Source organism: Winogradskyella sp. MIT101101 (genome assembly GCF_047126865.1).
GTDB classification, from domain to species: Bacteria; Bacteroidota; Bacteroidia; order Flavobacteriales; family Flavobacteriaceae; genus Winogradskyella; species Winogradskyella ouciana.
Genome location: NZ_CP138982.1, coordinates 57,672 through 115,342, shown reverse-complemented (window position 1 = coordinate 115,342; position 57,671 = coordinate 57,672). Strand labels below are relative to the sequence as shown.

The window sequence follows — 57,671 nt, the reverse complement described above, 5'->3', positions numbered from 1 at the left end:
TGTTTAATCCTTGAAAACTTAATTTTATTGCGACGCAATTCTACCTGAGTGCCTTCACCACAATCAATAAGAAACATGTGGTTCTTTATTTCCAATACTTGAGATGTAGGATTGGTATTGGTGCGTGGTGTAGCGCTGTGGCAGCCGAGAATGGTTAATTTCATAGTTTGTCGTTTAGTTGTTTAGTCATTTAGTTGTCTTTAATAATTCTACTTTACAACTTAACGACCAACAGCTTAACATTTTCAAAATCCTAAATCGCGTTCAATATCTTCCATTTCAATGATGTCGTAGGCTTCTTGCAAAGTAGGTACGACAACTAACTCATCTGGCATTTGGTCTAAATCCGCTTGACTAGTTACAATAACGAAGGATTTTTTTTCAGCGCGGTGGTTATTACTTAATCTTAAAAACTCTATAATATCTTTGAGCAAAATCTTTTCAAGACTAGATAATCTTACAATGAGGTGATAATCTTTATACTTATGATAACCAACCTCTATATTATTTACCAGTGTTTTTACTGAGGCTTTCTCTTGGGCGATTATGGTAATATTCCCATCTCTATCTACAATCATAACTTACTGTTTTATTTTGGCAGCGAGTAAGTAAATAACGGCCATTCTTATCGCTACACCGTTTTCCACTTGATCTAAAATAATGGCTTGCTTAGAATCCGCCACATCACTGGTAATTTCAACTCCACGATTTATTGGTCCTGGATGCATTATTACAATATCCTTTTTTAAACTATCCAGCAATTCTTTATTTACACCAAATTGTTGCGTGTATTCTCTAGTGGTTGGAAAATAACTTATTTCCATGCGTTCATTCTGTACGCGCAGCATATTGGCGACATCGCACCACTCTAGTGCTTTTCTAAGATTGGTTTCAACTTTTACTCCAAGCTCTTTAATATATTTAGGCAAAAGTGTTTTTGGTCCGCAAACCATAACATTAGCACCTTGCAACTGTAAAGCATAAATGTTTGAAAGTGCTACTCTGCTATGTAGAATATCTCCAACAATAACTACATTTTTTCCTTTTACACTGCCTAATTTTTCTCTAATGGAATACGAATCCAACAACGCTTGGGTAGGATGCTCATGCGCTCCATCACCAGCGTTTATAATACTTGCATTGACGTGTTTTGATAAAAACACACCAGCACCAGGATTTGGATGACGCATTACTACCATATCCACTTTCATGGACAAGATGTTATTCACGGTATCTATAAGTGTCTCGCCCTTTTTCACTGACGATTGTGATGCTGAAAAATTGATAACATCTGCAGATAGACGTTTTTCTGCAAGTTCAAATGATAATTTTGTACGTGTGGAATTTTCAAAAAATAAGTTGGCAATAGTAATATCTCTAAGTGACGGAACTTTTTTAATAGGCCTATTAATGACCTCCTTGAACTGATCTGCCGTTTCAAAAATCAGTTCTATATCTTGTTCGGTAAGATATTTTATTCCCAGTAAGTGATTTACACTTAGTTCACTCATTTGTTTTAGTATTCAGTTGGTAGTATTCAGTCTTTTTTATCTGTTTATTCACTAATTCCAACTGTGTTTATATTTTTCATTTATCAATTAAATACACAGAGTCTTCACCTTCATTTTCAGCCCAATTTACTTTTACTTTTTGATTATCTATGGCATCAACCTGTCTTCCTTTATAATTTGGCTGTATTGGCAAATGACGACTAAAGCGTCTGTCTATTAAAGTCAACAATTCTATATTATTAGGTCTTCCAAACGATTGAATAGCTGTAAGTGCTGACCTTATGCTTCGCCCTGTATATAAGACATCATCAATAAAAACAACATTCTTATCCTCAACAATAAAATCTATTTCGGTAGTGTTAGCTTCAAGTGGTTTTTCTCCTCTTCTAAAATCGTCTCTAAAAAAAGTTATGTCTAGATGCCCTAACAGAATATTCTTGATGTTGTAATCCTTTGTGAGCATTTGTGCCAAACGATTGGCCAAAAACTTACCTCTTGGTTGTATACCAATTAAAGCTGTTTCAGAAAAATCATCGTGGTTTTCAATAAGTTGGCAAGCCAATCTATGTAGTGTGATATCGACTTCCCTAGAGTTAAGTAATACTTTTTGACTCATGCAGTATCCAAACGTTATTGGTTTGCAAAGTTAGGGAATTTGATGTAATTTTTAGATTTTAATTTAACAAAGGTTTATTGTGATCCCTAAAAATTAAAATGCTTATTAATGTCCCTACAATGAATCCCATAAATAAATAGATTTCAAATTTTAGATTGACAATATCAAATTCTGGAATTAAACCATCAGGTAAATCGTATAGGGCCAATTCTTCAAACTGAACGTTAAGACCATAAATTCTCAGTCTCCAAAAGACTATTCCTGTTATTAGAATAATTGCGGCTGCTATTAACCCTTTGTAAATGAATTTGATGTTTGTAATTTTTTCAATAACTAAATAGAACAAAGGAATTAAACCTATACTAGTGGCAAATATTAAATCAGAATTAAACTGACCTGCCGTAGTTCTATTAATTAATGTGACATTCTCATTCTTTAGCAAAGAAAAAGAAAGCTCATAAAAACCTTTATGAAACCAAAAGCCCATAACAGCAAATAGAATTACTAAAATGATATAAACAATAACCTTCATAAGAGACAAATGTAAAATAAAAAAACCTCCCGAAAATCGAGAGGCTCTTATATTAAAAATATAAAGAAAAATTATTTCTTTTTCCCGTCCATTTTATCTTTGAGTGCTTGTAAAGCATCGTTTGCATCACCTAAAGTCGGTTTAGCTTCTGCCGCTTGTGCTTCTGCTTTCTTAACAGCTTGCTTAACGATCTTAGCTTCTTCTTCTCTAAATACTGCAGTATGAGATGCTACAACACGCTTGAATTCCTTATTGAACTCAATGATCTTAAATTCTGCTTCTTCACCTTTACCAAGTTTAGAACCATCTTCTTTTTCTAGATGACGTTGCGGAACAAATGCCGTAATGTCTTCATTGAAATCAATAGTTGCTCCTTTATCTACCATTTCAGTAATGGCAGCCTTGTGAGTTGTACCTAAAGCGAATTCAGTTTCATATTTGTCCCAAGGGTTTTCTGTAGTTTGCTTATGACCTAAAGATAATTTACGTCCTTCTACATCTAACTCTAAAACAACAACTTCTAACTCATCACCTACATTACAGAATTCCGATGGGTGCTTAATTTTCTTAGTCCAAGATAAATCTGAGATATAAATTAATCCGTCGATACCTTCTTCTAATTCAACAAATACACCAAAGTTTGTAAAGTTACGTACAATACCTGTGTGCTTAGAACCTACAGGATATTTCTTAGTTATATCTGTCCATGGGTCTGGTGTTAATTGCTTAATACCAAGAGACATTTTACGATCTTCTCTATCTAAAGTTAAGATTTGAGCTTCGATCTCATCACCAACCGATACGAAATCTTGAGCAGAACGTAAATGCGTTGACCAAGACATTTCACTTACGTGAACTAATCCTTCAACACCTTCTTCTACTTCAACAAATGCACCGTAATCAGCGATTACAACAACCTTACCTTTAACTTTATCTCCAACTTTTACATCTTCGCCTAAAGCTTCCCAAGGATGCTTAGATAATTGCTTAAGACCTAATTGGATTCTAGATTTATTCTCATCAAAATCAAGGATTACAACATTTAATTTCTGATCTAACTCAACAATCTCATTTGGATGATTGATACGAGACCAAGATAAATCTGTAATATGAACTAAACCATCTACTCCACCTAAATCGATAAACACACCATAAGAAGTAATGTTTTTCACAATACCTTCTAAGACCTGTCCTTTTTCTAACTGACCAATGATTTCTTTCTTTTGCTCTTCAATATCTGCTTCGATAAGTGCTTTGTGAGAAACAACTATGTTTTTGAATTCGTGATTGATTTTAACAACCTTAAATTCCATAGTTTTATTTACGTACTGATCGTAATCTCTAATAGGCTTAACATCGATTTGAGAACCTGGTAAGAATGCTTCTATACCAAATACGTCAACGATCATACCACCTTTAGTTCTGCATTTTACAAAACCATTTACGATTTCACCTGTATCATGTGCGTTGTTTACTCTGTCCCATGCTTTGATTACACGAGCTTTTCTGTGAGATAATACTAACTGACCTGTAGCGTCTTCACGTACATCAATTAATACCTCAACTTTGTCACCAACTTTTAAATCTGGGTTGTAACGGAACTCATTAAGAGAGATTACACCTTCAGACTTTGCGTTAATGTCAATAATAGCATCTCTATCTGTAATGTGAATTACTTCACCTTCTACAACTTCGTCATCTAAAGTGTCAACGAAATTTTCAGATACTAATTTTTCAAATTCTTCTAACTTCTTGTCCGCTACTTGCTCAATTCCTTCTTCGTAATTGTGCCAATCGAACTCCTTTAAGAATTTTTCCGGATTTTTTTGCGCTTCACTTACGTGAGGTGCAACAGCCGTAGCTGTTTCTTTAGCTTCTGCCGCAACTTCGGCTTCCGCTTGTTTTGTTTCTTTTTCAGACATGTGCTGAATAAAATTTGTATTCTGTAGCATTAGAAAGACTAGCGAATGACTAACAGAAGTTTATTAATTTAAATTTGTTTTATTTCCTTTTCTACTTTCAATACTTCGCTAAAAAGGAGCGCAAAATTAATCATTTTCAATCAATTAACAAATTACTGAGCCATTATTTAAACTACTTTACATTAAAATGATGCAATCATAACATTTCCCATTGTAGTGCAAATGATACAATTTTTAATTTTGAGAAAAACATATCACATGAAAAAAATTAGTTTATACCTGTTAATATTAGTACCTATATTAACTAATTGTAGTGATGATGACGCACCGATTAATCCTCTTATCAATTCAGGATTACTTGGCGAATGGGAAATAAGCGCACGTGGTATTAACATTGTTTCATCTACAGAAGCCTTATGTTGTGAAACAATAAAATTTATGGAGGATTCAAATGAGCGTGATTCAATTGGTAAATATACTTTTAATGATACTAGTGGTATTATTACAGATGGTGTTTTTACTTTAGATATTGAAAATAACAGATTACTATATACAACCGTAAATAATAATTCTTATACACAAGAGTATTCTTTAAATACAGATGTACTTGAAGTATGGTATTTTGAAAATGGCAATCGTATCTGGACACAATACGATAGATTATAAAAAGATTTCCTAATAGTGACTTTCCTCAAAAACCAGTGTCCTATAAATAGGATATACCATATGATGCTAAAAATTGGTATATTTACAAGAAGTATTAACACTAAATTAAAACAATAAATTATGGTTAGAGAAAAATACCAAGGCGTATTAGACTTAGGTGAAACACTAGGAATTCAAGATGGTGATGTAAAAGTGGAAGATGGTAAATTAAAAATATGGGGAACTGCAAAGACACAATATGAAAAGAACTTATTATGGGACGCTATAAAAGCTGCTGGTGGAGATAGTCCTTCTGATATAATGGCTGATATTAAAGTTGCTGACGAGTCTGTATATGCAAGACATACGGTTTCTTCTGGAGAAACTTTAGGTAAAATTGCTAAGCACTACTACGGTGATCCATCAAAGTACCAAAAGATTTATCAGGCCAATACTGATATTCTTAAGAATCCAGATTTAATTTATCCTGATCAGGAATTGATTATTCCTAATCTTTAATAGAAAGATTTACAACTTAAAAAGGCGACTGATCACTGAGGTTCTCGAAGTGCAGTCGCTTTTTTTATGCTATAGCTTTTGCTAGTTTTATCAAACTATCGAGTTGAGCTTCGATTGTTAAGTCTGAATTATCAATTTCAATAGCATCTTCAGCTTTCATCAATGGTGAATCTTCTCTTGTAGAATCTATATAATCTCTTGTCGTTACATTCTCTAGAACTTCATCATAGCTCAAATTATGTCCTCGTTCCAATAACTCCTTGTATCGTCGTTTAGCCCTTGTTTCAGCTGATGCGGTCATAAAGATTTTGAGTTCTGCATCAGGAAATACAACTGTACCAATATCGCGACCATCCATAACAATTCCTTTACCCTTTCCCATTAATTGCTGTTGTTCTACCAATTTTTGACGTACTTCTGAAATTGTGGAAACTGGACTAACATATTGAGAGACCTCAAGAGTTCGGATGTCCTTCTCAATGTTCTCTCCATTTAGATACACCTCCGCAAAACCAAGGTCTTCATTGAACTTAAACGTAATATTAATGTCATCAAGCCTTTCTATTAGTTTTTCAGAATGAAAGAAACCCTCACCAATTAAGTCATTTTTCAAGGCAAAGTAAGTCACTGCTCTATACATAGCACCAGTATCAACATATATGTAATTTAACTCTTTGGCTAACTGCCTGGCAACAGTACTTTTTCCTGTTGATGAAAATCCATCTATGGCTATAACAATCTTATTCATGTGTTTTTATTATGAAAATAATTTTGTTGTCTGGTTGAGCGCAGTCAAAACCTCTTAAAAGTAAAAAGCCTTTCGACTGCGCTCAAGGTGACAATTGAGAATATAAAAACTTTAATGATACTATCAACGTCTCCTTCCATCCAAATCTATTTGAAGTCCAAAGAAACTCGTATTAGAAGCACTGGTATATCTGGCGTGTGTATAACTAAATCGCATTTTATTCAACCTAATACCAACACCAACTGAAAGCCCTGAGAAATTTCTTTGGTCTACAATTCTTAATTCTTCTGCTCGTCTAAAGTTATAACCTAATCTTAAGTTAAAGCCACGTTCTGGCCATAATTCTGCTCCTAAAATTAAATGACGCAATGCGTTATTGAAAAAACCAACCTTTTCTTGCGTTTGATTGCCGTCTAAATCCGTGGTTGCTCTAGCTGGATTAGATACGCCTATAGGCCATTTTTGTAAATTTTCCAGAGTAAGATGCCAACGTATTGGAACGTTTTCTAAGGTCTGGGACATTCCGAAATTAACTTCAAATGGCAAAGGTTCATTTTGACCTGCATAAGTCGTGAACTGAGTGCCAATATTTCTTACAGTTAAAGCGGCATGAAAGTCTAAATCTTCATTAATATACATGGCTCCTAAATCCACTGCTCCACCTATGGAATTATATTGTTCTAATAAGGATGTAATGATTTTTACATTGGCGCCAACATAGAAATCCGTAAATGGAATATTGTAATTATAACCTGCAGAAATAGCCGCTTCGTTACCACTAAAGCTTCCTGTAGAAACTCCATTAACATCATAACCATCAAAAGTACCGTAATTGATATAGGTAACACCAAAATGAAAAGTTTGTACATGTCTATCCCAAGTATAGGCGTAAGCTGCGGTTCCGTAAGTTATGCCTCCTAAAAAACTAGACACGTTCACCGCCATTTGATTATGCATTTGCCAATTTAACGAAGCTGGATTGTAGAGCGCCTCCGTAACGTCGTGATCGAAATTAGTTATGATTTTACCTCCTAAGGCTGCTTGTCTTGGTGAGGATACTAAATTAAGAAATTGATAAGTAGATTCGCCACCCAATTGCGCAAACACTGGTAATGCCAATAGCATAATAGATAATTGGGTAAGCCTCTTAATCATAAACGATGCAAAATAACTAAATCTATCTTAAAACGATGATATGATTTTTTTATTTTTTGAGTGAGGTCCTTTTCTATTGTAATCGCAATACCTGACCAACTTTTATAAGATTACTGGTTAAGCCATTCAAGCTTTTAAGTTGCTCAACGGAAAGTCCATTTTTCTTGGCAATGCTGTAAAGCGTATCACCTTTAGAAACAGTCCATACAGATAAATCACTTTTACCAATATTAGAGTTAAAATTAGCAACTCTTAGCTCTTGACCAACCTTAATCAAATTTGACGTTAAATCGTTTTGCTGTTTAAGTTCACTTACTGTTAATCCATAACGATTGGCCAGACTATATAAGGTTTGTCCTTTTTCTACGATATGAAAATCGGAAGAACTTTTAGTTTTTGCTTTAGATTTTGAAGGTTGCGTTAAGACTTCAGGTTTGGCTTCTTCAATTTCAACTACATCAAAGTTTCTAACCTGAAGCTTTTGACCCTTTTCAACTAAGGTCGATTCTAAATTATTAACTCTTTTTAATTCCGTTAAAGTTGTATTGTATCGGTTGGCAATATCGAGTAAAGTTTCATTCTCTTCAACGATATGAAAATTGGAATTAATTTCCTCTTTCTCAAAATCATCAGCTGTCGAAACTTCAGGCTTTTTGTCTGGCTTAGGATCTACCAAAGTAATTTCACCAGTGACCACATTAAGCTTTGCAGGTTTACCGTCTAGAACCACATCTTTATATTCAACCTTTTCTTCTTGTCCGAAAGCAAGTGCACCTGCCAACAGAACAACAACTATGGAAAGAATTAATTTAAAGTTTCTTTGCATTTTTAACTTTCTGGTTAGTTATCGCGATATCTAAAACATCGCTCATATCCTTCACATAATGAAAAGTCAGCCCTTTTAAGTATTCGGGTTTAATTTCATCTATATCACGTTTGTTGTCTTCACAAAGTAGAATTTCTTTAATACGAGCACGTTTGGCCGCTAGGATTTTTTCCTTAATACCACCAACTGGTAACACTTTTCCTCTCAACGTAATCTCGCCAGTCATAGCAATGCTCTTTTTCACTTTACGTTGCGTAAATAAAGATACTAAAGAGGTTAACATTGTAACACCTGCGCTTGGCCCATCTTTTGGAGTGGCTCCTTCTGGTACGTGAATGTGAACATTATACTTTTCGAATACTTCAGGGTTGATTTCAAATTTATCTGCATTGGATTTAATATACTCCATGGCAATAGTGGCAGATTCCTTCATAACCTTTCCTAGGTTACCTGTGATGGAGAGATTGCCTTTTCCTTTAGATAAAATTGATTCTATAAATAAAATATCACCACCTACTCTAGTCCAAGCTAAGCCTGTGACAACACCTGCTACATTATTGTTTTCGTATTTATCGCGTTCTAACTTCGGACTACCAAGAATCTCAACTACATCTTCATTAGACACTTTTACGTTGTAATCCTCATCCATCGCAATGTTTTTGGCCGCATAACGTACCATTTTCGCAATTTGCTTCTCTAAACCTCTAACACCAGACTCACGCGTGTAACCTTCAACGATTTTTTCTAATTGAGGTTTTCCGATTTTAAGGTTAGAACTATCTAAACCGTGCTCTTTCAACTGCTTTGGCAATAGGTGACGTTTGGCAATTTCAACCTTTTCTTCAATGGTATAGCCCGTAACATTAATGATTTCCATACGATCTCTTAATGCTGGTTGAATGGTATTTAAACTATTGGCTGTAGCCACAAACATTACCTTAGACAAGTCATAACCCATCTCCAAGAAGTTGTCGTAGAATTCGTTGTTTTGCTCAGGGTCTAACACTTCTAACATCGCAGACGACGGATCACCTTGATTCCCTGTTGATAATTTATCTATCTCATCCAAAACAAAAACCGGATTGGAGGTTTGTGCCTTCTTTAAACTCTGTATGATTCGTCCTGGCATAGCACCAATATAAGTCTTTCTATGCCCTCTAATTTCAGATTCGTCACGCAAACCGCCTAAAGATATTCTCACATATTCTCTACCTAAGGCTTCAGCTATAGATTTACCTAAAGATGTTTTACCAACACCTGGAGGACCATATAAACAAAGAATCGGAGACTTCATATCATTACGCAGCTTTAACACCGCTAAATACTCAATGATACGTTTCTTTACATCATCTAATCCAAAATGGTCGCGGTCCAAGATTTTCATTGCACGCTTTAAATCGAATTTATCTTGAGTGAATTCATTCCAAGGTAAATCCAAAAATAAATCTAGATAATTACGTTGAATAGAATACTCAGCAACCTGAGGATTCATGCGTTGCATCTTAGATAACTCTTTATCGAAATGCGTTTTTACCTTTTTATCCCATTTCTTTTTCTTGGCGCGCGCTTTCATTTCTTCGATTTCTTCACCAGAAGAGACTCCTCCACCCAATTCTTCTTGGATGGTTTTCATCTGTTGATGCAAGAAATATTCACGCTGTTGTTGGTTCATATCGCTCTGCACCTTGCTCTGAATATCGTTCTTAAGCTCTAGCTTTTGATATTCGAGATTCATAAATTTTAAGGTTTCAAGCGCACGTTCCTTTAGATCATTTATTACCAGTAGCTTTTGTTTTTCATCAACCTTTAAGTTCATATTTGATGATACAAAGTTGACCAAGAACGAATTGCTCTCAATATTCTTTATGGCAAAACTTGCCTCAGAAGGGATGTTTGGGCTTTCCTTTATAATGTCTAATGACAAGTCCTTAATAGAATCTATTATAGCAGAAAACTCCTCATTTTGGGTTTCTGGCTTAACTTCTGGCAAATCTGAAATTGTAGCCGTCAAATAAGGCTTCTCTTGTATAACCTTATTTATCTCAAATCGTTTTTTACCTTGTATGATAACGGTTGTGTTACCATCTGGCATTTTCAACACCTTTAAGATTCTAGCTACGGTTCCTGCTTTATATATATCATTTGCTGAAGGATTCTCAACCGATTCATCTTTTTGAGCAACGACACCAACTACTTTTCCACCTTTATTGGCATCATTAATCAATTTGATGGATGTATCTCTACCAGCCGTAATCGGAATAACGACTCCTGGAAACAAAACCGTATTCCTAAGTGGTAAAATCGGCAAGGATTCTGGTAAAGTTTCATTATTTATTAACTCTTCATCTTCTGGTGTCATCAAAGGAATCAACTCTGAATTTTCGTCAAAATCCTGAAATGACAAACTGTCAAGTCCTAAAAATTTTTGTTTTCCCATAGTATATTTAAGCCATTCTGTCATTAAAATTTACAGACTAGCGTTTGTTTAAATGTATTAATAATTAACTTTATACTGAATATCAACAGATTAGAAGATATTCAAAGTTATTCACACTAGTATAATTTCAATTGTTATGCCATTACCTTTAAAGAAATTAAAAGTTTTTTATGCAAACTGTAACAATCTAAGTTCAACCTCATCTTTAGAATAAAGCAATTGTTTTTTTGACATCAACCAATCAAGATATCGAACAGTTATTATTGCTTTGTAAATCTAGTAACCAACGTGCACAGTTGGAAATTTACAATAGATACAACAAAGCTATGTATAATACAGCCTTAAGGATTGTAAAGGATTCTTACAGGGCTGAGGACATAATGCAAGAGTCTTTTTTAACGGCATTTACAAAGTTAAATACTCTAGAGGACACCAATTTATTTGGTGCTTGGTTAAAACGTATAGTAGTGAACAATAGTATTGCACATTACAACAAGACTGCCAAGCAAAATGAAGTGCCTTTAGAAACCGTAATATACAAAGTTGAGGATGACAACGGCATTGAAGAATGTAGCCAAAATTCGGATAAAGTAAAGCTCATATTAAAGGTGATGAAAACCTTGAGACCTAACTATAGTTTAGGATTGTCTTTACACCTTATTGAAGGTTACGATTATGACGAAATCTGTGACATAATGGATATTTCTTATGCCAATTGTAGGACAATGATTTCTAGAGCAAAAGAAAGTTTACGTAAAAAACTAATGCAAACAGCCTAAATTTTAAAGCGATGCAAAAAGATACTTTAAACGATTTATTTGATAACCTTAAAGGAGAGTTTGATATAAACGAACCTAACAAAGGACATGAAAACCGGTTTTTAGATAAATTAAAAGCCAGTGATTCAGCTTCTGTTGATTCTGAAATGACATCTCGCTTTAACTGGAAACCGTTTTTAGCCATTGCAGCTTCTTTGGTCATTTGCTTCAGTGTGTTTGCAACATTACAAAGCGAACCCGAAGCTATGGATTTGGCAAGCGTGTCACCAGAAATGTCTGAAGCCCAAGATTTCTTCACGGCTACAATTCAAACTGAATTAAAAAAGCTGAACAACGAACGCTCACCTTTAACCGAACAAGTGATCACAGATGCTCTAAACAGAATTGAACTTTTAGAAAAAGAGTATCAGAATTTAAAAACAGATTTAAATGAAAGTAATAATGACCAGCGTGTTATCTACGCTATGATTAGCAACTTTCAGAATAGGATTGATATTTTAAATACAGTCTTAGAACAAATTGAAACTATTAAAGAATTAAAAACCAACAACGATGAACCAAAAAATACAATTTAGATTAGCATTATTATTCTTGTTAATGCCTTTTATAGCATTGGCAAACACAGGAAAAGATGCTACGAAGACAGATAAAGAACGTAACATTAAAAAATCATTTAATGTGTCCCCTAACGCTACACTCAAAGTGAAAAACAGCTATGGCAACTTGGATATTGTAACATGGAATGAAAATAGAATTGATTTTGATATTACCATTAAGGTATCTGGTAATGATGCTGAAAAAGTACAAGAACGTTTAGATGGTATAGACGTAGAATTTTCTGCAAGTAACGATTTGGTTTCTGCCATGACCAATATTGAAAAGAAGGAAAAAAGCTGGTGGAACTGGGGCAAAAAGATGAACCTTAAGTTAGAAATCAACTACGTTATTAAAATGCCAATATCTGGCAACGTGGATTTAAACAATGACTATGGAGCCATTAACCTAGATAAGCTAGAAGGAAGAGCAAAAATCAATTGTGATTATGGTAAAATAACTACCAAAGAACTCATGGCAGACAATAATGAACTTAGGTTTGATTATACCAACAACTGTTATTTTGAGTATATCAAAAGTGCTAAAATTAATGCAGACTATAGTGGTTATACCATTGCAAAAGCAGAAAATTTAGAGATATATGCCGATTATTCAAAGTCGATAGTAGAAGTTGTGGAAAATGTAAAATACAACTGCGACTATGGTGCTTTAAAGATTGAAAATGTCAACAATGTTGAAGGAAATGGTGATTATTTAGGCTTGCGTTTAGGAAATGTTTTTAAGAATGTAGATGTAAAATCTAACTATGGATCCTTAAAAATTGACCGTATGGCTTCAAAAGCAAAAAACATAAATATTGATTCTGAATTTACAGGTATTACCATTGGGTATGACGCTGGCTACAATTTCAATTTTGATATAGATTTAGATTATTGCTCACTAAGAGATTCTGATGGTTTTAATTTCACACTAAAGGAAGCTAATCATTCTGAAAAGAAATATAAGGGCTATTACGGTTCTAAAAACTCTGGCAATATGGTAAATATTAAATCAGAATACGGAAGCGTTAGTTTTACGAAAAACTAAATCACAGCATCGAAATAAAAAACCAACATAAAAAAACGAACAAATGAAAGCATTACAATCAATCACAGTATTAGTATTCTTACTATGTGTATCAACATCTTGTGCACAGTGGGATAAATGGGAAAAAGTTAAAGGTGATGGCAACATCACTACAATAACAAGAACTACAGGATCTTACGATGGCTTAAAAGCTGCAGGGCCAATGGATTTTAAATTAGTTGAAGGTAAAGAAGGTACTATTACCATTAAGGGAGATGCCAACCTTATGGATTACATCGTAACCGAAGTTAAAGACGGGAATCTTGTGGTTAAAGTAAAAAAAGGCACTAATATAAAACCAACAGAAACTATTGTAGTCACCGTACCTTACGAATCAATAAATTCTGTTTCGCTTGCCGGATCTGGTGATATAGAAAACTCAGGAACAATTAATGCAGATGAGTTTGAAGTGTCATTGGCAGGTTCGGGTAATATTAACTTAAACATCAGTTCTAACACTGTAGAAAGCAGTATTGCTGGCTCTGGTGATATTAAATTGAGCGGCTCAACAAAGGATTTAAGTACTAAAATTGCCGGTTCTGGTGATTTTAATGGTAAAAACTTAAAAAGCATGAACGTTACAGCCAAAATCGCTGGCTCAGGAAACGTCAATGTGGTTTGTAATGGCAAACTAAAAGCCAGAGTTTCTGGATCTGGAAATGTAAACTATTCTGGCACACCAACAAGCAAGGATACTAAGGTTACTGGCTCAGGCAAAGTGAGAAATTAATAGCAAATCAATCAACCAAAAAATGAATGAGGACTGGCTTTGCTGGTCCTTTTTTTATTAAGCCTAAACTAATTTTAAAGAAATACTATCAGAAGCTGATTTCCTAATTAGACCTTAACCATTAACCTACAATTTATTAGTATTTTTCATAGACATAAGTCACAGGCTCTACAATGGTTGATGTACCATCTACTGTACTAGTGGCTGTAAACCCACCGTTTACTACAACGAATAAACTATCAGCATTTCTAAAATGGTTTATTGTAGTACCATCTGTGAAAGTAATAGCTACGGTATTACCGTTTTGTGTCCAGGTAAAAGCTATTGTTTCACTAATGTTAGTACAGTCTACAAAGAAGTCTTCACCTTCGGGACCTGTAGGTGTATAGGTTATTTCAGCTATAGATCTATAGAAAAACAAACCTGTTCCATCACCATTAAAAGTAATGGTTTCGTTATCATAACAGTCAATTTCCTCTAAATAGTCAAAGGTGACTTCTCCATCGTTATCAATATCAATACCTTGGTCATTTAGCCATGAAATCAGTCTCCAATTACCAACAAGATCTAGAAAAACAGGTGCGCAATCACCAATATCATCAATAATAGCTTGTAAAGTACCATCATCTCCACAGACTTCAATTTGATACTCCAATGCATCCACGTAGGCATTACAAAAATCTTCAAGGGTATCATCAGTGGCATTTTCATAGTCTTCTTGAGCTATTTCAGTTGCAGTTATAGCTTCTTCACATAGATCTTCATCCAATACGCAGGTTCCTAACACGTCAACTAGCGTTTGTAAACTACCATCTTCATCACCACAAATTTCTATTTGATCTTCTAAAGCACCTCTATAAACTTGGCATAAAACGCTGTAATTATTTTCAGTAGCGGAAGAAAAATTTACGGCAGCATCTGCAGTAGCCTGCATGGCCAAAAGGCAAGAATTGTCTTCTATAATAATCTCTCCCTCGTAAGGTTCGTTATGACAACCCACAAAGAACAGGATTACAATACATAGATATTGTAAACTTATTTTCTTTAACATAGCATCTAAAGTTAAGCATTAATTTTGAATCTCCGCTTTAGGCACTCTAAAGAGCATGATAATTCCCAATAAAAAGAACACAAATAAAAACAGAATAGAATTACGCATGCTTCCGGTTATCTGGTCAATAAAGCCATAGATTAGCATCCCTATAACTATGCCTATTTTTTCGGCTACATCAAAAAAAACTAAAGTAAGATGTGGTGTCTTCAGTTTCAGGTAAAAACTTAGAATATGTTGACCTTGCCAATGATTGAATTCCGCCCATTACTAATCCAACCAATGAAGCAGCTATGTAAAACTCAAGTTGAGTTTCCATAAAGTAGGCATAAAAGCAAAGTGACATCCAAATAAAGTTAACTGCAATTAGAGTTTGTATGTTTCCAAATTTTGCCGACGCTCTTGATGTTAGTATGGCTCCTAATATCGCAACGAGCTGTATTACCAAAATACTGACTATTAAACCTGTTGTTTTTGCCTCGTCACTTCCCCAAGCAATCTCTTCTTCTCCAAAATACACAGCTACTAACATTATAGTTTGTACTGCCATACTGAATACAAAAAAAGCATATAAGTAACGTTTTAATCTTAAGTTCTGTTTCAGTTGATTCCAAACTCCCTTTAATTCTTTAAAACCATTGAAAATAACTGATTTGGTAACTTTATGGCCAGAAGAGGTTCCTTTTGGAAGAATGTAAAATGTGTATTGACTAAATAAAGCCCACCATACACCGACTGTTATAAAGGAATAACGCATCATCTGCATTTTATCTTCGCCAGTGTCTTGAGTCATAACCATAGCCAAATTAACAACTAACAATAAAACACTCCCTATGTATCCCATACTAAAGCCCTTAGCACTAATACTGTCCTGTTGTTCTTCGTAGGCTATATCTGGTAAATAAGAGTTGTAATACACTAAACTTCCCCAATAACCTATAAGTCCCATGAAGTAAAACAATAAGCTCAAATGAATTCTATCTGGCTCTATGCTAAACCAATATAAACCGATACACCCAGCCGAACCTACATAACAGAAAAATTTCATAAAATTCTTCTTGTTACCAACATAATCTGCAATACCGGATAATATTGGAGATATAATCGCTACAACTAAGAAGGTGAAGGCCGTAACAAAAGTAATAAGGGCAGTACTCTTAAATTCGTATCCAAAAGCAGTAACTTTTTTTACTTCAGAAATAAATAACGCTGAATAAAAAATCGGAAATATAGATGACGCTATTGTTAGTGTATAGACAGAATTTGCCCAATCGTAAAATGCCCATGCATTTAGAAGTTTTTTACTTCCTTTTTTAAGTTCTCCCATAGATAGTTTAATAAAAAAAGCCGCTCTTATTGAGCAGCTTCTAAAGTAGTTAAATTATATTAACTTAATATTAATTTATAGGTCTAAAACTTGTGACACCATATTTTTTTGCCTCAGCTTTTGCATTAGGAACTAATTCATTTAGTGTATTAATACGGGTGTCTGGATGTGGATGTGTACTTAAGAATTCTGGTGGAGACTGACCTCCACTATTTGCTTTCATTCGTTTCCATAACTCTGGCGCTTCTTCAGGATTATAACCTGCAATTGCCATAAGAATTAGGCCAATTTTGTCTGCTTCTGTTTCGTGACTTCTACTAAAGGGCAATGCAAACCCAACTGTTGTTCCTATTCCATATGCTTGCATCCACATTTGTTGTTTTTCTGGGCTTTCGTTACCTGCTGCGACAGCTACAGCAATTCCTCCAGCTTGTTGCAGTATACCTGTACTCATTCGCTGTTGACCATGATTAGCTAGAGCATGAGCAACCTCGTGACCCATAATGGCTGCAACTCCAGTTTCATTTTGAGCTATAGGTAATATTCCTGTATAAAATGCAATCTTTCCACCTGGCATACACCAAGCATTTACCTGCTCAGAATCAATAAGCTTATATTCCCATTTGTAATCATCTAAATAGCCTTGATATCCATTTGCATTCAACCATCGTTCTGATGCTACAGCAATACGCTGACCTACTCTATTTATCATTTCTGCGTCCTTGGTGCCAGTTACCACTTTACTTTCACTAAGAACCTGGTTATATTGTGAAAAAGAAGAAGGGAACAATTGCTCATTGGAGACCAGTGCTATAGTTTTTTTACCAGTAAAGGGATTCGTTTTACAAGCGACAACTACTAATGTAATTACTAAAGTTAATATGGCTTTTTTCAAATTCATAGCTAATGGTTTTAAATAGAGTTACTAAAATACAAAAAACAGTTCGTTTATATTTTGACACTAAAATAAACTATAGGTCACTAAGATTTTGACTGATTTCCTTTTATATGTAACTCAGAAAAATTCTTATCCACCACAAAGGAACTCGTCCCATTGGACTTCAAATGGTTAAGGGAAATAGTTTCATTATCCAACTGAATTTCAGAAATATCAAAAGGCAAACCATGAATTTGTATTTTGAATGTTTCGTAAGGCGTAATGAACTTTCCTTCTTTATATTGATTGATAATTAATTCATTTTTACGACCAGTAAGTGTGAAATTCCTTAAGCTATAACGTCCTTTTGTGTAATCATAGCCATCATTGGCATCACTAAACAATTCACTTTCCTCTTTACCTTTTTTGTAATAGACATCTAAAGTAACCTCTTTAATTTCCTTTTCACCAACATATTGCTGTATGGGAAATTTTGGAATTATGGCACCTTCTTTTATAAAGATTGGCATGCTGTCTATATCAGCATCGATCCACATTTCTTTTCCACCTTTTACGACTTCATCATCCCAGAAATTGTACCACCTCCCTTTTGGAATATACATTCTTCTCCCTTTAGCATTGGGCTCTAAAACAGGGCACGCCAAAATTTGTTCACCAAAAACAAACTCATCCGTTCTATAGTGGGTATTAACATCATCTTGATCATAAAGCACCAGAGATTTAAGTAATGGTGTACCATGATCTACGTAGTTCCAGAATGCAGTATATAAATATGGTAAAAGCTGATATCTGATTTCAATAAATTTTCTAACAATGTCCGTTACATCTTCATCGAACGCCCAAGGTTCTTGGTCACCATGATCTCCTGATGAATGAACTCTAAAAAACGGATGGAAAATCCCAAGTTGAATCCAGCGTGTAAACAACTCTCCCTGAGGTTGTTCTGCAAATCCTCCAATATCACTACCAGCAAAACCGAAACCAGACATAGACATTCGCTGCGCTTGGATATTAGCTATCCATAAATGTTCCCAATTTGCAATATTATCACCTGTCCATGTAGACGTGTAACGTTGTGTGCCTGAATATGCCGCTCTGGTGATAACAAATGGTCGTTTTGGGTAAGAGTATTTTTTTAAGCCTTGGTATGTTGCCCTAGCCATTTGCATTCCATAGATGTTATGTGCTTTTCTGTGACTACATGGATTTCCATCATAATCGTGACGTACATCATCTGGAAATGTTTTGTTTGGCACTTCCATAACAGCAGGCTCGTTCATATCATTCCAAACCCCTTTAATCCCAATTTCTTCTATTAATTCCTTAAATAAACCAGACCACCATTCTCTTACTTCAGCATTGGTAAAATCAGGAAAATGACATTCGCCAGGCCATACTTTACCTTTCATATACGCACCATCTGCACGCTTACAGAAATAATCTTTCTCTAACCCTTCCTTGAAAACGGAATAGTCTTTATCAATTTTTATTCCTGGATCTATTATAGCGACAGTCTTAAAGCCTTGCTCTTTAAGTTCTGACACCATTCTTTTAGGATCTGGAAAATAATCTTTGTTCCAAGTGAAACAACGGAAGCCTTCCATGTAGTCAATATCCAAGTAAATAGCATCACATGGTATTTTTAGTTTTCTAAATGTAGAAGTTATTTCTTTAACCTTACTTTCAGGATAATAGCTCCATTTACACTGATGAAAACCTAATGCCCACATAGGTGGTAAATGGTGAGGTTTTCCTGTTAAATCGGTATAACTTTCTACAACATCCGTCATTTTAGGGCCATAAAAGAAATAATAATTCATCTCACCTCCTTGAGCCCAAAAACTTGTTACATTTCTACGCTCTTGCGCAAAATCAAATGAAGACCTAAACGAATTATCAAAGAATATTCCGTAAGCCTTGCCATGGTGTAAACCAGTGTAAAACGGAATGGCTTTGTATATAGGATCGGTATCTTTTCCGTAAGCGTATGAGTCCGTCACCCAATTGGTGTAGCGCTTTCCTTTAAGATTTAAGTGATTTGGTTTATCACCCAATCCGTAGTAGCTTTCACCATCATTGGATACTTTACTCATTTTTACAATGTTTCCGCCGAACTCATAACTTTCTTCCCAATGAAATCCAATCTCATCTTGATTAATAAGCACATTGTCCTTAACATCATAAATAGATACTCTTAGACTTTCCTTAGAAATATCGCAACGCAACTTAGACGTTGTAACAACAAAGTAATCTTCGTTTTCGTCTATTTTTAATCGGTTATACCCAATACTAGCGTACTTGGTTATGGCATAGGAAAAATCGTTATCAAAGTTGCCAACGGTAGTATATCTAAACCTAAGAAGGCTATCTCGTAAAACTGTTAATTGAAGAATAACATCATTATCTGTTGTAAAATATAATTTATCAACGTCCTTTTCAAAGCCTATTATTTTAGATGGAAATAAATTTCCTTTTTGTTCTAATTCTGTATTTACAATCATTGTACGAATTTGAGGATTTGTGCATGTAAAAAAAAGGAAAAATCAGAACATGAGAAAGCGTAAATACTAGTATTTATAATGAATTGTTAACTATATCGATTTCGATGACTAATTTTATGAAAATGATAATTTTTAAAACCCAATAAAACGAATCATACAGTTTTTTTATTTTGAATATTTTAATACAACTGCACCTAAAGGAGGTATATCAATTTCAACAGAATTGTCTCTAAATTGCCATGGATTGGCTTTAGTGGATTGTATTTTGTTTTTATACTCACCCGAACCGAAATATTTCTTAAGATCACTATTAAAAATTTCTTTTAATTTTCCTTTTCTCGGAACACCCATTTTGTAATTTTCCCTAGGTACAGGTGTCATATTACAAGCTATGACCAAATCATTGGTTTCGTCATTTCCTTTTCTAATGTAAACTAATACTGAATTTTCTGAATCGTTATAATCGATCCATTCAAAGCCGTCACCAGAAAATTGCTTTTCGTAAAGTGCTGGTTCGTTTTTGTAAAGTGTGTTTAAATCCTTTATTAATGCTTGCACCCCTTTATGAGGTTCATATTGCAATAAATGCCAATCTAAACTTTGCTGAAAATTCCATTCTTCACTTTGACCAAATTCTGAACCTTGAAACAAGAGATTTGTACCAGGATGCGTAAACATGTAGGAATATAACAACCTTAAATTGGCAAAGCGCTGCCATTCGTCACCAGGCATTCTTCCTAAAATAGAATGTTTCCCATAAACCACCTCATCATGACTCAGAGGCAACATAAAATTTTCCGTAAAAGCATAGGTCATACTAAATGTTAAGTCGTTCTGATGATGCTTTCTGTAAATGGGTTCTTTTGCAAAATACTGCAAGGTATCGTGCATCCATCCCATCATCCATTTCATTCCAAATCCCAGTCCACCTAAAGATGTTGGCTTAGACACCATAGGAAATGACGTCGATTCTTCTGCAATGGTCTGCACATCTGGAAAAGCACCATATACAGCCTCGTTCATTTCTCGCATAAATGAAATGGCTTCAAGATTTTCTCTACCACCAAAGATATTTGGCTCCCACTCACCTTCTTCCCTACTGTAATCTAAAAACAGCATAGAAGCTACAGCATCTACTCGCAACCCATCTGCATGATATTGATCTAACCAAAATATGGCATTACTTATAAGAAAAGACTTTACTTCATTACGTCCGTAATTAAAAATTAAACTCTTCCAATCTGGGTGATATCCTTTACGTTTATCAGGATGCTCATATAGGGCCGAACCATCAAAGAAACCTAGACCATGTGCATCTTCAGGAAAATGTGATGGTACCCAATCTAAAATAATTCCGATATCGTTTTGATGTAGTTTATCCACCAATAACTTGAATTCCTCTGGATAGCCAAAACGTGATGTTGGCGCAAAATAACCTGTGAGTTGATAGCCCCAAGATGGATCGTAAGGATATTCCATTACAGGCATTAATTCTACGTGTGTAAAGTTCATTTCCTTTACATAAGCCACTAATTCATCAGCAAGTTCTTTATACGAAAGAAATCTATTTTCTTCAATTTGTTTTTTCCATGAGCCTAAATGAACTTCGTAAACGGAGAAAGGAGCATCTAGTGCATTGTGGTTCTTTCTCTTTTTCATCCACTTAGAATCTTTCCATTTATAATTATCGTCCCAAACTATAGAAGCCGTATTTGGTGGATGCTCACATCTTCGCGCATACGGATCTGCTTTTTCAGTTTTTATATCGTTATGATGACTATGGATTTTGTACTTATAAATGTTGCCTTTACCAACTTCTGGGATAAATCCTTCCCAAATACCACTTCCATCCCATCTTACTGAGAGTTTATGGTCACCTTCTAGCCAATAGTTAAAATCACCTACAACGGATACCATTTTAGCACTTGGTGCCCAAACGGCAAAGTAGGTTCCCTTTACTCCATCTACAGTTGTTATATGAGATCCGAATTTTTCATAAAGCCTGTAATGCTTTCCTGATTTAAATAAATCAATATCAAAATCGGTAAATAAACTGTGTACAATTACTTCTGCCATAAATTAGTGGTTGATGATATTTGAAATTCCTTTTAAAGGAATGACTGCCCATAATGGACGCGAATTAAGCTCGTAACCCAACTCGTAAACTGCTTTTTCTAATAATGAATATTTTAATAAAAATATGCGCTCTTGCTCATATCCTATATTAATATTTGCGTTTTGAATCTCTACAACATAAGTTCCTAAAAATAAGCCGATAAAATATTGATATAGAATCTCGCCTGCTTCAAAGAGTTCGTCTTGACTTTGTTTATAGTTCTCTTGATTATTAAATATTGTTGCATATATGGCATAATGAAACGACCTAAATAAACCTGCAACATCTTTTAAAGGCGGCTGTTTCACTTTCCTATCTCTAATGGTGCTTTCTGGTTCGCCTTCAAAATCTATAATATAAAAATCTTCATCCTTTACTAGTATTTGCCCCAAGTGATAGTCACCATGTACTCGCAATCGTTCGCCTTTTAATTTGGTCCAATCAAAATTTACAAATCGTTTTCTAATGTCGTTTTTCTTTTCGAGAAACTCATTAGCGAGTTCCAAAGCCAATCCGTCTAACTTATGCATATTATTTTCTACAGCATTTAAACGATTTTGAAACTGATATAACAATCTATTTTTTAACCACACGGTATAATCACCATTAAAACGTGCAGGAGTAAAGGATGTGTCTTCAAACTCAGAGCCTAGTGCAATGTGCATCTCTGCAGTCCTCTTAGCTAGTGTTTGGATTTTATTGAACACATTAAGTCCTGCCCAATCTATTATTTGAGGTGGAATTTCCCTAATACTCAAACGCTTAAAGCGTTCTGTTTTGGGTAATTTATCTATTTGAATTCTTTTGTATTCTAAATTGCTAAATATTTTATGTAATTCTTTGAGCATATAGTCCCAAGCATCACCTTCATTGGGCACCAACTCGTTCATTAACGCAATGGTTATGTTAGTGTTTTCCTGATCTTTTATTTGCATACTTCCCAAGTATGCAGGTGTATTTTTAAATTCTTTCTTTTCAGACAAGAAACGGCTCATTTCATAATCAGGATTGCGATCTGCATAGATTCGTCTAAAGAATTTAAGCACACATTTATCGTTGTAAATTATGGATGTATTACTTTGTTCCATACCCATAAATCTCGAAGATTCGTACTCACAATCTTCAAACAAAGAACTCTTTTTATATTGAACTCTCGTCCTATCATTAGGAACAGCAGTTAATATCCTCTCAAAAACAACGCGCCTAAAGGCTTCAAGATTTATGGCATCAATTATAAAGCCTTCTTGATTTTGAATACTAATGGGAAGAATACGATCATCATTTGCAAAATCTTCATCCGTAACAAAGGCGATTGGTAGAAAATAATGTTGGTAAAAGGCCTCGGTAAAATTAACCTCTAAAATTAGTCCGTAATATACTTCCTCCTTTTGCTGGATTCTAAAATATTCTGAAAGTTCTATGTATTTTAGTTTGCTCGACTTGCCACCATACCAACGCTGCTTAACTATATATTTTTCTAAAACATCGGACAAAAAAACCTTTACAAAATCCTCATTTTCCATCAATTCTTCCCACGGTACATTAAAATTGTACGGTGTCTTAACATCTACAGCTAAAGGTTTTCTTGAAGACATTTCTATTTATTTATCTTAAAGATATGAAATGGTAAGGTGGGATGCAACTCAACAAAATTCCATTCGCTATGCCAATTATAGCTACTTCCTGTAACTAAATCATTTACAGTTATTTGATGCCCATGTTGAACACCAAGCTCTTGTAATGGCAGTTGAACATTTCCTTGTTGGGCGTAATACTGCTCCAAGCTTATAATGATTAAAAGTTCGTCGGTTTTGGCATCATTCCACTTATAAAACGCAATTAAATTGTCATTTTCAATATGGCAGAACTTAATGTTGTTGGTTTGTTGCAAAGCCTCGTGTTGATGACGAATGGCGTTTACTTTTGATATAATTGTAGTGAGTTTATTCTCAACATTCCAGTTGTAATGTTTTACCTCAAATTTTTCAGACATATAGTATTCCTCTTTACCAGGAATAGCATTATCTATCATTTGTTCAAAAACAGGACCGTAAATACCAATATTAGAGCTTAAAGTTGCTGCCAAAACATATCGCTGTATATATTTAGACTCATTGGCTCCTTGTAAATGATATGGATTTATGTCTGGTGTATTGGGCCAAAAATTCGGTCTCATATATTCACGTTGATCTGTTTGGGTTAACTCTGTCATGTACTCTATGAGCTCATGTTTTGTATTTCTCCAAGTGAAGTACGTGTAAGACTGCGTGTAACCTTGTTTAGCTAATTGTTGCATCACCTTTGGCTTAGTGAACGCTTCTGCCAAGAACAACACATCTGGGTGTTTCTTTTTAACTTCGGAAATCGCCCAATTCCAGAAATAATATGGTTTGGTATGTGGGTTATCTACTCTAAAGACATTGATTCCACAGTCTATCCAATAGAATAAAGTATCTAAACATTCTTGCCATAAATTCTTGTAATCTTTGCTTTCCCAATAGATTGGCAGAATATCCTGATATTTTTTTGGAGGGTTTTCAGCATACTGCACGGTTCCGTCTGGTCTCCATTTAAACCAGTCTGGATGTGCCTTTACCCATGGATGGTCTGGCGCAGCTTGCAACGCATAATCCATAGCGATTTCTATATTGAGATCCTTTGCTTTTTTTACAAGCTTTTTAAAGTCTTCTACTGTGCCTAATTGCGGATGGATATCCTTATGGCCTCCATACTTAGAGCCAATTCCCCAAGCAGAACCAACATCACCATCTTTTGCTTCGGTGGTGTTGTTTTTTCCTTTTCTATTGACCTCACCAATAGGGTGCACTGGTGGAAAATACAATGTATCAAAGCCCATCTCTGCTACTCTTGGCAATAAACGCTCACAGTCCTTAAATGTACCGTGTTCACCTTCCTTTTCTGACGATGACCTCGGAAAAAACTCATACCAAGTACTGAACAATGCCTTTTTACGATCTACATATATCTGAAGTTCCTTTGAGGTATTGACTAAATGTTTTTCAGGATATTTATAGAAAATTTTATGAAGCCTTTCACTTTTCGCTTCAGTTACTGCTTTGTCGTATTGATTTTCATTACCAAAAACATCAATACAGTGTTGTATATACTCCTTCTCTGTTACTGTTACTTTTTTCAACAGCGGTTTAAGGTATTCTATCCCTTCTAGAAGCTCTGATTTAACGTGTTGATTGTCATCAATTTTTCGTTCTATACCATGTTGCCAATTAAGCGCATAATCAACCCAACCTTCAACCTTATAGCTATAAAATCCTTGTTTCTCTACCGTAAATGAAGCTTTCCATTCGTCATTTACTGTATGATGCATTCTTGCTTCGCTCCATTTGCGTTCTTTTTCGTGCTTATAAAGCACAGAAGCTGCAATGACATCATGTCCATCTACTAAGACATGAGCGTCTACGTTAACAATTTCGTTTACAATACGTTTTATGAAAAACTCTCCGCAGTTTATTTGAGGTTTAACTGCATCTATAACTACTCGCTTTTGGTTATGCATAGTTTTGGTTGATTGTTATTATATCACGAAAGTACTATACATTCTCAATATATAAAAGACAATATGAGTTAAGTAAGTACTATAACGTTTGAAATGTCAACTATTTAGAAAACTTTTACAGAAATCTCTCAAATTTCAATATAGGTCGGTCATTTAAGACAGCATCCCTTTCACTTTTTCATCACTAGTTATTTTAGACAGGTTTATTGCTGTTTCAATTAAAGCTAAATGCGAATAAGCTTGTGGAAAATTACCCAAAAGGCGTTTGGTTTTAAAATCTAAATCTTCACTAAAAAGCCCTAGGTGATTGCTGTAGGACAATAGTTTTTCAAAATGCTTTACAGCCTTAGCTTCTTCACCTATTTTGTACAAGCTATTGATGTACCAAAATGTACAGATGGTAAAGGACGATGATGGCAACCCAAAATCGTCTTGGTTTTTATAGCGATATAACAAGCCGTCGAAAGATAGCTCTCGTCCAATAGCCTTAACTGTACTTACATATTTTGGATGCTTGGCATCTATAAAGCCGTAAGACTCCATTAGCAAAACCGAAGCGTCTAAGTCTTCTGAGCCATAAGACTGTGTAAAGGCTTTTGCTTTATCGCTCCAGGCATTGACCATAATATCTTCTTTTATGGCTTCCTCTAGCAATTGCCAACGTGCCAATTTTGAAGTTTTACCCAATAATTTAGCTACTTTTATGGCTTTGTCAACCGCTGTCCAGCACAACACTTTTGAAAAGGTAAAATGTCTGTCTTCTGACCTAAATTCCCATATACCTTTATCTGGTTCTTGCCAGTGTTTATTCACTACCCAAACAATACCTTTGGTAATATTCCAAAGTGCCTCTCCATCTTCAATATCGTTATTGAAATTCAATACTAATTGATGAATCATATCCATCAATATGCCGTAGATATCATTTTGTTTTTGCTTATAAGCCGCATTCCCAATTCTAACAGGACTGGAGTTTTCATATCCAGAAAGATGATCCAAGAATTCTTCGGTCAATTTTTTCTCACCATTGATGCCGTACATAATCTGCAGTTTCTCATCCTTATCTGGTATTAGATTAATGATAAATTTAAGATAGCGCTTAGCAATGTTCTTATGACCCAAAGTTGACATCACCTTTATTACCATAGAAGCATCCCTAATCCAACAGAAACGGTAATCCCAGTTACGAACTTCACCGATAGTCTCTGGCAAGGAAGTGGTAACGGCTGCTAAAATGGCGCCTGTTTTATCGTAACTCAGTAATTTTAGCGTCATTGCACTCCTAGCTATATGCGAGCCATAACGTTTGAAAGATGTGGTGCGCTCCATCCAATTCAGCCAATAGACTTTTGTACGCTCATATTCTAAAAATGCCATTTTTAAAGTTGGAACAAATAGTTTTTCATGGTATCCTACCAAAAAGAAATGATCAGAAGCAATCTCTAGCTCCTCCCCTTTAATTAGTTTTTCTTTATCTAAATCAGTGTATAAAAACAAGGTATCGTAAGCTTCATTATCGGTTAAGCTCACTACAAAATCATTTTTTATGTAGGTCTTTGTTTCCTCTTTGGCATATTCTAGTTTGGGATTGTAAATAACCTTTACCGTAGGCTTACCAGATATGTGTTTAATATATCTAATAAATTCTGGCGGAGAATGATAACTACCATTCTCCTTATGGTATCTTGGCATAAAGTCCCTCACCTCAAAAGCATCCAAACCATTGCTAAATCTGGTTACTAAAATGGCTGTGTTATCTACATAGTGTTGTTGTATACTGTAGCTGTCATCGACTTCGAATCCAAAAGATCCGCCTATATTTTCGTCCAATAATTTTCCGAAAACGGAAGGGGAATCAAACTGAGGCAAACAACACCAGTCCATTGAGCCATTTTTAGAAATCAAAGCGGCACTTCTACAGTTACCTATTATACCATAATCTAAGTTATTCATGAAATTTTTGTTTTTATAACGCTTTATTTTTTTTAAATTAACAAAATCCTGTCAATTAGCACAAAATATCTCAATGAATAAAACTATTATTGTTTCAAATCGCTTACCTCTTCAGGTTTCAATTCAAAAGAATTCATTAGAAATCTCACCTAGTGTGGGTGGCTTGGCTACAGGTATGAAATCGGTTCATGCTGATGGAAACGGAATTTGGGTAGGTTGGTCTGGCATACCAGAGAATGAGCTAAGTCCATCGCTTGCAAAAGAAGTAGAGAAAAAAATTAAAAAAGAAAAATGCGTTTCAGTATCACTAACAAATGAGGATATTGAAGATTATTATGAAGGATTTAGCAACAACGCACTGTGGCCATTATTTCATTATTTTATGGAATATACCAATTTTGAACAACACGAGTGGGAAGCCTACAAACGTGTCAACGAAAAGTTTGCTGAAGTAGTAATAGATAACTTAGAAGATGGAGATACCGTTTGGGTACACGATTACCAATTGTTATTGCTTCCTCAACTCATTAAGGGTAAAAAACCTAATACAACCGTAGGGTTCTTTTTACACATCCCTTTTCCTTCTTATGAAATCTTTAGAACATTTCCATGGCGTGAGGAAATTTTAACTGGGATGTTGGGTGCAGATTTACTTGGTTTTCACACCTATGATTATGAGCGTCATTTTCTAAGTTCCGTAAAGCGGATTTTAAGGTTGGATGTTAATTTCAATAAAATAAACTATCATGATAGAATTATAAAGGTTGATTCTTTCCCTATGGGAATTGATTATAACAAATTTCATAATGCCGCATTAGAGCATCGTAGTGGTTCTCTTGAAAAATCTGAACTCAGAAAACGACTAGAAGAACATGTCACAGAAGATAAAAAACTGATTTTGTCTATTGACAGAATGGACTATACCAAAGGTATTCCCAACAGAATAAAAGCGTTTGAATATTTTTTAGACAACTACCCAAAATACAAAGAAAAAGTTAGGTTGGTGATGCTAGCGGTTCCTTCGCGTTCCAACGTACCTCAGTATCAAAAGCTAAAGCGCGAAACTGATGAATTAGTAGGTAGAATTAACGGAAAGTTTGCTACAGTAAGCTGGACTCCTATTTGGTATTTTTACCGATCCATGCCCTTTGCGGATTTGATAGACCTTTACATTTCTTCTGATGTTGCTTTGATTACTCCAATAAGAGATGGCATGAATCTCGTTGCCAAGGAATATATTGCTACAAGAACCGAAGGTAATGGTGTTCTTGTTTTAAGTGAAATGGCTGGTGCTTCTAAAGAGATGAACGAGGCTTTATTGATTAATCCGAATAGCTTTCAGAATTTTGCCGAGAATTTAGAACGTGCACTAACAATGCCGTTAAACGAACAGGAAAACCGTATAAAGTTTTTACAAAAACGCCTAAAACGCTATGACGTAGAAAAATGGGCCGAGGAATTTTTTAAATCACTACAGGAAACCGAGCAGGACAGAAACACTATAGTTACTAAAAAACTTACAGGTGACTACGAAAAGAGCTTTGTGGAAAAATTTAAAAGTAAAAAGAAAAAGATGCTGCTTTTAGATTATGACGGAACACTTGTAGGGTTTAAGGACAATCCGCAAGATGCTAAACCAGATGATGAGTTATTTGAGTTGTTAGATAGCTTACACGAAAAAGCTACCTTGGTTCTCATTAGCGGACGAGATAAAGACACATTTCAGCGTTGGTTTGGCCATAAGTCATACAATTTAGTCACTGACCATGGAGTATGGTTATATCAAAATGAGGAATGGACCGCTTTAGAACGCTTAAAAACAGACTGGATGCAGAGTATTAGACCTATTCTTGAAACCTTTGTAGATAGTACACCTGGAACATTTATAGAAACCAAAAACTATTCATTAGCTTGGCATTACAGAACAGCAGATCCTGAACTTGCCAAAATCCGAACCATGGAACTTAACACCGTATTAACCAGTATGGTAGCAAACAATGGCCTATCTATTTTAGAAGGCAATAAGGTTATTGAAATAAAGAGTAGCAATGTTAACAAAGGAAGGGTGGTTAACAGACTACTCATCGAAAACGATTATGATTTTGTAACGATCATAGGAGATGACTGGACAGATGAATATATGTTTGAAGAAGCTCCTGATTGGGCTTATACCATAAAAGTAGGCTTAACCAAAACCAAAGCAAAATATCAAATAAAGGATCCTAAACAGGTACGTCAATTACTTCAAAAATTGATTTGAAAATTAAATAGTGGTACCGTGTTTAATCACGGCATCCTTTTTTACAACTACAATACCATCTTTTATAACATACTGATCTGTTTCAGTATCTTCGAGATGAGTACCACCATTTATTCTAACATCGTCACCAATGCGACAATTTTTGTCAATTATGGCATTTTTTATAAAGCAGCGTTCACCGATTCCCATTAAAATATCAATCTTTTTCTCTTCAATAGTCTCTAAGGATTCATAAGTATCGCTACCCATCATATATGTATTGATAATAGTGGATTCCTTTCCAATTCTAGAACGAATGCCAATTACGGATTTTTCTATGGTTGCAGCGTGGATTAAACAGCCTTCTGCAATAACCGCTTTATTAAGTGTGGTTCCAGAAATTTTTGAAGTAGGTAAAATACGTGCATTGGTATAAACACGATTATCTAAATCATATAAGTTGAACTTTGGGATTTCATCCGTTAAGCCAAGGTTAGCTTCAAAGAAAGAATCTATGTTTCCTATATCTGTCCAATAGCCTTCAAACGGATAACTCATTATTTTATAGTTATCAATATTTTGCGGAATGATTTCCTTACCAAAATCAACAGTACTCTCATCCTCCATGAGTTCAATTAATAGCTTTTTATTAAATATATAAATCCCTGTTGAACCTAAGTATTCACGACCTTGTTGCTTCATCTCATCGCTTACATCAGATTTCCAATCTACGATCACTTCTGCTGAAGGTTTTTCTATAAACGATGTAATTTGATTGCTCTCATCTGTTTTTAGAATTCCGAACGAAGTTCCATCCTTAGCATTTACAGGATAGGTACCAACAGAAATATCTGCATTTGCTTCAATGTGCGCATTAATCATCTCATTGTAATCCATTTGATATAACTGGTCTCCGGATAAGATCAAAGCATACTCAAAATCATGTTGAAGAAAGTGATGCATGCTCTGCCTTACGGCATCCGCAGTACCCTGAAACCATTTATCGCTCTTAATGGTTTGTTCTGCTGCTAAAACATCTACAAATGCCGAGCTGAAAAAACTAAAATGATAGGTATTTTTTATATGCCTATTTAGCGATGCCGAATTAAACTGTGTTAAAACGTACATTCTTTTAATATCCGAATTAATACAGTTAGATATAGGAATATCTACTAACCTATATTTTCCTGCAATTGGTACTGCAGGTTTAGACCTGTTTTCCGTTAATGGATATAATCTCGAACCTTGTCCTCCACCTAAAATTATGGATATAACTTTGTTGTTTATCATCAGTTGTTAATTAGTGATTGGTATATGGATTGCGTTTGTTTTGCTATTGCCTTCCAGTCGAAAAAATCCTCTACTCTTTTTCGACCTTTTTTTGCCATGGCATCTCTTAACTCTTTGTTGTTGATTAACCTGTTGATGCCTTCCGCCAGATCTTTTGAAAACTTATCAGGATTTACAGGCTCAAAAGGCGCAACATTTTGTTGCTCTAAGTTAATCAATAATCCGGTTTCTTCTGGTATGACGACTTCTTTTATTCCTCCTACCGCACTGGCGACCACAGCTGTTTCACATGCCATGGCTTCTATATTAATAATACCAAATGGCTCATATATTGACGGACAACAAAACACATCTGCATGAGAATATAACTGAATTACATCTTTTTTATCTAGCATTTTATCTATCCAAAAGATGTTGTCTCTGGTTTTTCTAGCTTCCTCAACGGCATCTTCCATTTCTTTAGCAATCTCCTTGGTGTCTGGTGCTCCTGCACACAATACTATTTGTGTATCAGGATCTATATATTTAATAGCGTTCACTAGATGAACAATGCCCTTTTGTCTGGTGATTCTTCCAACAAACAGAACATAAGGTTTTGATTTATCTATCCCATAGGTGTCTAGAACATCGGTCTCTTTAACAACGACATATTCTTTGAGATCTATCCCATTATAGACCACTTCTATTTTTTTTTCATCAACATTAAAATGCTTGATGACATCTTCCTTAGTTTCTTCTGAAACTGCGATAAGGCAGTCTGCCATTTCAATGGCAGTCTTTTCGATCCAAGATGAAGCATCATAGCCTCTTCCCAATTGCTCGCGTTTCCATGGTCGTAAAGGCTCTAAAGAATGTGTAGTTACTACCAGAGGTGTACCATAACACAACTTTGCCATAATACCAGCAAAATGAGAATACCATGTATGGCAATGAACCACATCTGCATCTATTGCTTCGGCATTCATGTGTAAACCTGTACTTAAAGTTTTAAACACTGATTTTAACTTTTCATCACTGTTCTTAAAAATACCATCCTCAAAAGGGTAACCTTTTAAAATTAGGCTGTCTTCACTGGTATCTTGATCTCCAAAAGCTCTTACCTCTATCTGCATCAATTCGGACAATTCTTTTGCCAAATATTCTACATGCACTCCTGCACCTCCATAAACATATGGTGGAAATTCTCTAGTTAGAAATAATGCTTTCATTGATTCGTTTCAGGTTAACATTCTAAAGGTTTAAAACTCAAACATAGTGCAAATTACGTGAGTTCACCTCGTATATTATAAAATTAGTAAACTTAAATATACTAAAACGATTTCGTAAGTTTTAATTTATGTGTACGACAAAATCAATAATTAAAAAATTGTAATTTTACGCTATGAAAAAGATAATATTTTTATTTACCCTTAGTTTACTCTTTAGCTGTAATTCTTCAGCACAAAAAAAAGACAAACAAGAAAAAGAAACTTTCCCTGTTACTAAAACAGAGGCAGAATGGAAGGAGCAACTTACGGACAAGCAATACTATGTTCTACGTGAAGCTGGTACAGAAAGACCTTTTTCCAGTCCACTAAACAAAAACTACGAAGAAGGTGTTTATCATTGTGCGGCTTGTGATACTCCTTTGTTTGAAAGCGAACATAAGTTTGACTCTGGTACTGGTTGGCCAAGTTTTGATAGAGAAATTGAAGGCAATGTTGCTTTTTCTACAGACTATGATATAGGCTATGCAAGAACCGAAGAGCATTGTGCAACTTGTGGAGGCCATTTAGGCCATGTGTTTAATGATGGGCCAAAAGAAACCACTGGGAAGCGTCATTGCATCAATGGCGTAGCATTAAAGTTTGTGCCAGCGGAAGAGTAAATTTCGTATGCAATATCTTATAATAGTGTTATAAAATCTACCTATGAATATTCGTAGTTTTAGTGGTTTTATAGCACTATTTTTATTGATATAAATCTAAAAGCATGGGAAATTCATATTTAACAAGCTGCATAAAACAATTTGAATATTACAAAAGTCTTGGCGATAAAACTTTTAACCAATTATCATTTGCTGAACTTAAAAAAGAATTTGAAAACGATTCTAATTCAATAGCCATTATAGTCAGGCACATTGTAGGCAATATGCTAAGCCGATGGACCAATTTTTTAACCGAAGATGGTGAAAAAACTTGGCGAGAACGGGATAACGAGTTTATTGATACTTTTCAAACCAGAGAAGCTTTAACTACCTACTGGAATAAAGGTTGGGACTGTTTATTCAATGCCCTCAAACCTTTAACAGAAGAGGATTTGGACAGTATAGTCTATATTAGAAATCAAGGGCATACAGTCACGGAAGCCATAAACCGACAAATGATGCATTATGCCTACCATATTGGGCAAATTGTTTTTATCGGTAAATTAATTAAAGGAGCTAGCTGGAAATCTCTCTCATTACCAAAAGGAAAATCATCGGATTATAACAAAAACAAGTTCTCTAAAGATAAAGCCAGGCAACATTTTACAGATGATTTGTAGGCATTGCATTGGAATATCCTTGAATATAAAAAACCCTTTCAAATCAATGAAAGGGTTTTGGTGTTTTGATTAACTTAAATGTTATCTTTTATAGATTACTTCAGCGTTTCTGATGCTCGCATCTAAATCATTCATGGAGTTAACATAGGTATAATTATTATTAAAAACTCTGTCAACCTTTTTACCAATAATGATATGCTTAACATCCAAATCTGGCGCATTAATATCTACCTGATCTTGAATCCTAACTGTTTTATCACCTAAATCAGTATCCAATTTCTCCAATCTAGAGATTACATATAAACGATTTTTACTTGCTCTTATTTCTTGTATCTCTATATCGTGCTCGTTACCAGAAACTTCGGCCTCAACCATTAGAGTTCTTTCTACTTTATCTTCACCAGGCATATTAACATCTATGTATGGAACTTCTACTTCTTCCTCTTCCATTACCACCACAACTTTTGGTATCTCTACCGTTCTTGTATTGGTTCCTACGTCCACATTTGCCCAATCTACATCGTATTCTGGTAATTCACCTGCGTCAGCATCTACATCTACATCCAACTCTGGCATCTCGCCAGATTCTTCTTTATCAATTTTACAGCTTGTTACTGAAAACGTAAAAGCTCCTATTGCAAATAATAATATTAATTTTTTCATTTTTTTAATTTTTAAGTTATTTAGTTGCGTGATTATGTTAGCTTATGTTATGGACTAATCACTTATCGCATAACATTATTGTAAAAATACTTTCATTAAAGCTTTTAGATTGTCCGAAACCAAATTAACATTTGCTCAAATGATAAAATTTGACATCTCTATATTTCAATATTGTTAAGGTATTTTCATATTTTTGCTACTCATTTTCAATATAAAATCACTTATGAGTAAATACGATATTATAGTTTTAGGAAGTGGTCCAGGTGGCTATGTAACTGCGATTAGAGCATCTCAATTAGGATTTAAAACCGCTGTAGTAGAAAAGGAAAGTCTTGGAGGCGTTTGTTTAAATTGGGGCTGTATCCCAACAAAAGCACTTTTAAAATCTGCTCAGGTTTTCGAATATCTTAAACATGCTGAAGACTACGGTTTAAAAGTAAAGGATGCCGAGCACGATTTTGATGCCGTTGTAAAACGTAGTCGAGGTGTTGCAGATGGTATGAGTAATGGTGTTAAATTCTTAATGAAAAAGAATAAGATTGATGTCATTGAAGGTTACGGAAAAGTAAAACCAGGAAAAAAAATCGAGGTAGATGGAAAAGAATATTCTGCGGACCATATCATTATTGCTACAGGTGCACGTTCTCGCGAATTACCGAGCCTACCTCAAGATGGCAAAAAAGTAATTGGATATAGACAAGCAATGACACTAGACAAGCAACCTAAGAAAATGATTGTTGTAGGTTCAGGTGCTATTGGTGTTGAATTTGCATACTTCTATAATTCCATGGGAACAGAAGTGACCATCGTTGAGTTTTTGCCTAAAATTGTTCCAGTTGAAGATGACGAAGTCTCAAAACAATTAGAGCGTAGCTTTAAAAAATCTGGAATAAAAATAATGACCTCTGCTGAGGTTACTACTGTAGATACTTCTGGTAGTGGTGTAAAAGCTACAGTAAAGACCAAAAAAGGTGAAGAAGTACTAGAAGCAGATATTGTTTTATCCGCTGTAGGTATAAAATCAAATATTGAAGATATAGGACTAGAGGATGTTGGTATTGTGGTAGATAGAGACAAAATTTTAGTTAATGATTACTACCAAACCAATATACCTGGTTATTATGCCATTGGAGATGTAACTCCTGGGCAAGCGCTGGCTCACGTAGCGTCAGCTGAAGGTATTTTATGCGTAGAGAAAATAGCAGGACAACACGTTGAACCATTAGATTACGGCAACATTCCTGGTTGTACATACTGTTCTCCAGAAGTTGCAAGTGTTGGATTAACTGAAGCACAAGCTAAAGAGCAAGGTATTGATGTAAAAATCGGTAAGTTTCCATTCTCAGCATCTGGTAAAGCGAGTGCTGGTGGAAATAAAGATGGTTTTGTAAAAGTGATTTTTGATGCTAAATATGGAGAATGGTTAGGTTGCCATATGATCGGAGCTGGTGTAACTGACATGATTGCTGAAGCTGTTTTAGGTCGTAAGTTAGAAACTACAGGCCATGAAGTTTTAAAAGCAGTTCATCCTCACCCAACAATGAGTGAAGCTGTAATGGAAGCTGTGGCTGATGCCTATGATGAAGTGATTCATTTGTAAGCACTTCCTATCCTTCCGAATGGGAGGTAATTCTTATTTTAAAAACAAAAAGCGATTCATCTAATAATTGAATCGCTTTATTTTTACAGCTTATAACCTAAGCCTAGAAATACCATATTAGGTGCAAGTTCCTCAAAACCTATGGTATATTTCATATGCATATCTAAGTTTTCAGTAAAGCTGTAGGCCAAGCCAAGATCAGCTCGTACTTTAAATTTGTTAGAAAAGAAGTCGAAAAAGTAATTTAGACTAGGACCAACAAGTATGTGAAAGTTTTTGTCAATATCATATTCCAGATAAATTGGTGCATTTAGAAATTGAAAATCCCGTATGTGAATATAGAGTAACTCTGGTTGAAGGTGGAGCTTATCCTCAAATTCAACATCAAAAAATACTCCACCGTAAAAGCCAACCTCCTCGCTTGGATTAGTACCAAAACTACCTTCGGTTACTTTAAAAAAAGTAAAATTCAGTCCTCCTTTAACGCCAAAATCAGTTTGAGCACTTACAGAAATACCTGATAAAAGAAAAGCTAGAACAAGTGTTATCCTTCTCATGCCTTATTCTATTAAACTTTGTATCGCTAAATCATAGCTTCTTAGCCCAAAACCAAGAATAACTCCTTTTGCATTTGGTGAAATATAAGACTGATGTCTAAATTCTTCTCTTGAAAATGTATTGGAAATATGAACCTCTACAACTGGTGCTTCAATAGCTTTTACAGCATCGCCAATCCCTACTGAAGTATGTGTATAAGCAGCGGCATTTAATATAATACCTTCATAGTTAAACCCAACCTCTTGTAACTTATCTATAATTTCACCTTCAATATTAGACTGATAGTAGTCAATCTTAACGTCATTGTGCTTAGACTGTAAGGTACCTAAATAGTCTTCAAAAGTTTTGTCACCATATATTTCTGGTTCTCTCTTACCTAATAAATTGAGATTTGGACCGTTGATGACTATAAATTTCTTCATAAGATAAAGGTATAAAAACCTAATAAAAAAAGCAGCCAAGTTGGCTGCTTTTTATAAAACTCTAATAGTTCTAGAATCTTCTTACAACTCCAAACCATATGTTTTTAAAGTCTAAATCTAGTCCAAAAGTGTTTCTGGCTTCTGCACCATCAAAATCTGCCTTTTCAGAAGTGTAAGACAGAGCACCAACGGAAGTAGTTAGGGCCCAATCATCATTTAAAAAGAAATTTGCACCTAAACCTACTCCAATACCAAAACCATTAAACTTTACATCATTTAATCCGTCATCTGTAGACATATAATTAATGCCCAATGAAGCGTATGGACTAAACCTTTTTTCTGGCATACAGAAATATTTAAGAAAGGCACCAGCCATAATGGTACTTTCGTCAAAAATATCTGTGTCATTAGCCTCTGCAGTATTAGACATATAGCCTAAACTTAAACCACCTTGCAAGTTTTCATTGAAGAAGTAGCCAATTTGTGGCATAATGCCAAAACTAGAATCTTTTACATCATCCTGAGATGTAGTCGAATAGTTTAAGGATCCGCTTAAAGCAATATCTCCTTCTGCCCAACCAGTAGTAAAACTATCGTTATCTTCGCCGGTTTGTGCAAAAATAATTGAAAAGCTAAAAACCGATAATACGGTAAACATTAAAAAATTTCTCATAATCTTTTGGTTTTAAATTAGTTACTACTAAATAAATGATTTTTTTGAAGAATTTATGGGATTTAGCACGAGTTATTAACAAATTAATAAACAAAATATATTTATCTTCTTAATTATCAGTCGCTTAAGTATGTTTTTAAAAATATAAATTAAGCTCCAAAACTCTATATTAACTAAATTCATAGTAATATACAGGATACCACGTGGTAAAAATTCTGGCATAAAAAAAAGGCAATTATTGCCTTTTTCCGTTGGTAGAATTAATGTTCTTAGAATCTATAGCCTAACCCTATTTGCAAATAATTAATTTTAAACTTTGCATCTAGATTATCATATTCTTCGTCTAAACGATCAGTTAAACCAAAAGAATACCGCATATCCATGAAAAGGTCCTGAGAAATATCAAAGCCTGCTCCTATAGCTAAACCTAATCCTAATCTTTTAATTCCTTCAGTATCTTTTTCTAGTATATAATCAAACTGTGGTCCAAATTGAATACTGAAGTTTTCCTTTATATTATACTTTCCCATCAATGGCAAAACCAAAACATCGCCATTTACATTGTCATGCGTAACTAAAACATATAACAATTCCGGTTGAAAATTAAATTTTTCAGAAATCGAAAAATCTGTAAAAAACCCTATATAAAATCCTGAGCCACTTGCAGAAACGGAATCTCCATCCAAAGAAAATCTCTCTATAAATGAATTATAACCTGCTTTTAGTCCATATTGAAAATCTGTTGATGAAATATTACTGTCGTCTTGAGCGTTAATAGCAATTACACTAAAAAAAGCCATAATTGCAGATATAGTAATTTTTTTCATTTTGATATCAGTTTAATTTTCCGAACACCAAATGTAAGATTTAGGCGACAATTGAAATATAACAGAATGTTAATATTTAATGTAAATAATCGAAATTCACATAAATAAAAAAAGAGGCCAGATGGCCTCTTTTATATATAATTTCAGATAGATTATAATCCGAACTCTACACCTAGAGTAATTTGACTCCAAGAAATACCGTCAAGGCTAATACCTCTATACGCCAAAACGATATCTAAAGCATCACTTACACCATACTGAACTCTTGGCGCATAGTAAAATCCGCTATCGATACCATCTGGAGCTACACCAATGGCATAACCTAAATCAGCACCTAAAGTAAACTCTTCTGATACAGCAAAACGACCAGCAGCAGCAATTGGTAACCAAGAGAAATCTTCGTCAATGATGTCGCTATCACCAAAAGAATGGTTGAATCCTACTGTTGGACCTGCTTGGAAATCTTCTGAAACATCAAACAAATAACCAAGCTCTACAGCAATAGCAAAAGTAGAAAAGTCACCAGCATCACCTATTGGTAAACCAGCATTAACACCTGCTTTAAATTCTTGTGCGTTAACACTTGCAAAAGCGAACACTGCAAAAGCAGCTAAAAATAATTTTTTCATAATCTTTAAAGTTTTAAAATTGATTAATACAAACTAATGACTTTTTTTTTAAATATTAAAGTTTCTTTACACAGTTATTAACATTTTTGTAAACACAGATGTATATGTTATTGATTTACAAACACTTATAAATTTTGTTATTAACAATTTATAATGAATATACGATAAATTGCGTAGTATTTTCACTTATTTGCGTTTATATTTTTCTATTTTTAGGCATGAAATGGTCCCAAGCGATTACTGATTATCAGCACTATCTCAAGATTGAACGTGGTCTTTCCAACAACTCCATAGAAAATTATAGCTACGACATTAAAAAATTGATCGCATACCTTGAAAATAATAGCGTAAGTAGCTCACCAATAGCTATTGACAATGAAATCATAAAACAATTCATCTATGCCATTTCAAAAGACATAAACCCAAGGTCACAGGCGCGTCTCATCTCTGGTCTTCGCAATTTTTTTGATTATCTCGTTTTTGAAAACTATAGAAAAACCAATCCCCTGGATTTAATTGAGTCCCCAAAAATCGGTAGAAAACTTCCTGACACTTTATCCATTGGCGATATTGACCTACTAATAAGCACTATTGATTTGAGCTACCAATACAATGGTGTAAATCTTGGAGAACGCAACAGAGCCATCATAGAGACTTTATATAGCTGCGGCTTGCGTGTGAGTGAGCTTATTGAGTTAAAGTTATCTGATCTATTTTTTGAAGAGGGCTTTATAAAGGTGACTGGTAAAGGTGATAAACAGCGTTTTGTACCCATTGGAGAAACCACCCAACAGTTTATCAACATTTGGAAAGACATAAGAAACCATATAGATGTTCAATCTGGTTCTAAAGATATTCTGTTCTTAAATTATAAGGGTAAAAAGTTAACTCGTGCTATGATATTTACCATTATAAAAAAATTGGTCGAGAAGTCTGGTCTGAAAAAAACGGTATCTCCACACACCTTTAGACACTCATTTGCTACGCATTTACTGGAAAACGGTGCAGACTTAAGGGCTATACAAATGATGCTAGGTCATGAAAGCATCACTACTACTGAAGTCTATATGCATGTGGATAGGACTCACTTAAGCGATGTTTTAAACAAATTTCATCCGAGAAAATAATATCTACTTTGATCTTAGAAATTTTTACATCACATACTTACTCGAGTAATGAATATAAATTTTACATAGTATGTGTTTTGTGCAGTATACATATAAAAAAAGTGCCTTAAGAAATTAAGACACTTTTTAATAAATTTAAATATACTATTACTCTACTTGGCTATATTCACGGCTCTAGTTTCTCTAATTACGGTTACTTTTACCTGTCCTGGATAGGTCATATCCGTTTGTATTTTCTGAGAGATCTCAAAAGATAAACTAGCTGCCTTATCATCAGAAACTTTTTCACTTTCTACGATAACACGTAGTTCTCTACCTGCTTGTATGGCATAAGCTTTCTTTACGCCGTTAAAACCAAAAGCTACGTCTTCTAAATCCTTTAGTCGCTGAATGTAAGAATCCAACACTTGGCGTCTCGCACCTGGTCTTGCTCCTGAAATAGCATCACAAACTTGAATAATTGGTGACAACATGGTTGTCATTTCTATTTCATCATGGTGGGCTCCAATGGCATTACAAACCTCTGGTTTTTCACCGTGCTTTTCTGCCCACTGCATACCAAGGATTGCATGTGGAGTTTCTACATCAGTTTCAGAAGATGGTACTTTACCAATATCGTGCAATAAACCTGCACGCTTAGCCAATTTTGGATTTAAACCTAATTCTGCAGCCATCACACCACAAAGCTTAGCGACTTCGCGTGAATGCTGTAATAGGTTTTGACCATAAGAAGAACGATATTTCATTCGTCCTACCATTTTTATTAATTCTGGGTGCAAACCATGAATCCCTAAATCGATAACCGTACGCTTACCGACTTCTATAATTTCTTGCTCAATCTGCTTTTCTGTCTTCCTTACTACCTCTTCAATACGAGCTGGGTGTATTCTACCATCAGTCACTAATTTATGAAGCGATAATCGTGCTATTTCACGTCTTACAGAATCAAAACAAGATAATATAATAGCTTCTGGTGTATCATCAACTATAATCTCAACACCTGTAGCTGCTTCTATAGCTCTAATATTTCTACCTTCTCTACCAATAATTCTACCTTTAACGTCATCAGATTCAATATTGAAAACAGATACACAGTTATCTATAGCTTCTTCTGTACCAATACGCTGAATGGTATTAATGATAATTTTTTTGGCCTCTTGTTGTGCAGTTAGCTTGGCTTCCTCTAATCGTTCTTGGGCATAAGCCATAGCATCTGTTTTGGCCTCTTCTTTAAGAGATTCTACCAGTTGTTCTTTAGCTTCTTCTGCTGAAAGTTGAGAAATGACTTCTAACTGTTGTATTTGGCTTTTATGCGCTTTTTCAACTTCATCCTTTTTCTTCTCAAGAAACTCCAATCTAAAATCGTAATCTTTGATTTTGCCTTCTAAAGATTGATTGGATTTTTTTGCTTTTGAAAGTTCATTGGAAATTTGGGACTCCTTATCCCTAATACGTTTTTCTGCCTCAGCCATTTTCTTATCGCGAGAAAGTATGACTTTTTCGTGCTCAGCCTTAAGTTCAATAAACTTTTCCTTAGCCTGAAGTATTTTATCTTTTTTTAATGATTCTGCATCTACTTTTGCTTGCTTTAAAATCGACTTGGATTCTTTCTCTGCATTTGCGATTAATTTAGATGCCTTTCCTTTTTCAAGGGATTTAGCGATTATATAGCCCAGTATTACGCCTAATACTACTCCTCCAACAATATATAAAATTGTGTTAGTATCCATGTTAGTTATTTAGTTTAGTATATAAAAAAAGCCTACATCAGTTTTGGATTCTGGTATAAACTCCTTAAAAACAAGTTTAGGGCTAACAAACTGATCAAGGATCCATTCTGAGATGGCTTGCTTTTACAATTTAAACTCACCCTTTTTAAAGAATTAACGTTGAGTTTATCAAAAAATATAACTAATGTAGGCAGTAACCTTATGTATTTTAAAGAACGTACGAGTTAGATGTGTTTTTGAAGCAGATCATTTAAAGCTTCTAACTTTTCCTGAACTTCCTCATTAACATACTCTTTATCTATTGACTTTTGCTCTACTTGAGCCGCAAACTGCAAAGCACACATTGCTAAAACATCTTGCTTATCTCTTACAGAGTAATTTTGCTCAAATTGCCCTATCATTGCCTCAATCTTCTTCGTGGCCTTTCGCAAACCTTCTTCCTGCTTTGGATTGATCGTTAAAGGATATACCCTGTTTGCAATAGAAAGTTTAATTTTTAATTGATCTGACATTCAGTCTAAATTTACAACTTTATTCCGAGATTTGAGCTATACAATGATCAATATCCCTAATAAGTGCATTTATTTTGAGCTTCGTTTCTCGTTTATTTTCGTCACTACCAAGCATTGAATTTGCTATTTTGAGTGTCTCATATTTTTCTGCCCAAGAAGCAACTTCTTCTTGTTTGCTAAGAAGTTCTTTTTGCTGTTTCTCTAATTGATCCGTAAGTTTCGCATTAGTTTGCTTTAAAACTTCCTGCTTGTGTAAAATCTTACTGATCTTATTCTCTAAAGCATCAACAATTTCTTCTATTTTACTCATTAAAGTAATTCAATACTGTAGAAACAAAGTTAACATACCTAATGAAAAAACACAATTCTTTTACAATTATTTTTAATTCACATAACATCAAAACAATTAGAACGTTAAGAAAATAACGTGATTAAAATAAACATTATACAAGAACAAAAATGTTTATTCTAACTCATCAACGATTCCATATGACAATATTACCACTGAAATTGTGGATATTTAAAATAATACAACATTACCATTTGTAAATTTTAATCTATTTGATATTTTAGCTGTATTGCTTAGTCTATGAAAAAGTTTTTACTCTTCTTTTTAATTACCTCGTCTGTGTACGCACAGTCAGAATACCCTCAAGATTATTTTAGAAACCCTTTAGACATCACCTTAGTGCTTTCTGGTACTTTTGGTGAGTTACGTTCTTCGCATTTCCATTCTGGCTTGGATATAAAGACCCAGCAAAAACAAGGATTGAAAGTTTACGCTGCTGCAGAAGGTTATGTGAGCCGAATAAAAATTTCGCATTACGGTTACGGAAAGGCCATTTACATCACACATCCAAATGGATACACAACGGTTTACGGCCATCTTCAAAAATTTTCTGACCGATTGGAAAAATACATCAAGGAATGTCAATACGATAAAGAAAGTTTTGAGGTGGAAGTTTTTCCAAGCTCTGAAGAACTTATTATTGCACCAAATGAAGTTATTGCATACTCTGGTAATACAGGCGGTTCTGGCGGACCTCATTTGCATTTTGAAATAAGAGACAACCAAGAACGTCCCATGAATCCAATGCTATTTGGCATTGAGGCAAAAGACACCAAAAGGCCATTTGTGTCAGCTGTATTTGCATATCCAAAAGATGAAAATGCCGTAATTAATGGTAAGAATAAACGTGTGCCACTTCGTTTGATACCGCAGAAAAGTGGTGATTATGAGGTTGAAAAAATTACCGCTTTTGGCAATATAGGTTTTGGAGTGACTTCTTATGACAAACAAGATTTGGCGCCAAACAACAATGGAGTAAGCAATATTGAAACATTTTTTAATGGCAATAAAAGCCTGGAAATAGATTTTAAGCGTTTCAGTTTTAGTGAGTCCAAGCATATTAAGCGTTTAATTGATTATGAATATTACAAAACCAAACGTTCTCGTATTCAGAAATTGTTTATTCAGAAAAACAATCCGCTGAGTCTATACAAAGATGCGTATGATGATGGCTATATACGTGTTGAAGATAGTACTTCGTCTGTTTATAAAATAAGAATTCGTGATTTTGAAGGCAACGAAACTTGGGTGAATATTCCTGTAAATGGAAAGTATGAAAAGCCCAATGAAACATTACTAGACATTGATGCCAAAAAGACATTGGTATACAGTAACCAACCGACAACGCTTCAATCTGGAAACGTTACCGTTAATTTCTATGAAAACACGGTCTATGATGATGTTTTTATTGATTTTAAAGTAAGCTCAGATACAATTCATCTTCATAAAGACAACATCCCACTTCAAAAGAATTTCTATATCAATTATGACCTAAGTAATTATAAGGTTGAGCATTTGGACAAAATTTTCATTGCGCGTTTATACGGTTATTACAAAAGACCAAGTTATGTACACACAAAGCGGAAAGGAAACATTTTGAGCGCTGGTAGTAAAACATTAGGTTTATATACATTAGTGATGGATACCGTTGCACCTACTATAAAACCCGTAAATTTTCAGAACAAGAAATGGTTGAGTAAATACCGTTATCTGAAAGTGAAAATTGACGATGAATTATCTGGAATCAGCAAATACAGAGCAACGGTAAATGGTGAATGGATCTTAATGGAGTACGACTATAAAACCAAGATGTTGGTGCACGATTTTAATGATAACATCGTTAAAGACACTAAGAACGAATTAAAGATAATTGTTACCGATAATGTTGGAAATAGTTCTACATTTGAAGCAACCTTTTTCAGAAAATAAATGAAATAACATTAAAATCTTGTCACTCTGAACTCGTTTCAGAGTCTCATTTTCTGTTTTTCATACTTTGAGATGCTGAAACAAGTTCAGCATGACAAAACTTGATCTTTATGATCTTTTTTAATGCTAACTATAAAAACTAATATTTGAAACGCTTACACTTTATTCTTCTATTTTGTTTGCTATTCAGCGTGTTTTCTTTTTCGCAGTCTGCAATTATAAGAGGTGTTATCTTGGATGAAGCTAATAACCCAATAGAAAATGTTAACATAAAAGCTTCTACTGGTGAAGGGAGTGCAACCAATAAAAATGGCTTCTACGAATTAAGAGTACCTTCAGATATTGAATTAACTTTAGAATTTACACATGTTGGGCACAGTCGTGTTGTTTCAAAATTCAATTTGAAAAATGGGCAGGAATTAGAGTTTAATCCTGTAATGAAAGTTGAAGTAGAGCAAATTGCTGAAGTGGTCATTTCTACCAATACAAGGCAAAGCGTCGACGGAATTGTCTCTGTGACTCCAAAAACTTTAAGAACCATAAAAGGCGCACAACCTGGTGTTGAAAATATTCTAAAAACACTACCTGGTGTTAATATTTCCAATGAGCTAAGTACACAATATTCCGTACGTGGTGGAAATTTTGATGAAAACTTGGTTTATGTTAATGAAATTGAAGTGTATCGTCCGTTCTTAATTCGTTCTGGTAACCAAGAGGGTCTGAGTTTTGTAAACACAGATTTGGTCTCAAATGTTGATTTTTCTGCTGGTGGTTTTCAAGCCAAATATGGAGACAAACTTTCTTCTGTATTGGATATTACATATAGAAATCCTGTGGATTTTGGCATAAGAACAGATTTAAGTTTTTTGGGAGGAAGCATTGCTGCTGAAACGATTTCTAAAGATGGAAAATTTTCTGGTATTGCTGGTGTGCGTTACAGAGACAATAGTTTAATATTAAACAACTTAGAAACCGAAGGTAACGTAGAACCTGTTTTTGCAGATGCCCAGACCTATTTAACGTATCGCTTTTCGGATAAGTTTCATCTCAACTTTCTAGGGAATATTTCTTTAAACAAATACAACTTTGAGCCAGAAAATAGACAGACCAACTTCGGTACACTACAAGAACCTGTTGCCTTGTTGGTGTTCTATGATGGAAATGAGGAAGACCAATACCAAACTTATTTTGGCGCTTTTAAAGCCAATTATTTTGTCAACGAAGATTTAACGCTAAAGATGATTGCTTCAGCATATCACACCATAGAGCAAGAGTATTTCGACATTTTTGCGCAATACCGTTTAGGAGAAGTCAATACTAATATAGGTGACGAGGATTTAGGTGAAGTTGAATTCAGCGAAGGCATTGGCTCACAATTAACACATGCACGTAACGATTTAGACGCCTTTATCGTCAATGCCGAGCATAGAGGTGATTACAAAATCGATGAAGAATCCACTGTAGAATGGTCTGTAAAATACACGCACGAGGATATTAGAGATCGTTTGGTAGAATATGAGATTATAGATTCGGCAGGCTTCTCTATTCGTCCACCGAATTTTAGCATTCCAAACTTACAACCTTACGAACCTTTTGAAGGACCTCTAACAGCTTTTGAAAACATTAGAGCGTTGAATAGAGTTCAAATAAATCGTATGCAAGCTTTTGCCCAATATAGTAAACGAACAGAATGGGGAGCCAATGAAGTGTTTTACAATGTTGGTGTTAGAGCACACAACTGGACTGTGAGTGGCAAGGATATAGAAAGCAATACACAAACGGTTTTTAGCCCAAGAGCTCAATTTGCCATTAAGCCAAATTGGGACAAGGATATGTTGTTTAGAGTTGCAGGTGGTTTGTATTACCAACCACCCTTTTACAGAGAATTAAGAGATTCCTCTGGTGTTGTGCAACCAGATGTTAAAGCTCAGAAATCCTTTCATATAGTTCTAGGTAATGAATATAGCTTCAAAATGTGGGACAGACCATTTAAGTTAGTTACTGAAGCCTACTACAAAGGTTTAAGCGATGTAAATCCGTACACTTTAGAAAACGTAAGGATTCGTTATAGGGCCAAGAATAATGCTAAAGCTTACGCCTATGGGTTGGATATGCGATTGAATGGTGAGTTTGTACCAGGCACTGAGTCATGGTTTAGTTTTGGCTATTTAAAAACCGAAGAGAATATTGATAATCGTGGTTACATTTCTAGACCAACCGATCAACGTTTAAAGTTTGGAGCATTATTTCAGGATTATGTACCAAACATGCCCAATTTAAAAATGTACCTCAATTTGGTGTACAATACAGGTGTTCCTGGTGGGTCTCCGAGTTATGCGGATCCATACGATTTTCAGATTCGATTGAGAGACTACAGACGTGCAGATTTGGGTATTTCCCTAGAACTAGTAAACCCAACCAAAACCTACAACGCTCGCTGGAAAAAGAAGTTTAGGGAACTTTCCTTAGGTTTTGAGATTTACAACATGTTCAACAACCAAAACTCTATTACCAATACTTGGGTAAGGGATGTTTATACCAAACGACAATTTGCCATTCCTAATTATTTAACGCCTCGCGTTTTTAATTTGAGATTGTCGGCTAAGTTTTAATCGTTAGTAAATTTAGACACTACCAGACCAAAATTATTGACTACACAATCTGTACCCGAAGTCTGGTTGGCTCTCGAATAAGCTATTTTAAGTTTTGCTCCGTTAGAATTAAATGTCCCTAACTGATATAGCAATATAGTTTCACTTATTTTACTTAGTCTGCCATTTCCTCTTAATAAAGGAATTGTTTTTTCAAAAATGATAATTTCACTTGTATCACCAATATCTATCGCTATAACTATAAAGCCATTTCCATTATTAGGAACAGCATCAAATGACAATCGTAATACAACAGCATCACCTACCACTAATGGGGTCAATTTATGAGTTGTACTATTATAAAAATCAGTAGCTGTGGTTCCTGTTGGTGCGTATGAACTTATCGTGGAGTCACCAGGGTCATTCTCAAAATCTAAGTCTAGGTCAACAAAATTACTATAGTCTGTTAAATCTGGTGAATTAACAAATGGCAAGGTAAAACTACTATCAAAATCGTTCAGAGCTACCCAACCTGCGGTTTTATTATTAGGCGTAGATGTAGATTCCATTTCTTCCCAAACTGATCCATTGTAAAAATAAAACGCATCCAAATCTGTATCAAAAACCAATAGTCCTTTAGCTGGCGAAGAGATAGAGTTTCGATCTGTAGTTGACATTCTAGGAGTAAGCATACCTTGGCTGTCGGATTCTAATTCTAGTAATGCAGATGCATCAGGGTCTGTTGTTCCAATACCCACTTGGGCATGAGCTTGAAATACAATAAAGAATGTTATAGCGGTTAAAATACGTTTCATAAATAAAAATCTGGGGCAAATTCTAGTGCAATAATATACCAATTATCGATTAAAACCAAATTTTAACGTTCAAGTACCTTATTTTTTTTATATTGCCAACTTTTATAACCCAAATCTTTAGGCCATGCGTATACTAACTTCACTGCTTTTATTAGGCTATAGCGCATCGATATTTGCACAATTAAATGTTAGAAACAATACCTATATATACGTAAAAGATGAAGTTGTCTTTGTCAAGGATAATATAAATCTCAACGATGCTGATTCTAAAATATATTTAAGGGATGAATCACAATTAATCCAAGGCGATGGAACTTCTGGCAATTCTGGTTTAGGAGAATTAAGTATTTACCAAGAGGGAAATGTGAATCAATGGTCCTATAACTATTGGTGTTCACCTGTTGGCGGCATTTTAACCGATAATTTTTTAAATAATTCTTTTCGAGTAAATCAAATCGATGACCCGTTGCTCTTAACAGTGAGCACTATAGATAGTGACGATAGTATTTTTACCAACAATTATAATGGAAACAGTACTCCACTGATTATTTCTAACCGATGGTTGTGGACCTTTGTTTCATCAGATTCAAATAGTGATTGGGTATATGTAGGAGAAACAGGAGATGTTTCACCAGGGCTAGGTTTTACAATGAAAGGAATGGGTTCTGCAGTTACTGGGGACCAAACATACGATTTTAGAGGAAAACCAAATAATGGAACCATAGGCAATTCTATAGCGGATGGTGTGTTCACTTTGGTAGGTAATCCGTACCCAAGTGCAATTGATGCTGCTCTATACATACATGATACCGACAATATAAACGCAATAGATGGTACTTTATATTACTGGGAACAGGATGGAACGGTTAACTCACACGTTTTACAAGACTATGTTGGTGGCTACTATGAATTCACCATAAACGCGACAGGAGATATGATAACAGATTCACCTGCTGTATTCACCACTTACGATGAAGATGATAACTCGTATCCTTTAATGATGCCATTGAATGGAGTTAAATCCGCTGGTCGTTACATCCCTATTGGTCAAGGATTTATGGTTAAAGGTATAACTAGTACTTCAGGAACTGTGTATGCTAAAAATGAGCATCGTGTTTATGAAAAAGAAGGTGGAAATAGTATATTCTTTAGAAATGGAAGTCATAATAGTGCTCAAGAATCTGATAACTCACAAATTATATATCAAGATAATGGTTTAACAATAGTTCCAGAAGATTATAAGCGTTTTAGAATTAATGTCGATTTTACTGTAAATCAGTCTAAATATACCAGACAATTGGTTTTAAACTTTCATGACAGTGCAACGGCTGGATTTGATCGAGGTTTGGAGTTAAGTCGCTCTGAAAATTTTGCTAACGATGCCTATTTTACAATAGATAACAAAATCTATTCTGGGCAAGCCTACCCTTTTGATCAAGCTCTTATAATACCTCTGAATGTAGATATTGAGGAACAACAACTACTACGATTTAGAATTTTTGATATTCAAAACTTTGAAGAAAATCAAGACATCTATATTCACGATGTGCAAACGAATACTTTCGTTAACTTAAGAGATGAAGATTATGAATTAAATATTGATGCCGGTAATTATACCAACCGTTTTGAAATTGTATTTATGCAACAAAACGTCTTAGATGTTAAGGATTATATTTCTGAATCTGTAACTGTAGTTCAAAATAATAATTTACAGGAGCTATCAATTTTAAACCCGAATAATCTTAATGTTAAATCTATTGAAATTGTTGACGTAAATGGTAAGCACATTTTAAAACGTCAGTTCGATGCGAGTACAGAGACATACAAATTATCTACTGCAAATTTGAGTGATGGCGTTTATATTGTTAATATTAGACTTAATGAAACAATTATGTCTCAAAAAATCTTGGTTAAGGAATAGCCAAATTTTAGCGCAACAACTCAAATACTCGTTGTATTACACCTAAGGTATCATTAAATTTTATAAATTTGTAACTGTCTAATACACTTTAGGTTACCCTACTAAGCTATAGTTATAAATTTATCAAGCATGAAATTTTCCCTCATCGCATGCCTAATGCTATGTTTTAGTTCGGTTTTTGCACAACTTAGTGTCAGAAACAACGCTTTTGTCTACGTTCATGATCAGGTTTTGTACGTAGAAGATGATGTTAACCTACAAGAATCAAATACAAATCTATATCTAAGAAACGAAGCTCAGTTATTACAAGGTACTGGTACTACAGGAAATTCTGGTGTCGGTCGCTTAAGTGTTTACCAAACAGGCACCGTAAATCAATGGAGTTATAACTATTGGTGTTCACCTGTTGGTAATAACTCTGCTTCTAATGGTAATGAAGCCGCTAGAGTAGAACTACTAAATGATGTAACCGGACTAATTACATCTTCACCAGCATCTTTTACAACAAATTATAATGGTACCGCTACACCACTAACAATTTCTAATCGTTGGTTATACACTTATGAAACTTCATCAAATTACTCTGACTGGGTATATGTTGGTGAAAGTGGCGCAATAAATCCAGGACTCGGCTTTACCATGAAAGGTAATGGTACCGGAACAACTGGCAGCCAGGTTTACGATTTTAGAGGCAAACCTAACAATGGCACCATAACAAATGCTGTTTCTAATGGAGATTTTACATTAGTTGGTAATCCTTACCCAAGCGCAATGGATTCTGCAGCATTTATACATGATACTGATAATGCTAATGAAATAATAGGAACTATATTTTACTGGGAACAAGATGGTACTGTAGCTTCTCACTATGTTGCGGATTATATTGGCGGATATCATGAATTTACAATTGATCCATCTGGTACAATAATATCTAACTCTTTCGCTCAATTTGAAACCTACGACAGTGCTGGTAACTCAGTAGGTATTCCTCCTGGTCCTCCTGGTGGCACAAAACAAGCAAGGCGTTATATTCCGATAGGGCAAGGTTTTATGGTTGAAGGACAAGCTGGAGTTACAAATGTAGTTACTACTAAAAATGCTCATCGTGTTTATGAAAAGGAAGGAGCAAATAGTTATTTCTTTAGAGATGGTAATGATGCAAGCTCAAGTTCAAATGATGTAATTGAATATCAAGATAATGGATTGCCTATCGTACCTGCGCATTGCCAAAGATTTAGAATTAATATTGATTTTACGGTTAGCCAAGGTCAGTACACGAGGCAACTTTTGCTAAACTTTCTTGATACAGCTACAATGGGCAATGATAGAGGTTTAGAATTGCATCGCTCTGAAAATTTATCAACTGATGCCTATTTCACCCAAAATAATGACATATACTCTGGATTAGCCTTCCCTTTTGAAGAAGCTTTGGTCATTCCTCTTGTAGTTGATATACAACAACAGCAGCCTTTACGTTTCAGGATATTTGATATTCAGAATTTTGATGATTCACAAGGCATTTATATTCACGATATTGAGAACGAGCTTTATGTCAATCTTAGGGAACAAGATTATGAATTAAACATCGAACCAGGCAATTACACCAATCGCTTCGAAATTGTATTTACACCTGGCGAGGCTCTAAGTATTAATGATTTTGAAGTTAGCAAGCTTGCCATAAGACAGAACAATGACTTACATCAACTTGCTGTTTTAAATCCAAATGGATTAGACATTAAGTCTATTGAAGTTTTTGATGTTGCAGGCAAGCGTATGCTTAATAACCAATATGATTCTGTATCAAATCGCTATGAACTCTCTACGGTAGATTTAAGCGACGGAGTTTATATAGTCAATGTGACTTCAAATACAAATACGGTAAAATCTGAAAAGGTGATCGTTAAGAATTAACAAAATCCTTTAGAACATCCACCACATAATCTAGTTCTTCTTTAGTGTTAAAAATACTAAATGAGAAGCGCACGGACGGTCGCTTTAGTTTATTCTCATCCAGAATTGCCGAAAGTACATGGGATTGTTGATTGCTTCCACTTTGGCAAGCACTTCCTTTAGAGCAAGCGATACCTTTAAGATCGAGTTGAAACTGTAGCATTGGTGCCTTCTCTGGAGCAATAGGCAAACAGACGTTCACCAAAGTGTATGTGCTATTTACTGTGTCTTCACAACCTCCATTAAAGCTGACATCATCTATATTTTCCTTTAATTGTGCAATGAAGTAATTCTTCAATTCAGAAATGTATTGTTTTTCGGTATCTAAATTAGTATACGCAATTTTCAGCGCTTCGTCCATACCAACAATATTATGGATGGATTCCGTACCAGCTCTATAACCTCTCTCCTGCTCACCACCAAAAATAAGTGGCTTCAATCCAGATTCTTTTCTTACATAGCAAAACCCAACACCTTTTGGTCCATGGAATTTATGTGCACTAGCCGCTAAAAAGTCAATCGGGATGTTTTGCAAGTCTATTTTAAAATGTCCTACAGATTGTACACAGTCTGACTGAAACAAAGCTCCAGATGCTTTACATAAATTGGCAACGCGTTCAATATTGAGAATATTGCCAACTTCGTTGTTGATATGCATTAAGCTGACCATAGCTTTATCTGAAGATTGCAATAAGTCTTGCAGGTGATTATAATCCACCAATCCACAATCATCTAAATTGACAAAACTAACAGTGATATCATATTCCTTTTGTAATTGTTCTACGGTATGCAACACAGCATGATGTTCAATCTTGGAAGTAATAATCTCTGTAACTCCCAAATCCCTTACGGCACTTCTTAAGGCCAAGTTATCAGCTTCAGTTCCACCCGAGGTAAACACAATTTCAGCTGCAGACACATTAAAATAACGCGCAATGTTTTTTCTACATTGCTCTAAAAGTGCTTTGGAAGCTCTACCAAAACTATGTGTAGAAGAGGCATTACCAAAGTTATTATTGAGGACTTCGGTCATTCGCTCTACAACTTCTTTACGAAGTGGTGTGGTCGCTGCATTGTCTAGATAAACGTGATTCATGTTGCAAAAATATTGCAAATAAAATTATTTAGTTAATGCAACGTTATAATTTTACAAATCCGTTATTTTTGTTCAAAATTGAATCTATGATGCGTCGAATCTTTATCGTAATTTCTTTATTGCTTTTAACTGCTTGTGATGATGGTGATATTATCACTGTAGATTTAGAGTTTGATAAAGAACTAGACTACTGTACAAATAGCACAGAGTCATTTTTAATATATGATTTACGTGAGGATCCCAATGAATCTTTATCCTTGATTATTCCACGAGGCAACGATCAAGAATTTCCATTTACAGAAGCTACTCCCGTAGATGATCCTATAGAGTTTGAAATAAATATGTCTACTGTTAGATTTATCTATAGAACCTACAATAGGTCTGTTGGAACTGACGAATTATGTGATTTGGTGCCTCCAGCCGATTTGACCATTGTAGAAGATTATGAAGCTGATAGTGGTACTGCCTTTGTTACGGTTACCATTGACGATGATGATAACGATGGTATTCCGAGTGAAGACGAATACGGACCAGGAGGTTTAGCAGATCCTCAAGATACAGATGGTGATGGTATTGCTGATTATTTAGATGAAGACGATGACAATGACAATGTAAAAACAATAAATGAACTCGATACAGAAAATGCTGATGGCGACGATAATCCTGCAACCAATCCTTTAGATACAGATAATGACGGTACTGCAGATTATCTAGACACCGATGATGATGGTGATGGTGTATTAACTCGATTTGAGGATGAAGATTTAGATAAAAACCCTATAAATGACACTTCTATAACTGAAGGTGTTTCCATTGCTCATTACCTTAATGAATTAGAAGCCACAGATTACGGTGACCCAGGCTTAACAGATGATAACGAATATTCCAGAACAGTAACAGCAAGTTTCTTGATTACAGGTTTCGATTTTGATATCTTATCAGCAGACGAACTCGATCTTGGTACATTGACTTATTCTTTTCCTTTACCGGAAGAAGATTAGGGTGCTACATTCTGAAATATTCTAACCTCAGTGGCTCCTAGCCCATAGGTTTTATAGTCAGCATCATAAAACTTTACGTTATTATATCTGCCGAATAAAGTTTCGAGCTCTTGTCGTAACACACCTTCTCCCACTCCATGAATAAATACAACCTTAGGTATGCGTTTACGTATCGCAAATTCTAGCTGTCCTCTTGCAGTATCTAGTTGAAGATTCAGCATATCGAAATTGGTCATACCTTTAGTAGAATCCGTTAGGTGGTGAATGTGTAAATCGACTTCAAATTTTGGTGCATTTCGTTCTTTAGGCTTTACGGTTGGTACTGATTTTCTCTTTACCGTTTCCTTCTCTTTTTTTACGGCTTCTATATCAGAATTATAAATGGCGTTTTTTAGTGTTTTTTCAGAGTTTATAATCACTAGTTCATTGGCTTCAAACTGAAGCTCAAAACCATCAGCATCTTCAATTGCAACTGAGTTACCAGAGGTTTTTGTCACAACACCTTTTATGGCATCGTCAATAGTTTCAACTGTATCACCAACTTTAATCTTCATCTGCCTTCTCGCTTTTTACGTAAGTTTCTTCCTCTTGCTTGTCATTTTTACTTGGAATATTTCGAGATGTTCTATAGATCCCAAACATCAATAAGATGATACCTCCCATTAATAAATAGGTGTTCTGCTTTTCTTCTGCTTGAGCATATATGGCAATAATTCCACCAGCTACAATACAAACAAAGTTTATGGTTCTTGAAATATTCATTTTAATTCTATTTTATGCAAAAATAAGCTTTAGAATAATTATTTAGAGCTAATAAAAAAGTATTTGCAAATTCCTATTTTAGCACTATGCTAATTTTGATTAAAGGAATAGAAGATTATATGTTGCCTTGCCTTAACAAAAAATTGTTTGGCTTTGAGTGTATGGGTTGTGGGCTTCAGCGTTCTTTGGCTTTGCTAATAAAAGGTGAATTTATTTCTGCCTTTTATATGTATCCTGCAATTTATACGCTTATAGCATTAATTGGGTTTATTGTACTCAATAGTTTTAAGAATTTTAAAAACGGAAATAAAATAATTACTATATTGGCAATACTGAATGTGGTCATTATCATAGGCAGTTATTTACTTAAACTTTATCTTAAATAAAATTCATTATGGAACAACAAAAACTCAATCCAGCAATTGTATATGTATTATCGATTATCGGATTATTATGCTGCTGTTTTGGCGGTGCTGGTGTTTTGCTGGCAGGACCAGCATACTTTATAGCTCAAAGTAATCTTAAAAAAGCTGCTGCTGACCCTGAAAATTATGATCAGAGTAGTATAAATGCAATGAAAACTGCTAAAATTGTTGCTCTCGTAATATTGATTATTAATGTGATTTATTTAATAATGACCGTTTACAGAATATATACTGTGGGATGGGATGAAATAATGCGTCAATCTGAAGAAATGATGCAACAATGGCAACAATAACCAACTAAAACCCAATAAATGGAACAAAAACCACAAAGACCAAATAGCTATTTGGCATTAGCGATAATCAGCACAATCTTGTGTTGTTTACCAACCGGAATAGTAAGTATAATTTATGCAACACAAGTTAATAGTGCCTATGAAGATGGCAACTATACAAAAGCAGTGAGTGCTTCTAAAAATGCAAAAACATGGGGAATTGTCTCCATAGTTTTAGCTGCTTTAGGCTGGTTGGTATATGTACTCATATTCGGATTGGCGTTTTTAGGCGCTGCTGCAAATGGTGAATTTTAACAAAACTATATATATAGTACTTATAGTGGTAGTGTTGCTTTTAGCACTACCACTATATTTTTTTATAGACCCATCAGTATCGGCATTTTTTCCAAAGTGTCCATTTTTAAGCTTTACAGGATTGTATTGTCCTGGTTGTGGAAGTCAAAGGGCTGTGCATAATTTTCTTCAAGGAAACATCATTACAGGAATAAGGCTCAACTATCTAATTTTACTGCTGGTTTTAGTTTTAGCGTATCAAGCTATATTATTCCTTTTTAACAAATTTGGGTCTAAAACCTATGACAACCTTCTACATAAATCAAAAATGACCAAAGCTATATTAGCAATGGTCATTATTTTTTGGGTATTGCGCAATATTCCTATTGCACCGTTTACTGAGTTGGCACCTTAATCTTCAAACTCTTTTAAAGTCTTAGTAATAATAGATACACAATCTAATAGTTGCGCTTTTGTCATAACCAATGGTGGTGCAAAACGGATAATATTGCCATGTGTTGGTTTTGCTAATAAACCATTATCTCTAAGCTTTAAACAGATATTCCAGGCGGTTTCGCTCTCTTCATCATCATTGATGACGATAGCATTTAACAAACCTTTACCCCTTACCAAGTTTACTATAGAACTCGTTTCTATATATTTGTTTAATTCCGACCTAAATAGGTTACCTAATTCAAAAGCATTTTCGGCTAATTTTTCGTCTCTTACAACCTCTAAAGCTGCAATAGCAACAGCTGCTGCTATTGGATTTCCTCCAAATGTACTTCCATGGTTTCCTGGTTTAATGACATTCATAATATTATCATTCGCCAATACCGCTGAAACCGGATATGCTCCGCCAGATAATGCCTTACCAAGAATTAATACATCTGGTTTTACTTCAGGCTCAGAAGAACAATTCTTATCTGTACAATCACAGTTGCCACAAGTGGCTAGTAATCGTCCTGTACGTGCAATACCTGTTTGAACTTCATCAGCGATAAACAGTACATTATATTTTTCACAAATAGCTTTAGCTTTTGTTAAATAATCTTCACTCGGAACATAAACTCCTGCTTCACCTTGTATAGGCTCAACTAAGAAACCTGCTACATTTGGGTTGTTTTGTAGCGCATCTTCCAAAGCGTTAAGATTATCGTATTCAATCTTAATAAATCCTTTGGTGTAAGGTCCAAAATTCTTTCGAGCTACTGGATCATTACTGAATGAAATAATCGTTGTGGTACGTCCATGAAAGTTGTTTTCGCAAACTACTATTTCTGCTTCATTTTCGTCAATACCTTTGACTTCGTAAGCCCATTTTCTACATAGCTTCAACGCCGTTTCCACAGCTTCAGCACCTGTATTCATTGGTAATAACTTATCGAAACCAAAATACTCGGTTGCAAATTTTTCGTACTTCCCTAACATATCATTGTAAAATGCACGAGAGGTTAAGGTCAACGTTTGTGCCTGATTGGTCATTGCACCAACAATTTTTGGATGACAATGTCCTTGGTTTACTGCAGAATATGCAGAAAGAAAATCGTAATACTTTTTACCTTCCACATCCCACACATACACGCCTTCTCCTCTACTCAATACTACTGGTAACGGATGGTAGTTGTGCGCACCATACTTGTTTTCTAAATCGATCGCTTGTTGCGACGTTAATTGGTCTAAAACAGCCATTTTAATAAAATTTTAATTGTGAATAAAATAACCATTCCTGCTCTACCTTTATTCCTTCAAAGACCTTGCGTACCATTATTGAAGTTATGGTGTAGCCCTTGAAAAAGCAGCGTGGGAGAGAAATCATCCCTAGAGGCTGTAAAGTTACTAAATTCTTTGATAATTTCCAGAAATGGCAAGACCCAATTAATATACGTAGATTAATTAAAGAAAGAATATCTTTGCAGCCAAAATTTATCAAAATGCCAAGAAGGGAACGCAACAAATTCGTAAAACGCGGACAAATTATTGAGATTT

At 34.9% G+C, this 57,671-nt stretch carries 54 protein-coding genes, 1 other RNA gene and 1 pseudogene (2 of these 56 cut by a window edge); 21 read left to right on the top strand and 35 right to left on the bottom strand.

Annotated elements, in window-relative coordinates; genetic code table 11:
- The 6 genes from SIB89_RS00540 to rpsA form a co-directional block, all read right to left on the bottom strand.
- Positions 1-164, bottom strand: partial view of a ribonuclease Z gene (locus SIB89_RS00540; protein WP_155087712.1) — the start only. Its footprint begins 742 nt before the window's first position; the window shows 164 of its 906 coding nt (coding positions 1-164); its start codon is at positions 162-164; the stop codon falls past the left edge of the window.
- A gap of 81 nt (positions 165-245) precedes the next feature.
- A complete protein-coding gene (locus tag SIB89_RS00535) occupies positions 246-578 on the bottom strand; it encodes a ribonuclease Z (protein ID WP_155087713.1) in 333 nt (110 codons plus the stop codon).
- 3 nt (positions 579-581) lie between these two features.
- On the bottom strand, positions 582-1,511 hold the full coding sequence (locus SIB89_RS00530) for an aspartate carbamoyltransferase catalytic subunit (RefSeq protein WP_155087714.1): 930 nt from the start codon (positions 1,509-1,511) through the stop codon (positions 582-584).
- 76 nt (positions 1,512-1,587) lie between these two features.
- Complete coding sequence (gene pyrR / locus SIB89_RS00525; protein WP_412560715.1) at positions 1,588-2,127, bottom strand: bifunctional pyr operon transcriptional regulator/uracil phosphoribosyltransferase PyrR; 540 nt, start codon at positions 2,125-2,127, stop codon at positions 1,588-1,590.
- Positions 2,128-2,185: 58 nt separating this feature from the next.
- Positions 2,186-2,659, bottom strand: coding sequence for a hypothetical protein (locus SIB89_RS00520; RefSeq protein WP_412560714.1), 474 nt, complete (start codon positions 2,657-2,659; stop codon positions 2,186-2,188).
- A gap of 71 nt (positions 2,660-2,730) precedes the next feature.
- Entirely contained in the window at positions 2,731-4,581 is a 1,851-nt protein-coding gene (gene rpsA / locus SIB89_RS00515; protein ID WP_155087717.1) for a 30S ribosomal protein S1, read from the bottom strand.
- Between the two features lie 258 nt (positions 4,582-4,839).
- On the opposite strand from rpsA, the gene SIB89_RS00510 reads away from it, so the two are divergent.
- Both SIB89_RS00510 and SIB89_RS00505 read left to right on the top strand, forming a co-directional pair.
- On the top strand, positions 4,840-5,247 hold the full coding sequence (locus tag SIB89_RS00510) for a hypothetical protein (RefSeq protein ID WP_412560713.1): 408 nt from the start codon (positions 4,840-4,842) through the stop codon (positions 5,245-5,247).
- A gap of 120 nt (positions 5,248-5,367) precedes the next feature.
- Positions 5,368-5,745, top strand: a complete 378-nt coding sequence (locus tag SIB89_RS00505) for a LysM peptidoglycan-binding domain-containing protein (protein WP_412560712.1) — start codon at positions 5,368-5,370, stop codon at positions 5,743-5,745.
- A 64-nt stretch (positions 5,746-5,809) separates the two neighbouring features.
- Here SIB89_RS00505 and cmk read toward each other — a convergent pair whose 3' ends face one another.
- From cmk to lon, 4 genes are all read right to left on the bottom strand, one after another.
- Positions 5,810-6,493 (bottom strand): (d)CMP kinase, encoded by a 684-nt coding sequence (cmk, locus tag SIB89_RS00500; protein WP_412560711.1) that lies wholly within the window; start codon positions 6,491-6,493, stop codon positions 5,810-5,812.
- A gap of 123 nt (positions 6,494-6,616) precedes the next feature.
- The gene (gene porQ, locus SIB89_RS00495; RefSeq protein WP_412560710.1) at positions 6,617-7,648 is read right to left on the bottom strand and encodes a type IX secretion system protein PorQ; all 1,032 of its coding nucleotides are present in this window, start codon (positions 7,646-7,648) and stop codon (positions 6,617-6,619) included.
- Positions 7,649-7,721: 73 nt separating this feature from the next.
- Positions 7,722-8,474 carry a LysM peptidoglycan-binding domain-containing protein gene (locus tag SIB89_RS00490; protein WP_412560709.1) on the bottom strand — a complete coding sequence of 251 codons (753 nt, stop codon included), beginning with the start codon at positions 8,472-8,474 and terminating at the stop codon, positions 7,722-7,724.
- Positions 8,458-10,911 carry an endopeptidase La gene (lon, locus tag SIB89_RS00485; protein WP_412560708.1) on the bottom strand — a complete coding sequence of 818 codons (2,454 nt, stop codon included), beginning with the start codon at positions 10,909-10,911 and terminating at the stop codon, positions 8,458-8,460. Before lon ends, SIB89_RS00490 begins: the two co-directional genes overlap by 17 nt.
- A 227-nt stretch (positions 10,912-11,138) precedes the next feature.
- On the opposite strand from lon, the gene SIB89_RS00480 reads away from it, so the two are divergent.
- The 4 genes from SIB89_RS00480 to SIB89_RS00465 are packed head-to-tail and all read left to right on the top strand — an operon-like array spanning position 11,139 to position 14,100.
- On the top strand, positions 11,139-11,690 hold the full coding sequence (locus tag SIB89_RS00480) for an RNA polymerase sigma factor (RefSeq protein ID WP_412560707.1): 552 nt from the start codon (positions 11,139-11,141) through the stop codon (positions 11,688-11,690).
- Positions 11,691-11,701: 11 nt separating this feature from the next.
- The gene (locus SIB89_RS00475; protein ID WP_412560706.1) at positions 11,702-12,265 is read left to right on the top strand and encodes a hypothetical protein; all 564 of its coding nucleotides are present in this window, start codon (positions 11,702-11,704) and stop codon (positions 12,263-12,265) included.
- Positions 12,243-13,331, top strand: a complete 1,089-nt coding sequence (locus tag SIB89_RS00470) for a hypothetical protein (protein WP_412560705.1) — start codon at positions 12,243-12,245, stop codon at positions 13,329-13,331. Before SIB89_RS00475 ends, SIB89_RS00470 begins: the two co-directional genes overlap by 23 nt.
- Before the next feature lie 43 nt (positions 13,332-13,374).
- Positions 13,375-14,100 carry a head GIN domain-containing protein gene (locus tag SIB89_RS00465; RefSeq protein WP_412560704.1) on the top strand — a complete coding sequence of 242 codons (726 nt, stop codon included), beginning with the start codon at positions 13,375-13,377 and terminating at the stop codon, positions 14,098-14,100.
- Positions 14,101-14,236: 136 nt separating this feature from the next.
- On the opposite strand, the gene SIB89_RS00460 is transcribed toward SIB89_RS00465, so the two are convergent.
- The 8 genes and pseudogenes from SIB89_RS00460 to SIB89_RS00425 all read right to left on the bottom strand — a co-directional run bounded on the left by SIB89_RS00460 (position 14,237) and on the right by SIB89_RS00425 (position 27,481).
- Complete coding sequence (locus SIB89_RS00460; RefSeq protein ID WP_412560703.1) at positions 14,237-15,151, bottom strand: hypothetical protein; 915 nt, start codon at positions 15,149-15,151, stop codon at positions 14,237-14,239.
- 18 nt (positions 15,152-15,169) lie between these two features.
- Positions 15,170-16,478 (bottom strand): annotated as a pseudogene (locus SIB89_RS00455) (MFS transporter).
- A gap of 70 nt (positions 16,479-16,548) precedes the next feature.
- Positions 16,549-17,379 (bottom strand): M48 family metallopeptidase, encoded by an 831-nt coding sequence (locus tag SIB89_RS00450; protein WP_412560702.1) that lies wholly within the window; start codon positions 17,377-17,379, stop codon positions 16,549-16,551.
- Between the two features lie 80 nt (positions 17,380-17,459).
- Complete coding sequence (locus tag SIB89_RS00445) at positions 17,460-19,877, bottom strand: glycoside hydrolase family 31 protein (RefSeq protein ID WP_155087730.1); 2,418 nt, start codon at positions 19,875-19,877, stop codon at positions 17,460-17,462.
- Positions 19,878-20,042: 165 nt separating this feature from the next.
- On the bottom strand, positions 20,043-21,953 hold the full coding sequence (glgB, locus tag SIB89_RS00440; protein ID WP_412560701.1) for a 1,4-alpha-glucan branching protein GlgB: 1,911 nt from the start codon (positions 21,951-21,953) through the stop codon (positions 20,043-20,045).
- A gap of 3 nt (positions 21,954-21,956) precedes the next feature.
- Positions 21,957-23,588 (bottom strand): maltokinase N-terminal cap-like domain-containing protein, encoded by a 1,632-nt coding sequence (locus SIB89_RS00435; RefSeq protein WP_412560700.1) that lies wholly within the window; start codon positions 23,586-23,588, stop codon positions 21,957-21,959.
- Between the two features lie 2 nt (positions 23,589-23,590).
- Positions 23,591-25,528, bottom strand: coding sequence for an alpha-1,4-glucan--maltose-1-phosphate maltosyltransferase (locus tag SIB89_RS00430; protein ID WP_412560699.1), 1,938 nt, complete (start codon positions 25,526-25,528; stop codon positions 23,591-23,593).
- Positions 25,529-25,681: 153 nt separating this feature from the next.
- A complete protein-coding gene (locus SIB89_RS00425; RefSeq protein ID WP_412560698.1) occupies positions 25,682-27,481 on the bottom strand; it encodes a glycoside hydrolase family 15 protein in 1,800 nt (599 codons plus the stop codon).
- 73 nt (positions 27,482-27,554) lie between these two features.
- Between SIB89_RS00425 and SIB89_RS00420 the strand changes: the two genes are divergently transcribed.
- Complete coding sequence (locus SIB89_RS00420) at positions 27,555-29,741, top strand: bifunctional alpha,alpha-trehalose-phosphate synthase (UDP-forming)/trehalose-phosphatase (RefSeq protein ID WP_412560697.1); 2,187 nt, start codon at positions 27,555-27,557, stop codon at positions 29,739-29,741.
- 3 nt (positions 29,742-29,744) lie between these two features.
- Here the strand turns inward: SIB89_RS00420 and SIB89_RS00415 are convergent, their stop codons facing one another.
- Together SIB89_RS00415 and glgA are read right to left on the bottom strand one after the other, a co-directional pair.
- Positions 29,745-31,010 (bottom strand): glucose-1-phosphate adenylyltransferase, encoded by a 1,266-nt coding sequence (locus SIB89_RS00415; RefSeq protein WP_412560696.1) that lies wholly within the window; start codon positions 31,008-31,010, stop codon positions 29,745-29,747.
- Positions 31,010-32,218: a glycogen synthase gene (gene glgA, locus SIB89_RS00410; protein WP_412560695.1), complete on the bottom strand. Its 1,209-nt coding sequence runs from the start codon at positions 32,216-32,218 to the stop codon at positions 31,010-31,012. The genes SIB89_RS00415 and glgA overlap by 1 nt, the downstream gene beginning before the upstream one ends.
- Positions 32,219-32,391: 173 nt before the next feature.
- Here glgA and msrB point away from each other — a divergent pair, with 173 nt between their 5' ends.
- Together msrB and SIB89_RS00400 are read left to right on the top strand one after the other, a co-directional pair.
- On the top strand, positions 32,392-32,877 hold the full coding sequence (msrB, locus tag SIB89_RS00405) for a peptide-methionine (R)-S-oxide reductase MsrB (protein ID WP_412560694.1): 486 nt from the start codon (positions 32,392-32,394) through the stop codon (positions 32,875-32,877).
- 104 nt (positions 32,878-32,981) lie between these two features.
- A complete protein-coding gene (locus SIB89_RS00400) occupies positions 32,982-33,536 on the top strand; it encodes a DUF1572 family protein (protein ID WP_412560693.1) in 555 nt (184 codons plus the stop codon).
- An 81-nt stretch (positions 33,537-33,617) separates the two neighbouring features.
- Here the strand turns inward: SIB89_RS00400 and SIB89_RS00395 are convergent, their stop codons facing one another.
- Positions 33,618-34,199 carry a hypothetical protein gene (locus SIB89_RS00395; protein WP_412560692.1) on the bottom strand — a complete coding sequence of 194 codons (582 nt, stop codon included), beginning with the start codon at positions 34,197-34,199 and terminating at the stop codon, positions 33,618-33,620.
- Between the two features lie 223 nt (positions 34,200-34,422).
- Between SIB89_RS00395 and lpdA the strand changes: the two genes are divergently transcribed.
- Entirely contained in the window at positions 34,423-35,799 is a 1,377-nt protein-coding gene (gene lpdA, locus SIB89_RS00390) for a dihydrolipoyl dehydrogenase (RefSeq protein ID WP_412560691.1), read from the top strand.
- Between the two features lie 83 nt (positions 35,800-35,882).
- Here the strand turns inward: lpdA and SIB89_RS00385 are convergent, their stop codons facing one another.
- The 5 genes from SIB89_RS00385 to SIB89_RS00365 all read right to left on the bottom strand — a co-directional run bounded on the left by SIB89_RS00385 (position 35,883) and on the right by SIB89_RS00365 (position 38,908).
- Positions 35,883-36,356, bottom strand: coding sequence for an outer membrane beta-barrel protein (locus SIB89_RS00385; RefSeq protein WP_412560690.1), 474 nt, complete (start codon positions 36,354-36,356; stop codon positions 35,883-35,885).
- Positions 36,357-36,359: 3 nt separating this feature from the next.
- Positions 36,360-36,779 (bottom strand): type II 3-dehydroquinate dehydratase, encoded by a 420-nt coding sequence (gene aroQ, locus SIB89_RS00380; protein WP_412560689.1) that lies wholly within the window; start codon positions 36,777-36,779, stop codon positions 36,360-36,362.
- A 70-nt stretch (positions 36,780-36,849) separates the two neighbouring features.
- Positions 36,850-37,452, bottom strand: a complete 603-nt coding sequence (locus SIB89_RS00375) for an OmpW family outer membrane protein (protein ID WP_412560688.1) — start codon at positions 37,450-37,452, stop codon at positions 36,850-36,852.
- A gap of 269 nt (positions 37,453-37,721) precedes the next feature.
- Complete coding sequence (locus SIB89_RS00370; RefSeq protein WP_412560687.1) at positions 37,722-38,279, bottom strand: porin family protein; 558 nt, start codon at positions 38,277-38,279, stop codon at positions 37,722-37,724.
- A 152-nt stretch (positions 38,280-38,431) separates the two neighbouring features.
- The gene (locus tag SIB89_RS00365) at positions 38,432-38,908 is read right to left on the bottom strand and encodes an outer membrane beta-barrel protein (protein ID WP_412560686.1); all 477 of its coding nucleotides are present in this window, start codon (positions 38,906-38,908) and stop codon (positions 38,432-38,434) included.
- A gap of 218 nt (positions 38,909-39,126) precedes the next feature.
- Between SIB89_RS00365 and SIB89_RS00360 the strand changes: the two genes are divergently transcribed.
- On the top strand, positions 39,127-40,035 hold the full coding sequence (locus SIB89_RS00360; protein WP_412560685.1) for a site-specific tyrosine recombinase: 909 nt from the start codon (positions 39,127-39,129) through the stop codon (positions 40,033-40,035).
- A 152-nt stretch (positions 40,036-40,187) separates the two neighbouring features.
- Here SIB89_RS00360 and rny read toward each other — a convergent pair whose 3' ends face one another.
- The 4 genes from rny to SIB89_RS00340 all read right to left on the bottom strand — a co-directional run bounded on the left by rny (position 40,188) and on the right by SIB89_RS00340 (position 42,587).
- A complete protein-coding gene (rny, locus tag SIB89_RS00355) occupies positions 40,188-41,765 on the bottom strand; it encodes a ribonuclease Y (RefSeq protein WP_412560684.1) in 1,578 nt (525 codons plus the stop codon).
- 57 nt (positions 41,766-41,822) lie between these two features.
- Positions 41,823-41,930, bottom strand: a non-coding RNA gene (gene ssrS / locus SIB89_RS00350) — 6S RNA.
- A gap of 59 nt (positions 41,931-41,989) precedes the next feature.
- Entirely contained in the window at positions 41,990-42,277 is a 288-nt protein-coding gene (locus SIB89_RS00345; protein ID WP_155087748.1) for a cell division protein ZapA, read from the bottom strand.
- Between the two features lie 19 nt (positions 42,278-42,296).
- Positions 42,297-42,587, bottom strand: coding sequence for a hypothetical protein (locus SIB89_RS00340; RefSeq protein WP_412560683.1), 291 nt, complete (start codon positions 42,585-42,587; stop codon positions 42,297-42,299).
- A 279-nt stretch (positions 42,588-42,866) separates the two neighbouring features.
- Between SIB89_RS00340 and SIB89_RS00335 the strand changes: the two genes are divergently transcribed.
- Together SIB89_RS00335 and SIB89_RS00330 are read left to right on the top strand one after the other, a co-directional pair.
- Positions 42,867-44,555, top strand: a complete 1,689-nt coding sequence (locus SIB89_RS00335; RefSeq protein WP_412560682.1) for a M23 family metallopeptidase — start codon at positions 42,867-42,869, stop codon at positions 44,553-44,555.
- 146 nt (positions 44,556-44,701) lie between these two features.
- On the top strand, positions 44,702-47,167 hold the full coding sequence (locus SIB89_RS00330; protein WP_412560681.1) for a carboxypeptidase-like regulatory domain-containing protein: 2,466 nt from the start codon (positions 44,702-44,704) through the stop codon (positions 47,165-47,167).
- On the opposite strand, the gene SIB89_RS00325 is transcribed toward SIB89_RS00330, so the two are convergent.
- Positions 47,164-47,961: a hypothetical protein gene (locus SIB89_RS00325; protein ID WP_412560680.1), complete on the bottom strand. Its 798-nt coding sequence runs from the start codon at positions 47,959-47,961 to the stop codon at positions 47,164-47,166. The two genes, SIB89_RS00330 and SIB89_RS00325, sit on opposite strands and share 4 nt — an antisense overlap.
- A 124-nt stretch (positions 47,962-48,085) precedes the next feature.
- Here SIB89_RS00325 and SIB89_RS00320 point away from each other — a divergent pair, with 124 nt between their 5' ends.
- On the top strand, positions 48,086-49,882 hold the full coding sequence (locus tag SIB89_RS00320) for a T9SS type A sorting domain-containing protein (protein WP_412560679.1): 1,797 nt from the start codon (positions 48,086-48,088) through the stop codon (positions 49,880-49,882).
- 129 nt (positions 49,883-50,011) lie between these two features.
- The gene (locus tag SIB89_RS00315) at positions 50,012-51,793 is read left to right on the top strand and encodes a T9SS type A sorting domain-containing protein (protein WP_412560678.1); all 1,782 of its coding nucleotides are present in this window, start codon (positions 50,012-50,014) and stop codon (positions 51,791-51,793) included.
- Here SIB89_RS00315 and SIB89_RS00310 read toward each other — a convergent pair.
- A complete protein-coding gene (locus SIB89_RS00310) occupies positions 51,783-52,928 on the bottom strand; it encodes a cysteine desulfurase family protein (RefSeq protein ID WP_412560677.1) in 1,146 nt (381 codons plus the stop codon). The genes SIB89_RS00315 and SIB89_RS00310 overlap by 11 nt on opposite strands.
- Before the next feature lie 35 nt (positions 52,929-52,963).
- Here SIB89_RS00310 and SIB89_RS00305 point away from each other — a divergent pair, with 35 nt between their 5' ends.
- Positions 52,964-53,929 (top strand): hypothetical protein, encoded by a 966-nt coding sequence (locus SIB89_RS00305; RefSeq protein ID WP_412560676.1) that lies wholly within the window; start codon positions 52,964-52,966, stop codon positions 53,927-53,929.
- Here the strand turns inward: SIB89_RS00305 and SIB89_RS00300 are convergent.
- Together SIB89_RS00300 and SIB89_RS00295 are read right to left on the bottom strand one after the other, a co-directional pair.
- On the bottom strand, positions 53,926-54,483 hold the full coding sequence (locus SIB89_RS00300; RefSeq protein ID WP_412560675.1) for a Smr/MutS family protein: 558 nt from the start codon (positions 54,481-54,483) through the stop codon (positions 53,926-53,928). The two genes, SIB89_RS00305 and SIB89_RS00300, sit on opposite strands and share 4 nt — an antisense overlap.
- Positions 54,473-54,691 carry a hypothetical protein gene (locus SIB89_RS00295; RefSeq protein ID WP_412560674.1) on the bottom strand — a complete coding sequence of 73 codons (219 nt, stop codon included), beginning with the start codon at positions 54,689-54,691 and terminating at the stop codon, positions 54,473-54,475. The genes SIB89_RS00300 and SIB89_RS00295 overlap by 11 nt, the downstream gene beginning before the upstream one ends.
- Positions 54,692-54,777: 86 nt before the next feature.
- Here SIB89_RS00295 and SIB89_RS00290 point away from each other — a divergent pair, with 86 nt between their 5' ends.
- From SIB89_RS00290 to SIB89_RS00275, 4 genes are read left to right on the top strand one after another with little or no spacing between them, the layout of a single operon-like run.
- Positions 54,778-55,077, top strand: coding sequence for a DUF2752 domain-containing protein (locus SIB89_RS00290; protein ID WP_155087759.1), 300 nt, complete (start codon positions 54,778-54,780; stop codon positions 55,075-55,077).
- A gap of 8 nt (positions 55,078-55,085) precedes the next feature.
- A complete protein-coding gene (locus SIB89_RS00285; protein ID WP_155087760.1) occupies positions 55,086-55,409 on the top strand; it encodes a CCC motif membrane protein in 324 nt (107 codons plus the stop codon).
- A gap of 18 nt (positions 55,410-55,427) precedes the next feature.
- Positions 55,428-55,703, top strand: coding sequence for a CD225/dispanin family protein (locus SIB89_RS00280; RefSeq protein WP_412560673.1), 276 nt, complete (start codon positions 55,428-55,430; stop codon positions 55,701-55,703).
- Complete coding sequence (locus SIB89_RS00275) at positions 55,690-56,097, top strand: DUF2752 domain-containing protein (protein WP_412560672.1); 408 nt, start codon at positions 55,690-55,692, stop codon at positions 56,095-56,097. The genes SIB89_RS00280 and SIB89_RS00275 overlap by 14 nt, the downstream gene beginning before the upstream one ends.
- Here SIB89_RS00275 and rocD read toward each other — a convergent pair.
- The gene (gene rocD, locus SIB89_RS00270) at positions 56,094-57,374 is read right to left on the bottom strand and encodes an ornithine--oxo-acid transaminase (RefSeq protein WP_412560671.1); all 1,281 of its coding nucleotides are present in this window, start codon (positions 57,372-57,374) and stop codon (positions 56,094-56,096) included. The two genes, SIB89_RS00275 and rocD, sit on opposite strands and share 4 nt — an antisense overlap.
- Before the next feature lie 242 nt (positions 57,375-57,616).
- Between rocD and rlmD the strand changes: the two genes are divergently transcribed.
- Positions 57,617-57,671, top strand: the start of a protein-coding gene (gene rlmD / locus SIB89_RS00265; protein ID WP_412560670.1) for a 23S rRNA (uracil(1939)-C(5))-methyltransferase RlmD. Its footprint extends 1,427 nt past the window's final position; only the first 55 of its 1,482 coding nucleotides appear in the window; it begins with the start codon at positions 57,617-57,619; its stop codon lies off the right edge, out of view.

What these genes read in the sequence shown, in the direction of transcription:
- SIB89_RS00535 (WP_155087713.1), bottom strand. Translation starts at nt 578, where the DNA reads ATGATTGTAGATAGAGATGGGAATATTACCATAATCGCCCAAGAGAAA.
- SIB89_RS00530 (WP_155087714.1), bottom strand. Translation starts at nt 1,511, where the DNA reads ATGAGTGAACTAAGTGTAAATCACTTACTGGGAATAAAATATCTTACC.
- pyrR (WP_412560715.1), bottom strand. Translation starts at nt 2,127, where the DNA reads ATGAGTCAAAAAGTATTACTTAACTCTAGGGAAGTCGATATCACACTA.
- SIB89_RS00520 (WP_412560714.1), bottom strand. Translation starts at nt 2,659, where the DNA reads ATGAAGGTTATTGTTTATATCATTTTAGTAATTCTATTTGCTGTTATG.
- rpsA (WP_155087717.1), bottom strand. Translation starts at nt 4,581, where the DNA reads ATGTCTGAAAAAGAAACAAAACAAGCGGAAGCCGAAGTTGCGGCAGAA.
- SIB89_RS00510 (WP_412560713.1), top strand. Translation starts at nt 4,840, where the DNA reads ATGAAAAAAATTAGTTTATACCTGTTAATATTAGTACCTATATTAACT.
- SIB89_RS00505 (WP_412560712.1), top strand. Translation starts at nt 5,368, where the DNA reads ATGGTTAGAGAAAAATACCAAGGCGTATTAGACTTAGGTGAAACACTA.
- cmk (WP_412560711.1), bottom strand. Translation starts at nt 6,493, where the DNA reads ATGAATAAGATTGTTATAGCCATAGATGGATTTTCATCAACAGGAAAA.
- porQ (WP_412560710.1), bottom strand. Translation starts at nt 7,648, where the DNA reads ATGATTAAGAGGCTTACCCAATTATCTATTATGCTATTGGCATTACCA.
- SIB89_RS00490 (WP_412560709.1), bottom strand. Translation starts at nt 8,474, where the DNA reads ATGCAAAGAAACTTTAAATTAATTCTTTCCATAGTTGTTGTTCTGTTG.
- lon (WP_412560708.1), bottom strand. Translation starts at nt 10,911, where the DNA reads ATGGGAAAACAAAAATTTTTAGGACTTGACAGTTTGTCATTTCAGGAT.
- SIB89_RS00475 (WP_412560706.1), top strand. Translation starts at nt 11,702, where the DNA reads ATGCAAAAAGATACTTTAAACGATTTATTTGATAACCTTAAAGGAGAG.
- SIB89_RS00470 (WP_412560705.1), top strand. Translation starts at nt 12,243, where the DNA reads ATGAACCAAAAAATACAATTTAGATTAGCATTATTATTCTTGTTAATG.
- SIB89_RS00465 (WP_412560704.1), top strand. Translation starts at nt 13,375, where the DNA reads ATGAAAGCATTACAATCAATCACAGTATTAGTATTCTTACTATGTGTA.
- SIB89_RS00460 (WP_412560703.1), bottom strand. Translation starts at nt 15,151, where the DNA reads ATGTTAAAGAAAATAAGTTTACAATATCTATGTATTGTAATCCTGTTC.
- SIB89_RS00450 (WP_412560702.1), bottom strand. Translation starts at nt 17,379, where the DNA reads ATGAATTTGAAAAAAGCCATATTAACTTTAGTAATTACATTAGTAGTT.
- SIB89_RS00445 (WP_155087730.1), bottom strand. Translation starts at nt 19,877, where the DNA reads ATGATTGTAAATACAGAATTAGAACAAAAAGGAAATTTATTTCCATCT.
- glgB (WP_412560701.1), bottom strand. Translation starts at nt 21,953, where the DNA reads ATGGCAGAAGTAATTGTACACAGTTTATTTACCGATTTTGATATTGAT.
- SIB89_RS00435 (WP_412560700.1), bottom strand. Translation starts at nt 23,588, where the DNA reads ATGTCTTCAAGAAAACCTTTAGCTGTAGATGTTAAGACACCGTACAAT.
- SIB89_RS00430 (WP_412560699.1), bottom strand. Translation starts at nt 25,528, where the DNA reads ATGCATAACCAAAAGCGAGTAGTTATAGATGCAGTTAAACCTCAAATA.
- SIB89_RS00425 (WP_412560698.1), bottom strand. Translation starts at nt 27,481, where the DNA reads ATGAATAACTTAGATTATGGTATAATAGGTAACTGTAGAAGTGCCGCT.
- SIB89_RS00420 (WP_412560697.1), top strand. Translation starts at nt 27,555, where the DNA reads ATGAATAAAACTATTATTGTTTCAAATCGCTTACCTCTTCAGGTTTCA.
- SIB89_RS00415 (WP_412560696.1), bottom strand. Translation starts at nt 31,010, where the DNA reads ATGATAAACAACAAAGTTATATCCATAATTTTAGGTGGAGGACAAGGT.
- glgA (WP_412560695.1), bottom strand. Translation starts at nt 32,218, where the DNA reads ATGAAAGCATTATTTCTAACTAGAGAATTTCCACCATATGTTTATGGA.
- msrB (WP_412560694.1), top strand. Translation starts at nt 32,392, where the DNA reads ATGAAAAAGATAATATTTTTATTTACCCTTAGTTTACTCTTTAGCTGT.
- SIB89_RS00400 (WP_412560693.1), top strand. Translation starts at nt 32,982, where the DNA reads ATGGGAAATTCATATTTAACAAGCTGCATAAAACAATTTGAATATTAC.
- SIB89_RS00395 (WP_412560692.1), bottom strand. Translation starts at nt 34,199, where the DNA reads ATGAAAAAATTAATATTATTATTTGCAATAGGAGCTTTTACGTTTTCA.
- lpdA (WP_412560691.1), top strand. Translation starts at nt 34,423, where the DNA reads ATGAGTAAATACGATATTATAGTTTTAGGAAGTGGTCCAGGTGGCTAT.
- SIB89_RS00385 (WP_412560690.1), bottom strand. Translation starts at nt 36,356, where the DNA reads ATGAGAAGGATAACACTTGTTCTAGCTTTTCTTTTATCAGGTATTTCT.
- aroQ (WP_412560689.1), bottom strand. Translation starts at nt 36,779, where the DNA reads ATGAAGAAATTTATAGTCATCAACGGTCCAAATCTCAATTTATTAGGT.
- SIB89_RS00375 (WP_412560688.1), bottom strand. Translation starts at nt 37,452, where the DNA reads ATGAGAAATTTTTTAATGTTTACCGTATTATCGGTTTTTAGCTTTTCA.
- SIB89_RS00370 (WP_412560687.1), bottom strand. Translation starts at nt 38,279, where the DNA reads ATGAAAAAAATTACTATATCTGCAATTATGGCTTTTTTTAGTGTAATT.
- SIB89_RS00365 (WP_412560686.1), bottom strand. Translation starts at nt 38,908, where the DNA reads ATGAAAAAATTATTTTTAGCTGCTTTTGCAGTGTTCGCTTTTGCAAGT.
- SIB89_RS00360 (WP_412560685.1), top strand. Translation starts at nt 39,127, where the DNA reads ATGAAATGGTCCCAAGCGATTACTGATTATCAGCACTATCTCAAGATT.
- rny (WP_412560684.1), bottom strand. Translation starts at nt 41,765, where the DNA reads ATGGATACTAACACAATTTTATATATTGTTGGAGGAGTAGTATTAGGC.
- SIB89_RS00345 (WP_155087748.1), bottom strand. Translation starts at nt 42,277, where the DNA reads ATGTCAGATCAATTAAAAATTAAACTTTCTATTGCAAACAGGGTATAT.
- SIB89_RS00340 (WP_412560683.1), bottom strand. Translation starts at nt 42,587, where the DNA reads ATGAGTAAAATAGAAGAAATTGTTGATGCTTTAGAGAATAAGATCAGT.
- SIB89_RS00335 (WP_412560682.1), top strand. Translation starts at nt 42,867, where the DNA reads ATGAAAAAGTTTTTACTCTTCTTTTTAATTACCTCGTCTGTGTACGCA.
- SIB89_RS00325 (WP_412560680.1), bottom strand. Translation starts at nt 47,961, where the DNA reads ATGAAACGTATTTTAACCGCTATAACATTCTTTATTGTATTTCAAGCT.
- SIB89_RS00320 (WP_412560679.1), top strand. Translation starts at nt 48,086, where the DNA reads ATGCGTATACTAACTTCACTGCTTTTATTAGGCTATAGCGCATCGATA.
- SIB89_RS00315 (WP_412560678.1), top strand. Translation starts at nt 50,012, where the DNA reads ATGAAATTTTCCCTCATCGCATGCCTAATGCTATGTTTTAGTTCGGTT.
- SIB89_RS00310 (WP_412560677.1), bottom strand. Translation starts at nt 52,928, where the DNA reads ATGAATCACGTTTATCTAGACAATGCAGCGACCACACCACTTCGTAAA.
- SIB89_RS00305 (WP_412560676.1), top strand. Translation starts at nt 52,964, where the DNA reads ATGCAACGTTATAATTTTACAAATCCGTTATTTTTGTTCAAAATTGAA.
- SIB89_RS00300 (WP_412560675.1), bottom strand. Translation starts at nt 54,483, where the DNA reads ATGAAGATTAAAGTTGGTGATACAGTTGAAACTATTGACGATGCCATA.
- SIB89_RS00295 (WP_412560674.1), bottom strand. Translation starts at nt 54,691, where the DNA reads ATGAATATTTCAAGAACCATAAACTTTGTTTGTATTGTAGCTGGTGGA.
- SIB89_RS00290 (WP_155087759.1), top strand. Translation starts at nt 54,778, where the DNA reads ATGCTAATTTTGATTAAAGGAATAGAAGATTATATGTTGCCTTGCCTT.
- SIB89_RS00285 (WP_155087760.1), top strand. Translation starts at nt 55,086, where the DNA reads ATGGAACAACAAAAACTCAATCCAGCAATTGTATATGTATTATCGATT.
- SIB89_RS00280 (WP_412560673.1), top strand. Translation starts at nt 55,428, where the DNA reads ATGGAACAAAAACCACAAAGACCAAATAGCTATTTGGCATTAGCGATA.
- SIB89_RS00275 (WP_412560672.1), top strand. Translation starts at nt 55,690, where the DNA reads ATGGTGAATTTTAACAAAACTATATATATAGTACTTATAGTGGTAGTG.
- rocD (WP_412560671.1), bottom strand. Translation starts at nt 57,374, where the DNA reads ATGGCTGTTTTAGACCAATTAACGTCGCAACAAGCGATCGATTTAGAA.